The sequence below is a fragment of the Brachybacterium hainanense genome (genome assembly GCF_042434575.1).
In the GTDB taxonomy this organism is placed as follows: Bacteria; Actinomycetota; Actinomycetes; order Actinomycetales; family Dermabacteraceae; genus Brachybacterium; species Brachybacterium hainanense.
Window position 1 is genome coordinate 55,227 of record NZ_JBHLSV010000015.1, and the last position, 53,529, is coordinate 108,755.

General features: G+C 72.0%; 48 protein-coding genes and 1 tRNA gene (1 of these 49 cut by a window edge). 6 read left to right on the forward strand and 43 right to left on the reverse strand.

The window, feature by feature from the left end; genetic code table 11:
- Together uvrC and uvrA are read right to left on the reverse strand one after the other, a co-directional pair.
- Positions 1 to 426, reverse strand: partial view of an excinuclease ABC subunit UvrC gene (gene uvrC / locus ACFFF6_RS12695; RefSeq protein ID WP_376981262.1) — the start only. The gene continues 1,467 nt to the left of window position 1, outside the view; the window shows 426 of its 1,893 coding nt (coding positions 1–426); it begins with the start codon at positions 424 to 426; its stop codon lies off the left edge, out of view.
- A gap of 1 nt (position 427) precedes the next feature.
- Entirely contained in the window at positions 428 to 3,292 is a 2,865-nt protein-coding gene (gene uvrA, locus ACFFF6_RS12700) for an excinuclease ABC subunit UvrA (RefSeq protein ID WP_376981263.1), read from the reverse strand.
- A gap of 119 nt (positions 3,293 to 3,411) precedes the next feature.
- Here uvrA and ACFFF6_RS12705 point away from each other — a divergent pair, with 119 nt between their 5' ends.
- Positions 3,412 to 4,092 (forward strand): MBL fold metallo-hydrolase, encoded by a 681-nt coding sequence (locus ACFFF6_RS12705; protein WP_376981265.1) that lies wholly within the window; start codon positions 3,412 to 3,414, stop codon positions 4,090 to 4,092.
- Positions 4,093 to 4,107: 15 nt separating this feature from the next.
- Here the strand turns inward: ACFFF6_RS12705 and ACFFF6_RS12710 are convergent, their stop codons facing one another.
- From ACFFF6_RS12710 to coaE, 4 genes are all read right to left on the reverse strand, one after another.
- The gene (locus ACFFF6_RS12710; protein ID WP_376981267.1) at positions 4,108 to 4,572 is read right to left on the reverse strand and encodes an NUDIX domain-containing protein; all 465 of its coding nucleotides are present in this window, start codon (positions 4,570 to 4,572) and stop codon (positions 4,108 to 4,110) included.
- Positions 4,573 to 4,641: 69 nt separating this feature from the next.
- Positions 4,642 to 6,747: an excinuclease ABC subunit UvrB gene (uvrB, locus tag ACFFF6_RS12715; RefSeq protein ID WP_376981269.1), complete on the reverse strand. Its 2,106-nt coding sequence runs from the start codon at positions 6,745 to 6,747 to the stop codon at positions 4,642 to 4,644.
- Between the two features lie 9 nt (positions 6,748 to 6,756).
- Positions 6,757 to 7,911 carry a nitronate monooxygenase gene (locus tag ACFFF6_RS12720; protein ID WP_376981271.1) on the reverse strand — a complete coding sequence of 385 codons (1,155 nt, stop codon included), beginning with the start codon at positions 7,909 to 7,911 and terminating at the stop codon, positions 6,757 to 6,759.
- Positions 7,908 to 8,543, reverse strand: coding sequence for a dephospho-CoA kinase (gene coaE, locus ACFFF6_RS12725; RefSeq protein ID WP_376981273.1), 636 nt, complete (start codon positions 8,541 to 8,543; stop codon positions 7,908 to 7,910). The genes ACFFF6_RS12720 and coaE overlap by 4 nt, the downstream gene beginning before the upstream one ends.
- Before the next feature lie 41 nt (positions 8,544 to 8,584).
- Between coaE and ACFFF6_RS12730 the strand changes: the two genes are divergently transcribed.
- Positions 8,585 to 9,391 (forward strand): trimeric intracellular cation channel family protein, encoded by an 807-nt coding sequence (locus ACFFF6_RS12730; protein WP_376981275.1) that lies wholly within the window; start codon positions 8,585 to 8,587, stop codon positions 9,389 to 9,391.
- A gap of 126 nt (positions 9,392 to 9,517) precedes the next feature.
- Here ACFFF6_RS12730 and aroD read toward each other — a convergent pair whose 3' ends face one another.
- From aroD to polA, 7 genes are all read right to left on the reverse strand, one after another.
- Positions 9,518 to 10,363 (reverse strand): type I 3-dehydroquinate dehydratase, encoded by an 846-nt coding sequence (gene aroD, locus ACFFF6_RS12735; RefSeq protein ID WP_376981277.1) that lies wholly within the window; start codon positions 10,361 to 10,363, stop codon positions 9,518 to 9,520.
- Positions 10,360 to 11,442, reverse strand: a complete 1,083-nt coding sequence (gene aroB / locus ACFFF6_RS12740) for a 3-dehydroquinate synthase (protein ID WP_376981279.1) — start codon at positions 11,440 to 11,442, stop codon at positions 10,360 to 10,362. Before aroB ends, aroD begins: the two co-directional genes overlap by 4 nt.
- Entirely contained in the window at positions 11,439 to 11,996 is a 558-nt protein-coding gene (locus ACFFF6_RS12745; RefSeq protein ID WP_376981281.1) for a shikimate kinase, read from the reverse strand. The genes aroB and ACFFF6_RS12745 overlap by 4 nt, the downstream gene beginning before the upstream one ends.
- Positions 11,993 to 13,225: a chorismate synthase gene (aroC, locus tag ACFFF6_RS12750; protein WP_376981346.1), complete on the reverse strand. Its 1,233-nt coding sequence runs from the start codon at positions 13,223 to 13,225 to the stop codon at positions 11,993 to 11,995. Before aroC ends, ACFFF6_RS12745 begins: the two co-directional genes overlap by 4 nt.
- Before the next feature lie 156 nt (positions 13,226 to 13,381).
- Positions 13,382 to 14,212 carry an HAD-IIA family hydrolase gene (locus tag ACFFF6_RS12755; protein WP_376981283.1) on the reverse strand — a complete coding sequence of 277 codons (831 nt, stop codon included), beginning with the start codon at positions 14,210 to 14,212 and terminating at the stop codon, positions 13,382 to 13,384.
- A 136-nt stretch (positions 14,213 to 14,348) separates the two neighbouring features.
- The gene (gene rpsA, locus ACFFF6_RS12760; protein WP_376981285.1) at positions 14,349 to 15,818 is read right to left on the reverse strand and encodes a 30S ribosomal protein S1; all 1,470 of its coding nucleotides are present in this window, start codon (positions 15,816 to 15,818) and stop codon (positions 14,349 to 14,351) included.
- 137 nt (positions 15,819 to 15,955) lie between these two features.
- Positions 15,956 to 18,667: a DNA polymerase I gene (gene polA / locus ACFFF6_RS12765; protein ID WP_376981286.1), complete on the reverse strand. Its 2,712-nt coding sequence runs from the start codon at positions 18,665 to 18,667 to the stop codon at positions 15,956 to 15,958.
- 72 nt (positions 18,668 to 18,739) lie between these two features.
- Between polA and ACFFF6_RS12770 the strand changes: the two genes are divergently transcribed.
- A complete protein-coding gene (locus ACFFF6_RS12770) occupies positions 18,740 to 19,195 on the forward strand; it encodes a hotdog fold thioesterase (protein WP_376981288.1) in 456 nt (151 codons plus the stop codon).
- Positions 19,196 to 19,233: 38 nt separating this feature from the next.
- On the opposite strand, the gene ACFFF6_RS12775 is transcribed toward ACFFF6_RS12770, so the two are convergent.
- Both ACFFF6_RS12775 and ACFFF6_RS12780 read right to left on the reverse strand, forming a co-directional pair.
- Entirely contained in the window at positions 19,234 to 20,565 is a 1,332-nt protein-coding gene (locus ACFFF6_RS12775; protein ID WP_376981290.1) for an ABC transporter substrate-binding protein, read from the reverse strand.
- Positions 20,566 to 20,601: 36 nt separating this feature from the next.
- Complete coding sequence (locus ACFFF6_RS12780; RefSeq protein ID WP_376981292.1) at positions 20,602 to 21,243, reverse strand: ANTAR domain-containing response regulator; 642 nt, start codon at positions 21,241 to 21,243, stop codon at positions 20,602 to 20,604.
- A gap of 224 nt (positions 21,244 to 21,467) precedes the next feature.
- On the opposite strand from ACFFF6_RS12780, the gene ACFFF6_RS12785 reads away from it, so the two are divergent.
- Together ACFFF6_RS12785 and ACFFF6_RS12790 are read left to right on the forward strand one after the other, a co-directional pair.
- Positions 21,468 to 21,548, forward strand: a tRNA-Leu gene (locus tag ACFFF6_RS12785).
- Positions 21,549 to 21,771: 223 nt separating this feature from the next.
- Positions 21,772 to 22,548 carry a metal-dependent hydrolase gene (locus tag ACFFF6_RS12790; RefSeq protein WP_376981294.1) on the forward strand — a complete coding sequence of 259 codons (777 nt, stop codon included), beginning with the start codon at positions 21,772 to 21,774 and terminating at the stop codon, positions 22,546 to 22,548.
- On the opposite strand, the gene ACFFF6_RS12795 is transcribed toward ACFFF6_RS12790, so the two are convergent.
- Entirely contained in the window at positions 22,485 to 23,249 is a 765-nt protein-coding gene (locus tag ACFFF6_RS12795) for a class I SAM-dependent methyltransferase (protein WP_376981348.1), read from the reverse strand. The two genes, ACFFF6_RS12790 and ACFFF6_RS12795, sit on opposite strands and share 64 nt — an antisense overlap.
- On the opposite strand from ACFFF6_RS12795, the gene ACFFF6_RS12800 reads away from it, so the two are divergent.
- Positions 23,160 to 23,354, forward strand: a complete 195-nt coding sequence (locus tag ACFFF6_RS12800; RefSeq protein ID WP_376981351.1) for a hypothetical protein — start codon at positions 23,160 to 23,162, stop codon at positions 23,352 to 23,354. The two genes, ACFFF6_RS12795 and ACFFF6_RS12800, sit on opposite strands and share 90 nt — an antisense overlap.
- Positions 23,355 to 23,656: 302 nt before the next feature.
- Here the strand turns inward: ACFFF6_RS12800 and pyk are convergent, their stop codons facing one another.
- The 27 genes from pyk to ACFFF6_RS12935 form a co-directional block, all read right to left on the reverse strand.
- Complete coding sequence (pyk, locus tag ACFFF6_RS12805) at positions 23,657 to 25,129, reverse strand: pyruvate kinase (RefSeq protein WP_376981296.1); 1,473 nt, start codon at positions 25,127 to 25,129, stop codon at positions 23,657 to 23,659.
- Between the two features lie 96 nt (positions 25,130 to 25,225).
- The gene (locus ACFFF6_RS12810) at positions 25,226 to 26,707 is read right to left on the reverse strand and encodes a glutamate synthase subunit beta (protein WP_376981298.1); all 1,482 of its coding nucleotides are present in this window, start codon (positions 26,705 to 26,707) and stop codon (positions 25,226 to 25,228) included.
- A complete protein-coding gene (gene gltB, locus ACFFF6_RS12815; protein ID WP_376981300.1) occupies positions 26,700 to 31,259 on the reverse strand; it encodes a glutamate synthase large subunit in 4,560 nt (1,519 codons plus the stop codon). Before gltB ends, ACFFF6_RS12810 begins: the two co-directional genes overlap by 8 nt.
- Positions 31,260 to 31,382: 123 nt before the next feature.
- The gene (gene lgt, locus ACFFF6_RS12820) at positions 31,383 to 32,294 is read right to left on the reverse strand and encodes a prolipoprotein diacylglyceryl transferase (protein ID WP_376981302.1); all 912 of its coding nucleotides are present in this window, start codon (positions 32,292 to 32,294) and stop codon (positions 31,383 to 31,385) included.
- Complete coding sequence (gene trpA, locus ACFFF6_RS12825) at positions 32,291 to 33,175, reverse strand: tryptophan synthase subunit alpha (RefSeq protein ID WP_376981303.1); 885 nt, start codon at positions 33,173 to 33,175, stop codon at positions 32,291 to 32,293. Before trpA ends, lgt begins: the two co-directional genes overlap by 4 nt.
- Positions 33,172 to 34,485: a tryptophan synthase subunit beta gene (gene trpB, locus ACFFF6_RS12830; protein WP_376981350.1), complete on the reverse strand. Its 1,314-nt coding sequence runs from the start codon at positions 34,483 to 34,485 to the stop codon at positions 33,172 to 33,174. Before trpB ends, trpA begins: the two co-directional genes overlap by 4 nt.
- Positions 34,486 to 34,550: 65 nt before the next feature.
- Positions 34,551 to 35,402 (reverse strand): indole-3-glycerol phosphate synthase TrpC, encoded by an 852-nt coding sequence (gene trpC, locus ACFFF6_RS12835; RefSeq protein WP_376981305.1) that lies wholly within the window; start codon positions 35,400 to 35,402, stop codon positions 34,551 to 34,553.
- 64 nt (positions 35,403 to 35,466) lie between these two features.
- Positions 35,467 to 35,916 carry a DUF2752 domain-containing protein gene (locus tag ACFFF6_RS12840; protein ID WP_376981307.1) on the reverse strand — a complete coding sequence of 150 codons (450 nt, stop codon included), beginning with the start codon at positions 35,914 to 35,916 and terminating at the stop codon, positions 35,467 to 35,469.
- A complete protein-coding gene (locus tag ACFFF6_RS12845) occupies positions 35,913 to 36,152 on the reverse strand; it encodes an HGxxPAAW family protein (RefSeq protein ID WP_376981309.1) in 240 nt (79 codons plus the stop codon). Before ACFFF6_RS12845 ends, ACFFF6_RS12840 begins: the two co-directional genes overlap by 4 nt.
- Before the next feature lie 44 nt (positions 36,153 to 36,196).
- Positions 36,197 to 36,859: a Trp biosynthesis-associated membrane protein gene (locus ACFFF6_RS12850; protein ID WP_376981311.1), complete on the reverse strand. Its 663-nt coding sequence runs from the start codon at positions 36,857 to 36,859 to the stop codon at positions 36,197 to 36,199.
- A complete protein-coding gene (locus tag ACFFF6_RS12855; RefSeq protein ID WP_376981313.1) occupies positions 36,856 to 38,478 on the reverse strand; it encodes an anthranilate synthase component I in 1,623 nt (540 codons plus the stop codon). The genes ACFFF6_RS12850 and ACFFF6_RS12855 overlap by 4 nt, the downstream gene beginning before the upstream one ends.
- Complete coding sequence (gene hisI, locus ACFFF6_RS12860; protein ID WP_376981315.1) at positions 38,475 to 38,861, reverse strand: phosphoribosyl-AMP cyclohydrolase; 387 nt, start codon at positions 38,859 to 38,861, stop codon at positions 38,475 to 38,477. The genes ACFFF6_RS12855 and hisI overlap by 4 nt, the downstream gene beginning before the upstream one ends.
- Positions 38,858 to 40,066 carry a methionine adenosyltransferase gene (gene metK, locus ACFFF6_RS12865; protein WP_376981317.1) on the reverse strand — a complete coding sequence of 403 codons (1,209 nt, stop codon included), beginning with the start codon at positions 40,064 to 40,066 and terminating at the stop codon, positions 38,858 to 38,860. The genes hisI and metK overlap by 4 nt, the downstream gene beginning before the upstream one ends.
- Positions 40,063 to 41,349 carry a bifunctional phosphopantothenoylcysteine decarboxylase/phosphopantothenate--cysteine ligase CoaBC gene (gene coaBC / locus ACFFF6_RS12870; protein WP_376981319.1) on the reverse strand — a complete coding sequence of 429 codons (1,287 nt, stop codon included), beginning with the start codon at positions 41,347 to 41,349 and terminating at the stop codon, positions 40,063 to 40,065. The genes metK and coaBC overlap by 4 nt, the downstream gene beginning before the upstream one ends.
- Positions 41,350 to 41,362: 13 nt before the next feature.
- Positions 41,363 to 41,716 (reverse strand): DNA-directed RNA polymerase subunit omega, encoded by a 354-nt coding sequence (rpoZ, locus tag ACFFF6_RS12875; protein ID WP_376981321.1) that lies wholly within the window; start codon positions 41,714 to 41,716, stop codon positions 41,363 to 41,365.
- Positions 41,717 to 41,845: 129 nt separating this feature from the next.
- Positions 41,846 to 42,445, reverse strand: coding sequence for a guanylate kinase (gmk, locus tag ACFFF6_RS12880; protein WP_376981322.1), 600 nt, complete (start codon positions 42,443 to 42,445; stop codon positions 41,846 to 41,848).
- The gene (gene mihF / locus ACFFF6_RS12885) at positions 42,442 to 42,768 is read right to left on the reverse strand and encodes an integration host factor, actinobacterial type (protein ID WP_376981324.1); all 327 of its coding nucleotides are present in this window, start codon (positions 42,766 to 42,768) and stop codon (positions 42,442 to 42,444) included. The genes gmk and mihF overlap by 4 nt, the downstream gene beginning before the upstream one ends.
- Before the next feature lie 198 nt (positions 42,769 to 42,966).
- A complete protein-coding gene (gene pyrF, locus ACFFF6_RS12890; RefSeq protein ID WP_376981326.1) occupies positions 42,967 to 43,830 on the reverse strand; it encodes an orotidine-5'-phosphate decarboxylase in 864 nt (287 codons plus the stop codon).
- On the reverse strand, positions 43,827 to 47,192 hold the full coding sequence (carB, locus tag ACFFF6_RS12895; protein ID WP_376981328.1) for a carbamoyl-phosphate synthase large subunit: 3,366 nt from the start codon (positions 47,190 to 47,192) through the stop codon (positions 43,827 to 43,829). Before carB ends, pyrF begins: the two co-directional genes overlap by 4 nt.
- A complete protein-coding gene (gene carA, locus ACFFF6_RS12900; RefSeq protein ID WP_376981330.1) occupies positions 47,192 to 48,403 on the reverse strand; it encodes a glutamine-hydrolyzing carbamoyl-phosphate synthase small subunit in 1,212 nt (403 codons plus the stop codon). The genes carB and carA overlap by 1 nt, the downstream gene beginning before the upstream one ends.
- Complete coding sequence (locus ACFFF6_RS12905; RefSeq protein WP_376981332.1) at positions 48,400 to 48,936, reverse strand: PH-like domain-containing protein; 537 nt, start codon at positions 48,934 to 48,936, stop codon at positions 48,400 to 48,402. The genes carA and ACFFF6_RS12905 overlap by 4 nt, the downstream gene beginning before the upstream one ends.
- A gap of 3 nt (positions 48,937 to 48,939) precedes the next feature.
- Positions 48,940 to 50,265 (reverse strand): dihydroorotase, encoded by a 1,326-nt coding sequence (locus ACFFF6_RS12910; RefSeq protein ID WP_376981334.1) that lies wholly within the window; start codon positions 50,263 to 50,265, stop codon positions 48,940 to 48,942.
- Positions 50,262 to 51,218 (reverse strand): aspartate carbamoyltransferase catalytic subunit, encoded by a 957-nt coding sequence (locus tag ACFFF6_RS12915; RefSeq protein ID WP_376981336.1) that lies wholly within the window; start codon positions 51,216 to 51,218, stop codon positions 50,262 to 50,264. Before ACFFF6_RS12915 ends, ACFFF6_RS12910 begins: the two co-directional genes overlap by 4 nt.
- Positions 51,215 to 51,835: a bifunctional pyr operon transcriptional regulator/uracil phosphoribosyltransferase PyrR gene (pyrR, locus tag ACFFF6_RS12920; RefSeq protein ID WP_376981338.1), complete on the reverse strand. Its 621-nt coding sequence runs from the start codon at positions 51,833 to 51,835 to the stop codon at positions 51,215 to 51,217. Before pyrR ends, ACFFF6_RS12915 begins: the two co-directional genes overlap by 4 nt.
- Before the next feature lie 180 nt (positions 51,836 to 52,015).
- Positions 52,016 to 52,546, reverse strand: a complete 531-nt coding sequence (locus ACFFF6_RS12925) for a transcription antitermination protein NusB (protein WP_376981340.1) — start codon at positions 52,544 to 52,546, stop codon at positions 52,016 to 52,018.
- A gap of 1 nt (position 52,547) precedes the next feature.
- Complete coding sequence (gene efp, locus ACFFF6_RS12930) at positions 52,548 to 53,105, reverse strand: elongation factor P (protein WP_376981342.1); 558 nt, start codon at positions 53,103 to 53,105, stop codon at positions 52,548 to 52,550.
- A 138-nt stretch (positions 53,106 to 53,243) separates the two neighbouring features.
- Positions 53,244 to 53,529: helix-turn-helix domain-containing protein (locus ACFFF6_RS12935; protein ID WP_376981344.1), on the reverse strand; the 286-nt coding region annotated here is incomplete at its 5' end.

Below are 53,529 nucleotides of genomic sequence, written 5' to 3' on the forward strand. Positions count from 1 at the left end.
CTCGCGGATCGCCCAGACCTGGGCGTAGGGACCGAAGGTGCGGTCCCCTTTGAGCTTGGGCTTGCGGGTGACGTGCACGCGCGGGAACCGCTCCGACATGGTGATCGCGAGGAAGGGGTACGACTTGTCGTCGCGGAACTTCACGTTGAACCGCGGGTCGTACTCCTTGATCCAGGTGTATTCGAGGGTGAGGGCCTCGACCTCGGTCCCGACGACGGTCCATTCCACGCTCGTGGCGGTCGTGACCATGCGACGGGTCCGCTCGTGCAGCGCGGTCAGGTCCTGGAAGTAGTTCGACAGCCGCTGGCGCAGGTTCTTGGCCTTGCCGACGTAGATGACCCGCCCGTCGCCGTCGCGGAAGCGGTAGACCCCCGGGGAGGTGGGGATCGTGCCGGGTGCCGGACGGTAGGTCGCGGGGTCTGCCATCTCAGCGGCCCTTCGCGGCCCGCCCCGCGGGCTCCAGCATGGGGGCGAGGAACCGTCCCGTGTACGACTCGGCGACCCGGGCGACCTTCTCCGGGGTGCCGGTGGCCACGACCTGTCCGCCGCCGGCACCGCCCTCGGGCCCCAGGTCGATGACCCAGTCCGCGCTCTTGATGACGTCGAGGTTGTGCTCGATCACGATCACGGTGTTGCCCTTGTCGACGAGTCCGTCGAGCACGCCGAGGAGCTTGCGGACGTCCTCGAAGTGCAGACCCGTGGTCGGCTCGTCGAGCACGTAGACGCTGCGGCCGTTGTGGCGCTTGTGCAGCTCGGACGCGAGCTTGACGCGCTGCGCCTCGCCGCCCGACAGGGTGGTCGCGCTCTGGCCCAGGCGCACGTAGCCCAGGCCCACGTCGACCAGGGTCTGGAGCTGGCGCCGGATCGCCGGGACGGCCTCGAAGAACTCGACCGCCTCGGAGATCGGCATGTGCAGGACCTCGGCGACGTTCTTGCCCTTGAAGCGCACCTCGAGGGTCTCGCGGTTGTAGCGGTTGCCGTGGCAGACCTCGCACTGGACGTACACGTCCGGCAGGAAGTTCATCTCGATCTTGATGGTGCCGTCGCCGGAGCAGGCCTCGCAGCGTCCGCCCTTGACGTTGAAGGAGAAACGTCCCGCCTGGTAGCCGCGGATCTTCGCCTCGGAGGTCTGGGCGAACAGGGTGCGGACCCGGTCCCAGACGCCCGTGTAGGTCGCGGGGTTGGAGCGCGGGGTGCGCCCGATGGGCGACTGGTCCACGTGCACGACCTTGTCGAGGTGCTCGAGTCCCGTGACCCGCTTGTGCCGCCCCGGGACGAGGCGGGCCCGGTTGAGCTCCTTGGCCAGGACCGCGTAGAGGATGTCGTTGACGAGCGTCGACTTCCCGGAGCCGGAGACGCCGGTGACCGCGGTGAACGTCCCCAGGGGGAAGGTGACGTCCATGCCGCGGAGGTTGTTCTCCCGCGGACCGACGACGGTCAGCTGCCGTCCCTTGTCGACGGGCCGGCGCGCCGCGGGCACGGGGATGGACAGGTGTCCGCTGAGATACTGCCCGGTGAGGCTGTCCGGATTGGTCTTCAGGTCCTCGACGGAGCCGGAGTGGACGACGTGCCCGCCGTACTCGCCGGCGAGCGGACCGATGTCCACGACCCAGTCGGCGGCGTTGAGCGTGTCCTCGTCGTGCTCGACGACGATGAGGGTGTTGCCGAGGTCGCGCAGCCGGGTGAGAGTGGCGATGAGGCGCTCGTTGTCGCGCTGGTGCAGGCCGATCGACGGCTCGTCCAGGACGTAGAGCACGCCGACCAGTCCGGAGCCGATCTGGGTGGCCAGGCGGATCCGCTGCGCCTCGCCGCCGGAGAGCGTGCCTGCCGCACGGGCGAGGGAGAGATAGTCCAGTCCCACGTCGAGCAGGAAGCCCAGGCGCGAGCGCACCTCCCGGAGGATCTCCTCGGCGATCTCCGCGTCGCGCTCGCTCTGCTTCAGGTTCAGCACGAACTCCTGGGCCTCGCGGATCGACAGCTCGCACAGCTGCGCGATCGAGAGGCCGCCCACGGTGACGGCGAGGATCTCCGGGCGCAGGCGCGCTCCATGGCAGGCGGCGCAGGGCACCTCCCGCATGAACTGCTCGTACTTCTCCTTCGCCCAGTCGGATTCGGTGTCCGTGTGCCGCCGGTTCAGGAAGTGCATGACCCCCTCGAAACCGGTCGAGTAGGTCCGCTCGCGGCCGAAGCGGTTGCGGTAGCGCACGTGCACCTCGAAGTCGCTGCCGTGCAGGAGGGCGTCCTTGGCGCGCTGGGGCAGCGCCCGCCACGGGACGTCCATCCGGAACGTGAGCTTCTCGGCGAGCCCGGCCATCATCTCCTGATGATGGTCGCTCGAGCCCATGGTCCAGGGCGCGATCGCGCCCTCGGCGAGGGAGAGGTCCTCGTCGGGGACCACGAGCTCCGGGTCGACCTCGAGCTTCTGGCCGAGCCCGGTGCACTCCGGGCAGGCTCCGTAGGGGGCGTTGAAGGAGAAGGACCGCGGCTCGATGTCGTCGATGGTGAGCTCGTGGCCGTTCGGGCAGGCGCGCGCCTCCGAGAAGCGGCGCATGCGGGAGGGATCGTCGTCGTCGCGATCGACGAAGTCGACCACCAGGAGCCCTTCGGCCAGGCGCAGCGCGGTCTCGACGGAGTCGGTGAGGCGACGGCGCGCGTCCGGCTTCGCGGCCAGACGGTCCACGACCACGGAGATCGAGTGCTTGAGCTTGCGGTCCAGCTCGATGTCCTCATCCAGCCGACGCAGGCGCCCGTCGATCCTGGCGCGGGCGTAGCCCTGCGCGCGCAGGGAGGACAGCAGGTCCACGTGCTCGCCCTTGCGCCCGCGCAGCACCGGGGCCAGCAGCTGGAAGCGGGTGCCGGGCTCGAGCTCGAGGAGGATGTCGACGATCTGCTCGGCGCTCGTGGCGGTCACGACCTCACCGCAGGTCGGGCAGTGCTGCACGCCGGTGCGGGAGAACAGCAGGCGCAGGTAGTCGTAGATCTCCGTGATCGTCCCGACGGTCGAACGCGGATTGCGGTTGGTGGACTTCTGGTCGATCGAGACCGCCGGGGAGAGCCCCTCGATGTGGTCGACCGAGGGCTTGTCCATCTGACCGAGGAACTGGCGCGCGTAGGAGGACAGCGACTCGACGTAGCGGCGCTGGCCCTCCGCGAAGATCGTGTCGAAGGCGAGGGAGCTCTTCCCAGAGCCCGAGAGCCCGGAGAAGACCACCAGGCGATCCCGGGGGATCTCGATGTCGACGTTCTTGAGGTTGTGCTCCCGAGCACCACGGACTACCAGCGAATCACTCACCGGTCCATCGTAGTGGCGGAGAGGGACGCCCGACCGCTTCCTCTCGACAGAGCAGGACAGATCCTGTCCTCGAACTTCCGTACGAACCCGCTCCCGGCTCCCTCCCCTATGCTCGGCGCATGAGCACCCCGGACCCCTACACCCCGCACGTCGAGGTCGGCGGCCCCGCCGCCCTGCGCATCATGCCGACCATGATCATCCGCAAGGCCGCCGTGGGCCCGATGGACAACAACGCCTATCTGCTCACATGCCGCGTCTCCGGCGCCCAGCTGCTCATCGACGCCGCAGCCGATGCACCCCGGCTCCTGCAGCTGGTGCGCGAGGGCTCTCCCGTCTCCCGCCTGGACACCATCGTGACCACGCACCAGCACCAGGACCACTGGGGAGCGCTGGCTCCGGTCGAATCGGCCACGGGCGCGGTGACCGCCGCCGGCGCGGCGGACGTCCCCGGCATCGCCGTGCCGACCGCGGAGCCGCTGCGCCACGGGGACACCCTGCGGGTCGGGGTGCACGATCTCGAGGTGATCGGCCTGCGCGGCCATACGCCGGGCTCGATCGCCCTGCTGTGGCGCGGTGGCGGCGACGGCGACCACCTGTTCACCGGCGACTCCCTGTTCCCCGGCGGCGTCGGCGCGACGCAGAGCGATCCGCGGCGCTTCGAGCAGCTGCTGTCCGATGTGCGCGAACGCATCTTCGACGTGCTCGGCGACGCGACCTGGGTGTATCCCGGTCACGGCGACGACACGACCCTCGGTGCGGAGCGGCCGCATCTGGACGAGTGGGCCGAGCGCGGCTGGTAGCGGGAGGCGCCGACGTCAGGAGCGACGGGACTCGAGGGCCAGGCGGAGCCATCGGGAGGTCGGATCCTGGCCGGGCAGATCGCTGAGATCGGTCGCGGCCCACCGAGCGTCCCGCAGCTCGAGCGAGGTCCTCGCGCGAGGGCTCCCCGCCGTCCCCGCGAAGATCGTGATCGTGTCGCGCTTCCCCTCCGCCCGGCTGCGGACCGTCGCGAGCTCGTCGAGCGGACCGGCGATGTCGAGGCCGAGCTCCTCGCGGACCTCCCGCCGGGCCGCGGCCTCGGCCGCCTCCCGGCCCGGCCGGAAACGGCCCCCGGGCAGCGCCCACCGGTCCTGATCGGTGTAGGAGTGCCGCACGGCCAGGAACCGTCCCGGATCCTCCGGATGGAGCAGGAGGACCTTCACGCCGAAGGTACGAGGCCGCCGCAGCCTCCACCAGATCCGGCGGAGACGGTGCCCGGCGGTCATGAGCGTGCTGAGCATGACCTGCTCTCCTCTCGTGGGAGACGCCCCTCCGGGCCCCCGCGGGAGGGCCGGGCGGCGCCCCGATGCTCAGCTCGACCGCTGCACGCGGCGCAGCTCCTTCTTCAGCTCGGTGACCTCGTCGCGCAGACGGGCGGCGACCTCGAACTGGAGGGTCTCCGCGGCCTGATGCATCTGGGCGGTGATCTCGTCGATCATCCCGCTCAGCGCTCCGACCGGATCATCGCCCAGGTCCACGCTGCGCGCGGTCACGGCATCGGTCGCCTGCGCCCGCGCCCGATCGCGGGCCACCCGCTCCTTGCCGGAGCGGTAGTCCGTGGACATGAGGGTCTCGGTGTCGATGTCCTCGCGCGCGAGCATGTCGGTGACATCCGCGATCTTCTTGCGCAGCGGGGTCGGGTCGATCCCGTTCTCCTCGTTGTACGCGATCTGCTTCTCCCGGCGGCGGTTGGTCTCGTCGATCGCCTGCTGCATCGAGTCCGTGATCCGGTCCGCGTACATGTGCACCTCGCCGGACACGTTGCGGGCGGCGCGACCGATGGTCTGGATGAGCGAGGTGCGCGAGCGCAGGAAGCCCTCCTTGTCGGCGTCGAGGATCGCCACCAGCGAGACCTCCGGCAGGTCCAGGCCCTCTCGCAGCAGGTTGATGCCGACCAGCACGTCGAACTCGCCCATGCGCAGCTGGCGCAGCAGTTCGACCCGACGCAGGGTGTCGACGTCGGAATGGAGGTACTGCACGCGCACACCGTTCTCGAGGAGGAAGTCGGTGAGGTCCTCGGCCATGCGCTTGGTCAGGGTCGTCACCAGCACGCGCTCATCGGCCTGGACCCGCTTCTCGATCTCTGCGCGCAGGTCGTCGATCTGCCCCTTGACGGGCTTGACGATCACCCGCGGATCGACGAGACCGGTCGGGCGGATGATCTGCTCGACCACCCCGCGCGACTTCTGCAGCTCGTACTCGGCGGGGGTCGCGGAGAGGTAGACCGTCTGCCCGGTGCGGCGCACGAACTCGTCGAAGGTCAGGGGGCGGTTGTCGAGCGCGCTCGGCAGGCGGAAGCCGAAGTCGACCAGGGTGCGCTTGCGGGAGCGGTCCCCCTCGTACATCGCCCCGATCTGCGGGATCGTCACATGGGACTCGTCGATGACGAGGAGGAAGTCCTCGGGGAAGTAGTCCATGAGGGTGTTCGGGGGGGTGCCGGGTCCGCGCCCGTCGAGATGGCGCGAGTAGTTCTCGACCCCGTTGGTGCTGCCCATCTGCCGCAGCATCTCGAGGTCGTGGGTGGTGCGCATGCGCAGGCGCTGCGCCTCGAGCAGCTTGTTCTGGGACTCGAGCTCCTCGAGCCGCTCGGCGAGCTCGACCTCGATCGAGTCGATCGCCCGGGAGAGCCGCTCGGGGCCCGCCACGTAGTGGGAGGCCGGGAAGACGTGGATCTGCTGCTCCTCGCGCACGACCTCCCCGGTCAGCGGATGCAGGGTGTAGAGCGCGTCGATCTCGTCGCCGAAGAACTCGATCCGGATCGCGAGCTCCTCGTACATCGGGATGATCTCGACGGTGTCCCCGCGCACGCGGAAGGTGCCGCGCTCGAAGGAGACGTCGTTGCGGTCGTACTGCATGTCCACGAAGCGGTGCAGCAGCTGGTCCAGGTCCAGCTGATCGCCGACGGCGAGGCGGACCATGCGATCCACGTACTCCTGCGGGGTTCCCAGACCGTAGATGCAGGAGACGGAGGAGACCACGACGGTGTCGCGGCGGGTGAGCAGCGAGTTGGTGGCGCTGTGGCGCAGCCGCTCGACCTCCGCGTTGATGCTCGAGTCCTTCTCGATGTACGTGTCCGACTGCGGGACGTACGCCTCCGGCTGGTAGTAGTCGTAGTACGAGACGAAGTACTCGACCGCGTTGTTCGGCAGCAGCTCCCGGAACTCGCTCGCGAGCTGCGCGGCGAGGGTCTTGTTGTGCGCCATCACCAGGGTGGGGCGCTGCAGCTTCTCGATGAGCCAGGCGGTCGTGGCGCTCTTGCCCGTGCCGGTCGCGCCGAGCAGCACGACGTCCTGCTCCCCGGCCTCGATGCGCCGGGCGAGCTCGGCGATGGCCTGGGGCTGGTCGCCCGAGGGCTGGTACGGGGAGATGACCTCGAAGGGGTTGAGGGCGCGGACGAGATCGGTGACGGGACGCATGGGACGAGCCTACGACCCTTCGCGGACAGGTCCTGTCCGCGGATCGCCGGTGGCGGCGGGATCCAGGGCCCGGAGGATCTGCGCCGCCGTCCCGGGACGGGCCCCGGCGTGCCCGGTCCCGGCCCAGAGGTGGAGCCGGCCCGCATCGTCCCCGGCGGCGGCCCGCAGCGGAGCGGTCATGCGGTGCACGTGCGGGTAGCCGACGACCTGCTGGGCTGCGAGCTCCCGCGTCGTGCGCGTCACGAGCGCCCGGGCGGGCCGACCCGTGAAGACGCGCGTCACGACCGTCGGGGAGTCCCCGCCCAGCGCCCGCGCATGCACCGGCCGCGTCCCGGCCTCGACGGCCGGCAGCAGCAGCGTCCCCACCTGCACCGCATCGGCCCCCGCCGCCAGCAGCGCCCGCACGTCCTCGCGCGAGGAGATCCCGCCTGCGGCGACCACGGCGGGGCGGCGCTCGCCGCCCTCTCCCTGCGCGGCCGAGAGAACGCCCAGCACCTCCGCGAGGAGAACGGGCAGCGGACGCCCGGACGGCTCCTCGTCCTGACGGAAGGTGCTGCGATGCCCGCCCGCCTCGGGCCCCTGGACCACGAGGATCTCCGGGGCCAGCGGCAGCACGCAGCGGACCTCCTCCGGCGTGGTCACGGTGATCCCCAGCTCGATTCCGGCAGCATGGATGCGATCGGCCCGCTCCGGGCTCGGCGGGCCGAAGGTCGTGCTGATCAGGTCGATGCCGCGCCCGGGCACGGCGAGCACCGCCTCGAGCGTCTCCTCGAGCTCACGATCCTCCTGGACGGGATCGATGTCCGGCGGGACCGGGGTCGCACGACCTGCTTCCGCCGCCCAGGGGGCGAGCGCCGCGGCGTAGCGTGCGAGGTCCGCCGGGTCCGGGCGGACCTCCTCCGGCATGAAGAGGTTCAGGCCCAGTGGTCCGTCAGTGAGCAGGCGCGCCTCCCGGATCTGCGCGAGGACCTGCCGGGCCGTCCGGTACCCGCCGGCGAGGCTCCCCAGACCGCCGGCGCCCGTGACCGCCGCGGCGAGCTCCGGGGTGCTCGGACCGCCGGCCATCGGCGCCCCGAGCACCGGGACCACGAGGGCATCGACGAGGGCGCTGCGGGTGCGCCGCGTCCTCGCCCCGTCGGCGTTCGGCGATGCCGAGGGCGTCATGGGAGCAGCTCCGCCCGCAGACGCCCCAGGAGCGCGAGCGCGCGACCTCGCAGCACCTGTGCGCTTGCGTTGTTCACCAGCAGGGCATCCGCGCGGAGGATGCGCTCACGGTCCGTGACCTGGGCCTCCATCACCGATTCGGTGTACGAGGGCGGTCTCCCGCGGTGCCTCTCGACGCGCTCGATCCGCTGCCCCCGGGGGGCGAGGACCGCGACCACCCGGTCATAGCGGCCGTCGTCGTGCCCCTTCTCCAGCAGCAGGGGGCTGTCATGGACCAGCAGGCGCTCCCCCGCCCGCACGGCCTGTCCCTCCTCGTCCGCGACCGCGCGGTCGACCCGGTCGAGCACGATGCGCTCCAGGTCCGCACGTGCCGCAGGATCGGCGAAGACCAGGCGTGCGAGCCTCGCCCGGTCCGCCGTGCCGCCGGGGAGGCGGAACTCCTCGCCGAAGCGGGCGATGGCCTCCTCGAGGCCCTCCCCCGGCTGGTCGAGCACGGCGCGGGAATGGGCGTCGAGATCGATCACCCGGACCCCCTCCCCGCGCCAGATCCCCGCGACGGTGGACTTGCCCGCTCCGATCCCGCCGGTGAGGCCGATGCGCACGAAGGTGGGTCCCGTCACGGAGCGTTCCATGCCTGCCAGTCTAGGCATGCGCTCGCCTATCGTGGCCTGCTGTGACCCCTGTGCAACTGCTCGCCTCCCACGAACTGCTGCGCGCCCTGGACCTCGTGGGCGTGGTGGTCATGGGCATCACCGGCGGCTCGATCGCCCGCGGGCTGCGTTTCGATCCCGTCGGCTTCGCGGCGATCGGCATCGTCTCCGGCCTCGGGGGCGGGATCCTGCGCGACGTGATCCTGGACCAGGGAGTCCCGGCCGCCTTCGACGGCCCGTGGTACCTCGTCTGTGCGCTCGCCGGCGCCGGCTTCTCGTTCTTCGTCGGCGCGGACGGCACGGCCTGGCGCCGGCTCATGGTGGGGCTGGATGCGACCGCGCTGGGGCTCTGGGCTGCGACGGGCACGCTGAAGTCCCTCGCCGCCGGTCTCGATGTGCTCGCCGCGCTCCTGCTGGGCATCGTCTCGGCCGTGGGCGGCGGCGCGATCCGCGACCTGCTCGTGGGCCGGATCCCGATCATCTTCGGGGGCGGTCCCCTGTACGCGACCAGCGCCCTGGTCACGGCGACCGGTGCGGCGCTGGTCCAGGAATTCCATCTGCCCGGCCCGCTGGTGCTGGTCGCCGTCCTGCTCGGCATGGGCCTGGCGATCCTCTCGCAGTGGCGCAGCTGGATCCTGCCGGGCCACCAGGACTGGCAGGTGACGCTCTCGGCGGGCCAGATGCGGTCCCTCGTGCGCCGGGTGCGCCGCAGCGAGCGCCGTCGCGTCGCCCGCGAGACCGGGGCGATCCCCGCGCTTCCGCCCGATGCCACCGGCCCCCGTCTGGTGGCCGACGACCTGGGATCGGCCCCCTCGGCGAGCAGTCCCTGACCCGGGTGCGCTCATCGCCGGGAGGCACGCCCTCGGTCCACAGCAGCCCGCCGTGCACAGGGACCTGTCGACAGCGGCAGAGCCGGCCTCACGCCGCCGCGCATCGGCGCAGGGCATCGGCGTGGCTCAGCGGGCATCCGCCCCCCGATGCCGCACCGGGCCCGGGCCGCTGGCCCCGCCCAGCAGATCGAGGGCCGCGCGGAGCTCCCGGACCGGCAGCTGACCGGGGGCCGAGGCCTCGCGGAGGGCGCCGAAGGTGGCGCAGGATCCGAAGATCCCCCCGCCCAGCCGGGTGATCGCGCCCAGCTCCCCCATGCTCATGGTGATCAGCGGTCCTCGCAGGAGGCTCCGCGCCTCGGCGGTCGCGGCCATCAGCGCAAGGACATCCTGCACATCGCGCGGCATCACCGCGAGCTTGGGCACGTCGGCGCCGAGCCGGGCCATCCGGACCAGCCGGGCCGTCATCTCGGCCTGGGGAGGGGTCCCGTCAAAGTCGTGGTGGGAGCCGACCACGGGGATACCGGCCTCATGCGCCCGGTGGACGATCCCGGCGGAGACCGCCTCGTCCGCGAGCATCTCGACGTCCAGCGCATCGGCGGCACGGGCGGCGATCACCGCCCCGAGGAGCTCGGCGTACTCCTGCGCGCCCAGATCCGCGGCGCCGTTCTCCCGCCGGGTGCGGACCGTCAGCAGCAGCGGGCAGGACCCCAGCTGGACTCGCAGCTCCGCGGCGAGCAGGAGGAGCTCGGCAGCCTCGGCGCCCCCGGCGAGCAGATGATCAGCGCGCCATTCCGCGAGGTCCGCTCCGCTGCCGGGGACGGCACCGGCCTGCTCCCGCAGCGAGTCGGGATCGGCACCGGTCAGGGGCACGATCACCCGGGGCCGGCCGGGCCCGAGCGCGACCGGCCCGATCCGCACCGGATGGATCGCAGGCCGGGCGTCGGAGCCCGGCTCCCTGCGGGGCGTGCTCATTCCGCGGTGATCGCGGCGTAGGCGGCCAGCAGCAGCGCCGGATCGGGCCCCTCCAGGCGGGAGACCTGCCCGACCCGGTCCAGCACCACGAACCGCAGCACCCCCGACCGCGTCTTCTTGTCCCGGCGCATGGCGTCCTCGAGCTTCGGCCACTGCCGGTCGCGGTAGGTCGTGGGCAGTCCCAGGGAGGTGAGGACCCGACGATGGCGGTCGACCTCCTCCTCGGACAGCTTCCCGGCCAGGTGCGAGAGCTCGGCGGCGAACATCATGCCCACCGCGACCGCCGCGCCGTGGCGCCACTGAAAGCGCTCGTTGCGCTCGATCGCATGGGCGAGGGTGTGCCCGTAGTTGAGGATCTCGCGGTCGCCCTGCTCGGTGAGGTCCGCGGAGACGATCCGCGCCTTCACCCGGATCTTCCGCTCGACGACCTCGCGGAACGCGGCGGAGGACACGTCCAGCACGGCCGCCGGATCCTCCTCGATGATCTCGAGGATCCGCGGGTCGGCGATGAACCCGCCCTTGACGACCTCGGCGAGCCCGGCGGCCACGTCATGGGCGCCGAGGCCGGCGAGGACGTCGAGGTCCTCGATCACCGCGATCGGAGGGTGGAAGGCGCCCACGAGGTTCTTCCCCTCGGACGTGTTGATCCCCGTCTTCCCTCCGACCGCGGCATCGACCATCGCGGCGACCGTCGTCGGCACCTGCAGGACGTCGACGCCGCGCAGCCACGAGGCGGCGACGAAGCCCGCGAGATCGGTGGCCGCACCACCGCCGAGGCCGATGACCAGGTCGCGTCGGCCGATCTCCGCTTGCCCGCACACGCCCCACAGGAAGCCGGCGACCTGCGCGGTCTTGGCCTCCTCGCCGTCGGGGACCTCGGCGAGGAAGGCGCTGCGGCCGGTGTCTGCGATCGCCTCCCGCAGCTGCTCGGCGACGTCCCGCAGCGTGGGCTGGTGGATGATGACGACCCGCCCCGCCCGCTCCGGGATCCGGGCGGGGACGTCTGCCAGGATGCAGCGGCCCACCAGCACGTCGTAGCCGCCGGTGGGGGTGCTGACAGGGATGACGGTGGTGCTCATGGGCGGTCCTTCCCGCTCGTCGGGGTGTCGATGTCGGAGGAGAGCAGCCGGGCGATGCGGCGGGCCAGGCCCGGGACCGACTCCGTGCTCGCGTCGATCTGCCAGCGGGCCAGTGCGCGGTAGGTCGACGAGCGCTGGGCGGTGAGCCGCGTCCAGCGCTCGAGGGGATCCTCGCCGTCGAGCATCGGCCGCCCTTCTCCGGATCCGATGCGCCGTGCCGCCGTGGCCCGGTCGATCTCCAGCAGCACCACGGGTGCCGTCCTCAGCAGCGGCTGCACGCCCGTGGTCATGGGCGCTCCCCCGCCGAGGCTCAGCACGCCGCTGCCGTGCGCGAGCGCCTCGCGCAGCGTCTGCTCCTCCAGACGCCGGAAGGCGACCTCCCCTCCGTCCGCGAAGATCTCGGGGATGCTGCGCCCGGCGGCGGTGACGACGAGGTCGTCGAGATCATGGAAGGGCACGCCGAGGAGCTCCGCGAGATGGCGGCCGATGGTGCTCTTCCCCGCCGCCATCGGCCCGATCAGCACGGCGAGAGGCCCGGAGCGGGCTGCGCTCACGAGGCGCGGTCCTCCCCGCGACGGCGCTGCAGGAGAGTCGTCGCCTCCAGATGCGCACGGATCTCCTCGATGCTGTCCCCGCCGGTCTTCTCCAGGAGGGCGTCAGCCAGGGTCAGTGCGACCACGGCCTCCGCGATCACCGCCGCCGGAGCGACCGCACACACGTCCGATCGCTGATGGTTCGCGGTGGCCTGCTCGTTCGTGAGGATATCGACCGTGCGCAGCGCGCGGGGCACCGTCGAGATCGGCTTGAGGGCACCGCGCACGCGGATCACCTGACCGTTGGAGATGCCGCCCTCGAGCCCGCCGGCACGGTTGCTGACCCGCGTCGTGCTCGCCGGGCCCTCCCCCGCGAGGATCTCGTCCTGAGCGGCGGATCCGCGACGCGACGCGGTCGTGAAGCCGTCCCCGATCTCGACGCCCTTCATGGCCTGGATCGACATGATCGCCTGGGCGAGCCTCCCGTCCAGGCGCCGGTCCCACTGGGTGTGGGAGCCGAGGCCGATGGGCACGCCATAGGCGAGGACCTCGACGACGCCGCCGAGGGTGTCGCCATCCTTCTTGCAGGCGTCGATCTCCGCGACCATGCGCGCCGAGGTCTCCGCATGGAAGCAGCGCACCGGATCCGCGTCCAGGACCTCGCCGTCCTCGGGCGCCGGGAGCGGCGCGTCCTCCGGGACGCGCACGGGTCCCACCGCCAGGGTGTGCGAGACGAGCCGGATGCCCGCAGCCTGCTCGAGGAGGGCCGCGGCGACCTTCCCGGCCGCCACACGAGCCGCGGTCTCCCGGGCGCTGGCCCGCTCCAGGATGGGACGGACCTCGTCGAAGCCGTACTTCAGCAGACCGGCGAGATCGGCGTGACCCGGACGAGGGCGCGTGAGCGGCTTGTTGCGGGCGATCTCCCGCTCGTCACCGGTCCCCGCGTCCACCAGCAGGTCCTCCCGCGCGACCGGGTCCGCGGACATGACCTTCTCCCACTTGGGCCACTCGCTGTTGGCGATCTCGATCGCGATCGGCGAGCCCATCGTGCGGCCGTGACGCAGGCCGCCGAGCACGCGCACCACGTCCTTCTCGAACTTCTGGCGGGTGCCCCGGCCATGGCCCAGACGACGCCGCGCGAGGACATCGCGGATGTCGTCGGAGGTCAGCTCGATCCCGGCGGGGACGCCGTCGAGCATTGCGATCAGAGACTGGCCGTGGGACTCCCCACCGGTGATCCATCGGAGCATGGGGACGATCATCTCATGACCGTGCGCCCCGCCGTCGTGCCGCCCATCTCCGGCCGGAGCGGAGACGATCAGTCCTGTCCATACCGACCGATCGCCACCGCACCGACCTGCGGCGCCCCTCGTACCTCGGGCCGCCTCCGGCCGGAGCGGAGACGATCAGTCCTCGCCCAGCTCCTCGTAGGAGGCGGGGGTGAGCTGCTCGATGAGGGGGACCACATCCGCGATGCCGTCGAGCACCATGGTCGGACGGTACGGGAAGCGGACGATCTCCTCGCGCGCCGTCGAACCGGACAGGACGAGGATCGAGCGCATACCCGCCTCGAGCCCGGACTTCACGTCCGTGTCCATGCGGTCGCCGATCATCACCGAGGTCTCCGAATGGGCGCTGATCCGGTTCAGGGCCGTGCGCATCATGAGCGGATTCGGCTTGCCGACGTAGTAGGGCTCGATCCCGGTCGCGGCCGTGATCATCGCCGCCACCGAGCCGGTCGCCGGCAGCGGCCCCTCCGTGCTGGGCCCGGTCACGTCCGGGTTGGTGGCGATGAACTTCGCCCCCTGCCCGACCAGCCGGATCGCCCGGGTGATCGCCTCGAAGGAGTAGGTGCGCGTCTCCCCCAGCACGACGAACTCGACGTCCGTGTCCGAGAGGATGAACCCCGCATCGTGCATCGCGCTGGTGAGCCCGGCCTCGCCGATCACGTACGCCGCCGCTCCCGGCGACTGCTCGGAGAGGAACTGGGCGGTGGCGAGGGCGCTCGTCCAGATGCTCTCCTCGGCGAGGTCGATCCCGGCGCGCGACAGCCGAGCCCGCAGGTCCCGCGGCGTGAAGATCGAGTTGTTGGTCAGCACGAGGAAGCGGCGGTCGCAGCGCTGCAGCTCGGCGATGAACTCCGCCGCCCCCGGCAGCGCCTGCTGCTCATGCACCAGCACTCCGTCCATGTCGGTGAGCCAGGTGCTGACGGAGCGGTCGTCGAAAGAGATCGTCATGAGGACAGTGTGCCCGAGGTTCCTGCGCCGCGACCAGCCGCCGCCCCAGCAGGCATGCGGACGGGGCACCGCCTGATGGCGATGCCCCGTCCGCGAGGTCGGCTGGCGTCCCGCCCGGGGCGGGACGCCGGCCGGATCAGTTGCCGGTCAGCTTGGCGCGCAGAGCGGCCAGGGCCTCGTCGGAGGCGAGGGTGCCCTCGTCCGAGGAGCTCGACTGGTAGGAGGCCTGCGCCGGAGCGGCGGGCGACTCGGTCTGGCCGCCGGTCGAGGCGGACTCCTCGTCGGCCTTGAGCGCCTCGGCGACCTGGGCCTTGTGCGCGGTCCAGCGCTCGTAGGCGGCCGCGTACTGGCCCTCCCACTCCTCGCGCTGCGCGTCGTAGCCCTCGAGCCACTCGTTGGTCTCCGGGTCGAAGCCCTCGGGGTACTTGTACTCGCCGTTGGCGTCGTACTCCGCAGCCATGCCGTAGAGGGCCGGGTCGAAGGTGGTGTCGTCGCCCTCGGGGTCGACGCCCTCGTTGGCCTGCTTGAGCGAGAGCGAGATGCGGCGACGCTCGAGATCGATGTCGATGACCTTGACGAAGACGTCCTGGTCGACGGTGACGACCTGCTCGGGCAGATCCACGTGGCGCACGGCCAGCTCGGAGATGTGCACGAGGCCCTCGATGCCGTCCTCGACACGCACGAAGGCGCCGAAGGGGACGAGCTTGGTGACCTTGCCGGGCACGACCTCGCCGATGGCGTGGGTGCGCGCGAACAGCTGCCACGGGTCCTCCTGGGTCGCCTTCAGCGACAGGGAGACGCGCTCGCGGTCCATGTCGACGTCCAGGACCTCGACCTTGACCTTGGTGCCGACCTCGACGACCTCGGACGGGTGGTCGATGTGCTTCCAGGACAGCTCGGAGACGTGCACGAGGCCGTCCACGCCGCCCAGGTCGACGAAGGCGCCGAAGTTGACGATCGAGGACACGACGCCCTCGCGGACCTGGCCCTTCTGCAGGGTCTGCAGGAAGTCGGAGCGGACCGCGGACTGGGTCTCCTCCAGGTAGGCGCGACGCGAGAGGACCACGTTGTTGCGGTTCTTGTCGAGCTCGATGATCTTGGCCTCGATCTCCTGGCCGACGTACGGCTGCAGGTCGCGGACGCGGCGCATCTCGACGAGGGAGGCGGGGAGGAAGCCGCGCAGGCCGATGTCGACGATGAGGCCGCCCTTGACGACCTCGATGACGTGACCGGTGACGACGCCCTCGTCCTCCTTGATCTGCTCGATCGTGCCCCAGGCGCGCTCGTACTGGGCGCGCTTCTTGGACAGGATCAGGCGACCCTCCTTGTCCTCCTTCTGGAGGACCAGGGCCTCGACCTCGTCGCCGACCTCGACGACCTCGGAGGGGTCGACGTCATGCTTGATGGAGAGCTCGCGGGACGGGATGACGCCCTCGGTCTTGTAGCCGATGTCGAGCAGGACCTCGTCGCGGTCGACCTTCACCACGGTGCCCTCGACGATGTCGCCATCGTTGAAGTACTTGATGGTCGAATCGATGGCGGCCATGAGATCTTCGGCCGTGCCGATGTCGTTGATGGCGATCTGAGGGGTGGTGGTGTCGGTCATGTAGGTCGGAACTCCGTAGGAACAGGAATGAGTAGGTGCAAGGACGTGCATCCGGCGCGGTCTGCGCACAGACCCGACAAGCATAGCAGGCCGCGGCCCGGGGCACGAGGGAATTCGCGGTCGGCCCGCGGGGCGCCTCAGTGGGCGGCGTCGAGCCAGGTCCGGCCCACGCCGACCCCGACCTCGAGGGGAACGGACAGCTCGTAGGCGCCGTCCATGCCCTCGACCACGATGCCCCGCACCTGCTCGAGCTCGCCCGGGGCGACCTCGATGACGAGCTCGTCATGGACCTGCAGGAGCATCCTCGAGGACAGCCCGGCCTCGCGCATGTCCTTCTCGACGGCGAGCATCGCGAGCTTGATGATGTCGGCGGCGCTTCCCTGGATCGGGGAGTTCAGGGCCACCCGCTCGGCGTTCTCCCGACGCTGGCGGTTGTCGCTCGTGAGGTCCGGGAGATAGCGGCGCCGCCCGAGGATCGTCTCGGTGTATCCGGTCTCGCGGGCCCGCTCGACGCTGCTGCGGAGGTAGTCGCGCACTCCGCCGAAGCGCTCGAAGTAGCCGTCGCGCAGCGCGGTGGCCTCCGCCTGGCTGATGCGGAGCTGTCGCGAGAGGCCGAAGGCGGAGAGCCCGTAGGCGAGGCCGTAGCTGACGGCCTTCGTCTTGGACCGCATGGCGGAGTCGACGTCGTCGGGCGCGACGTCGAAGACCCGCGAGGCCACGAAGCGGTGCAGGTCCTCCCCGGAGCGGAAGGCCTCGATGAGCCCCTCGTCCTCCGAGAGATGCGCCATGATCCGCATCTCGATCTGGGAGTAGTCCGCGGTCAGGAGGGACTCGAAGCCCTCGCCGGCGGCGAAGACCTCGCGGATCCGGCGGCCCTCGGCGGTGCGCACCGGGATGTTCTGGAGGTTCGGATCCGTCGAGGCGAGACGGCCCGTCGCAGCGGCCGTCTGCTGGAAGGTGGTGTGCACCCGCGAGGAGGCGTCCACCGCGGCGTCGAGTCCCACGAGATATCCGGTCAGCTTGCTCATCTCGCGGAACCGCAGCAGCCAGGAGAGGAACTCGTGGCCCGGTGATTCGACGGGCAGGCTCAACTGGAGGTCCACGAGCGACTCGGCGTCGGTCGTGTAGCCCGAGGCGATCTTCCGGGTCTTGGGCAGTGCGAGGGTCTCGAACAGGACGACCTGGAGCTGCTTCGGGGAGGAGAGGTTGACCTCCTCCCCCACGAGCGCACCGGCCTCGCGCCGCGCCTGGGCGACGAAGCCGTCGAACTCCTCGCGCAGCTGCGCGAGGGTCCCCTGATCGATCGCGATCCCGCGCTCGTGAAGGGTCTCCAGCGTGGCCTGCAGCGGCACCTCGAGGGTGTCGAGCAGGCGACGAGCCCAGGGCGCGTCCCCGAGCTGTGCGGACAGCTCCGCGGCGACCGGCAGCAGCATCGCCGCGGCGGCGGCGACGCGGGCGCGGGCCCGCTCGACATGCTCGGCGCGGACCTCGGGGGCCTCCTTCGCGAGGCTCGCGGCGGTGGGCTTGCGCGGCCGCGGCTCCGCCACGTGGCCCAGCAGCGTGCTGCCGAGGCTCTCGGCATCGTAGCTGCGGGATCCGGGGCGCAGGACGAAGGCCTCGAGGGAGAGGTCGTGCGCCTGCTCCCCCAGCGCGTATCCCTGCGCCTGCATCCACTCCCGCGCCGAGGGGAGGTCGGCGACATGGATCCGCTCGGCCGCGGTGAGGACCTCCCCGAGCGCGGCCGAGGCCTCCTCGTCGAGCTGCTCGAGCACGAGGGCTCCGCGGCGACCCGCCGCCGCCAGGCCCAGCAGGGCGCCGGCGCGGACGTCATCGGCCGTCTCGAGGGCGAGCTCGAAGGGCGCCGCGGCGAGCAGGGCGCGCAGGTCCTCCCCCGTGTCCAGGGGGAGATCGGGCTCGGCCTCCGCGGCGGGCTCGGCCTCCGCGCCGCCGTCGGCCAGGAGGATCTCGGGGAGATCGCGCCGCGTGGTGTCGCCGAAGGCGAGCTCGTCGAAGACGGCGAGGGCCTTCTCCCGGTCGCCGCGCCCCAGGGCGAAGCCGGAGGCGTCGGCGGGCAGATCCAGGTCCAGGACGGCCGCGTTCATGAGCCGGTTGCGCCGCACGGCCTCGATGTTCTCGCGCAGGGCTGCGCCGGCCTTGCCGCCGATCTCCTCGGCGTGGTCGAGCACGCCGTCGAGGTCGCCGTAGGCGGTGATCCACTTCGCCGCGGTCTTCGGTCCCACGCCGGGCACGCCCGGGAGGTTGTCCGCGCTCTCGCCGACCAGCGCCGCGAGGTCGGAGTAGCGCTCCGGCGGCACCTGGTACTTCTCCAGCACCGCCGCCGCGTCCATGCGCCGCATCTCGGTCACTCCCTTGACGGGCTGCAGCAGCGTGACGCCCTCGCCCACCAGCTGGATCGCATCGCGGTCGCTCGTGACGACGAGCGCCTCCCCGCCCTCGGCGCGCGCCCGCGTCGCGAGGGTCGCGATGATGTCGTCCGCCTCGTAGTCCGGGACGGTGAGCCAGGTGATGCCGAGCGCGTCGAGCACCTGCTGGATCAGGCCGATCTGCCCGTGGAACTGCGGAGGCGTCACCTCGCGGCCGCCCTTGTACTGGTCGTAGATGCGATCGCGGAACGTCCCCCCCGGCAGGTCGAAGGCGACCACCACGTGGCTGGGACGCTCCGATGCGACCACGGTGAAGATCATCCGGGTGAAGCCGTAGACGGCGTTGGTCGACTGCCCGCGCCCGTCGGTGAAGCGGTCCGCGGGCAGGGCGAAGAAGGCGCGAAACGCCATCGCATGTCCGTCGATCAGCAGGATCCTCTGGCCGTTCAGGTCGTTCGCGCTCATGGGGGAAGTCTCCCATGACCCGCCGACATCCCGGGAGGCCCCCGGCGAGCTCACGTGTGGCACCCTGTCCCCATGCCCTCACATGCCAGGCCCGGCCCCGCCCCCGACTCCGACGTCCTCGAGGCCATGCGCCGGGCCGTCCGGGGCACCCTGATCGAGCGCACGGAGATGGAGATCCTGTCCCTGGACGCGGAGGGCGGGGTCATGACGATGCCCGTGGAGGGCAACACGCAGCCCGCCGGCCTGCTGCACGGCGGGGCGACCATCGCGCTCGCGGAATCGGTCGCATCGATGGCCGCCATCCTGCAGGCCCGTGCGGTGCACGGCGAGGGGGCGCAGGCGGTGGGGACCTCGGTCTCCGCGGTCCATCACCGCTCCGCGCGCTCCGGCGTCGTCACCGCCGCCTGCCGGGCGCTGCACCGGGGACGGCAGGTCGCGAGCTACCTGGTCGAGATCTCCGACGAGTCCGGCGCGCTGCTCTCGACGGTCACGGTGAGCACCATGCTGCTCGCGCCGCGACCCTCCTGAGCCGGTCCCAGCCCGGACCGCCGCCTGCCCGCCGGGGCTCAGCCCGGCCGGGTGAAGCGGGTCGTCGAGTCGCCGATCACCCGGGCCCCGGTCTCGTCCCAGGTGATCCGGCGCAGCTCCCCGCTGCGGAGATCTCCGACCGAATCCAGCTCGAGCTGCCCGGACATGCCGCTGTAGGCGACATCGGACCCCTCGGACAGGAGCTGCCGGCAGTCGTAGTACGCCTCGCAGGCGGAGCTCCCCGTCAGGACCGCGGGCACCTCGGCGGCGATCTCCGACCCCACGATGCTCAGGGCGCGCTGCGCGGCGAGGCAGGCGATCACCACGGCGTCATAGGCCTGCTGCCCGAAGGCGAAGCCCTCGCTGACGAGGGTCGTGTCCAGGTTCAGCATGATGTCGGCGAAGTCTCCGGTGCTGAGCAGGGCGCCGGGCACCGTACCCTCCGCATCGGACAGGGACTCCGCCGGCAGCGAGGCCCGGGAGTAGTCGACCGAGGCCGCAGGGCCCATCCGGGTGCGGATGCTCACCTGCGATCGCCCGGAGGCGTCCTTGGTCCCCTCGTGGACGGCGCTCGCGAGAGGTCCGCATTCGGGACCGCCCTGCAGGATCAGAAGCGCCGGGGGCGCTGCGAGGACCCGTGCGGCGATGTCCGCGACCGCGAGCGGCTCCCCCGGCGGGTAGAGGACGGGCTCGAGGAGCGTGCCGCCGGCGGGGTTGAGCTGCAGCTCCAGCTCCGCCCGGAGGCTGCGACCGGCCGTCGTGTCCGGGGCGACGTAGAAGACGGTCCCGGGGGTCGTGCCCTTGGGCGGGCTCGTGAGAGCGGCCTCGACGTGCGCGGCGGCGATCGCCTCGTCGGGGGGCACCAGGCGGAACAGGAGCCCGCTCGCCTCCGCCTGCTCGCGCACGGCCTTCGAGGACGACCACGGGCACAGCACCGCCATCCCCCGCGCGACGATCGTCGGCAGCGCCGCGATGAGCTGCGCGTCCTCGAGGGAGGAGACCAGGACCTGGACGCCCTGCGCGGCGAGGGCCTCGATCTGCTCGGCGGGGTCGTCGCCGGGCTCCTCCAGCACGATGCGCTCGACGAGCTCGACGTCCTGCCCGAACAGACCCCCGTCGACCGTGTTGATGCGCTCGACCGCCTCGCCCACCGCGAGCCGGATCTGGGTCTCGACCTGGCCGGGCTCCCCGAAGCCGGACCCGATGCTCCCGATCACGAGCGGACTCGTCGGCGCCGTGCGGTCCGAGGCCGTGGGCGGCGGCGTGGTGCTCCGGCCCCGACGACCGATCGGAGTGCAGGCCGCGAGGGCGCCCGCACCGAGCGCCGAGACGCCCAGGGACGCGAGGGCGCGACGACGGGTCAGGCTCACCGCCGGTCCTCCCTCCGCCGTCCCCGCAGGGTCGGCTCAGTCCTTGCCGGCACCCAGCTGGTCGACGACGGCGTCCGCGACCTCGCGCATCGTCAGGCGGCGATCCATCGAGGTCTTCTGGATCCAGCGGAAGGCCTCCGGCTCCGACAGCCCCATGTTCGACTGCAGCAGCCCCTTGGCCCGGTCCACCCGCTTGCGGGTCTCGAACCGCTCGCCGAGGTCCGCGATATCGGCCTCGAGCTGCACGATCTGCGCGTAGCGGGACATGGCGATCTCGATCGCGGGCAGCAGGTCCGCCGGGGTGAAGGGCTTGACGACGTAGGCCATCGCGCCCGCGTCCCGGGCGCGCTCGACGAGCTCGGCCTGCGAGAAGGCGGTGAGCATGACGACGGGGGCCAGGTTCTCCTCGCCGATCTTCTCCGCCGCGGTGACGCCGTCGGTCTGCGGCATCTTCACGTCCATGACGACGATGTCCGGGCGCAGCTCCCGCGTCTTCTCGATCGCGGAGGCGCCGTCGCCCACCGCGGCGACGACGTCGAAGCCGGCCTCCGTGAGGGTCTCGACGATATCCATCCGGATGAGGCTCTCGTCCTCCGCGACGACGGCGCGACGGCGAGGAGCGTCATCCCCCGCGCTCCGGGGGTCGATGGTGGGCTCGTTCAGTGATTCGTCGTTCATGTCACCCTGTCCGTCTCGCATGGCTCCCTGCCCCGGGTCGCGGCAGGAGTGCGGGATGCACGGGTCGCCGCCGGGCGGGAGCAGATGTCTTCCGCGCTCATCCTAGTGCAGGCATGCTCGCGAACGACCTGGTCGGCATGATCACGTGAGCATCCTCCCGCGGGCGCCCCGGCCGCGCAGCCGATAGGCTGGTGCCGTGCCGGAGCGCCGAGCCTCCGCTGCACGCCCCTGTGGTGGAATGGCAGACACGTCGACCTCAAAAGTCGATGCCGAGAGGCGTCCGGGTTCGAGTCCCGGGAGGGGCACCCGTCATCGCACGGCCGTCTCGCGGACCACGGGACGTGGCATGCGTCTCGCCACCGGCTCGGCGCCCTGCCTGCGCGGGCCGCGGCGGCGCCCGTCTGTCCCCGCCCCGCGGTAGATATGCGGGATGCACTGCTCCGACGCCCCGCGACCGGGGCCGCGTCTCTCCGATGCCGCCGGTCCTGCCGCCTCCTCCCGTCCCGCCGCTCTCCCCGGAGCCGCCCGATGATGGGCGGCCATCACGCCGTCACCGGGACGGCCGCCTGGATGGCCGTGGTGGGCAGCGCCGAGGTGGCCGGGCGTCCTCTCGGGCTCGGGCTCGCGGACCTCTCCCCCGCTGAGGTGCTCGCCGGCGCGGTCGTCGCGACCGGTGCGGCGCTGTTGCCAGACATCGACCACCCCGGAGCGACCCTCGCGCGCTCCGGCGGCCTCCTCTCGCGCCTGCTGAGCCGGTCGGTCGGTGCGGCCGCCGGGCATCGAGGCGCGACGCACACCCCGCTGGCCGTGCTCGTGGTGACGGCGATCGCGGCCGGAGTCTCCGCGGCGGACGCGTCTCTGCGCGTGCCCGTACTCGGGCAGATCCAGCTGGGCGCAGCGCTGCTGGTCGCGGGGATGACCGTCCTCGGGGTGAGCGCGCTGCGCGTCGTCGACGGACATGTCCTGCCCTGGGCGATCGGCCTCGCGGCGGGGGCCGGGATCGGCGTGCTCGCGCCGGAGACCACGCTCTGGCTGCCGCTCGCGGTGGGGATCGGCTGCCTCTCACATCTGCTCGGGGACCTGCTGACGACTCGCGGCATCCCCTTCCCGCTGTGGCCGCTCGTGCTGCGGCCCGGACGGGCCGCCGGCGTGCTGTGGCATCGCAGCGGGAACGTAGCGCTCCCCGTCCTGGGCGATGCCGGCAGCGTCCGCGAATGGGCGCTATGCGCGATCCTGGGCGCCTACGCGGCGCTCGCCTTGCTCGGGGCAGCCTGGCCGGTGCTGCGCGCGCTCCCGATCAGCTGATCCGGCGCCCCGGAGACGCCTGGGCCCCTCCGTCGCGGTGGCGAGTTCCGTCGGATGCGAACGGGCCGCAACGAGGCAGGCTCCATGTCTGAGGAGGTGACCGTCGGTAGAGGGCGCAGTCTGAACAGCAGGATGCCGAGATGCCGGTTCAGCGCCGCCTGCTTTTGCGGGTACCGGAGGGCCTGCTCGACCGACAGCTGAGGTTCGACGGTGGCCTCGAGCCATAGTCCGGCTGCACTGAACATATTGAGAAGATCTGACATCGTGTACGGCTTCTTCATGAGCGTCACGCCCTCGTCCCATGCCGCGTGACGGTACGGGAACGCCTCCGTTGAGAAGTACTCCTCCCCAACGTAGTTCCGTTCTGCTCCGCGCGTCTGCTCCGCGCGCTCGACGGCGTACCGCACGGGCTGCGTCCGGGTAACGATGATGACGCCGTCCGGCGTAAGCATCTGCTTCGCGGAGCGCAACGCCGCAGCCCCGTCGGGGGCATAGCCGATCGACTGCAGGAAGAGAATCCGGTCGAATGATCTGCCGGAGAGCTCGGGCATTGCAGCCAGATCGGAGAGGTCCGCCTGAAGGAGCTCCACTCCCGGACAAGGGGGCGGGAGATGAGCGCTGATGTCGACGCCGATCGCGGCCGACGCACCCTCCTCGGCCAGCTGAGAGATCTTCGCCCCGTTCCCACACCCTGCGTCCAGGACCGCGAGTCCCGTGACATCGCCGATGAGTTCGCGCTGCGCAGGCCACTCGACGAGGCGGTCGAAAGAGTCCTCCCGGGCTCGCGCTCGCTCATCACCGGATGAGAGCGAAATCCAAGGAGAGCTGGCATCGCCTGACGATGCGCACCTGGAACCATCCAAAGGCCCACGCTACCCGGGCTTGGCACAAGCGTCGGGGCACCATCCACGCATGGCGTACTCCGGAGGTTCGCCCAGGCAGGTGAAGCTGCGCCGCGGTCGCCGATCCAGCCTCGAGCGTCCGGACATCCCGACATTCGGGCCTCAGCGGCTCGGCGGTGAGGGCCCTCCTCCGCCGCAACAGGAATGGGCGCCGCAGACCCCGAGGGGCTCTCCGCGACCGCGGAGAGCCCCCGTCGGGGTGGATCTCAGATGTCCTGCGGGCCCTGCGCGATGCGGTCGGCCTCGATGCGGGCGGACTCGGTGCCGTCGAGGTCGCCGATGCGGTGCACACGCAGCGTATTGGTCGAGCCGTGGACGCCGGGGGGCGAGCCGGCGGCGATGATCACGAGATCGCCGGGCTGCAGACCCTTCTGCTCGCGCAGCAGCTCGTCGACGACGCGGACCATCTCGTCGGTGTCGCGCTGCATCGGCACGAGCTGCGCCTCGATGCCCCAGGACAGGGACAGCTGGTGGCGCACGTGCTCGTACGGGGTCAGCGCGAGCAGGGGGATGGTGGGACGGATGCGGGCCAGGCGCCGGGCGGTGTCGCCGGACTCCGTGAAGGTCACCAGATACTGCGCGGAGAGCTGGTCGCCGATCTCGGCGGCCGCGCGCGTGATCGCGCCGCCGCGGGTATGGGGGATCGTGCCCAGCGGCATGATCCGGTCGGCGCCGTTCTCCTCCGTGTTGGTGATGATGCGGGCCATCGTGCGGACCGCCTCGAAGGGGTACGCGCCCACGCTCGTCTCGCCCGAGAGCATGACCGCGTCCGCGCCGTCGAGGATCGCGTTGGCGCAGTCGGAGGCCTCGGCGCGGGTGGGCCGGGGCGCCTCGATCATCGACTCGAGCACCTGGGTCGCGACGATGACGGGCTTGGCGTTGCGGCGGGCCAGCTCGATCGCGCGCTTCTGGACCAGCGGGACCTGCTCGAGGGGAAGCTCGACGCCGAGGTCCCCGCGGGCGACCATGATCCCGTCGAAGGCGCCGACGATCTGGCGCAGCGCCCGGACGGCCTGAGGCTTCTCGATCTTCGCGATGACCGGGACGCGGCGCTCCTCCTCATGCATGATGCGCAGCACGTCGTCCATGTCGTGCGCATCGCGCACGAAGGACAGCGCGATCAGGTCCGCGCCCAGCCGCAGGCCCCAGCGCAGGTCGTCGATGTCCTTCTCGCTCATGGCGGGGACGGACACGGCGACGCCCGGCAGGTTGATGCCCTTGGAGTCGGAGACCGGCCCGGGGACCTCGACCACGGTGCGGACATCGGTGTCGGTGACCTCGGTGACGCGCACGGACACCTTGCCGTCGTCGATCAGCAGGACATCGCCGGGCCGGCAGTCGCCCGGCAGGCCCTTGAACGTCGTGGAGACGCGCTCCCGGGTGCCGGGGATGTCCTCGGTCGTGATGACGAAGCTGTCGCCGACCTCGAGCTCGTGCTTGCCGTCGGAGAACTTCCCGAGCCGGATCTTGGGGCCCTGCAGGTCCACCAGCACGGCGACGTTGCGGCCCAGGTCCTCGGCCGCGCGCCGGATGTTCGCGTAGACCTTCTCGTGGTCGTCGTGGGTGCCATGGCTCAGGTTCATCCGGGCCACGTTCATCCCGGACTCGATGAGAGTCCGGATCTGCTCGTAGGTGTTCGTCGCAGGCCCGAGAGTGCAGACGATCTTCGCTTTACGCATGACAACCCATCTGTAGTAGTCGCTTGAGCGGGCGCGCCCTCCGACCGGCGCGTACGGAGGCGCGCCGGGTCGAAGGGTCGCAGCACCGAGATCCGCTCACAGTGTAATCGGCAACTCACCCGGCTGCACCGGAGCGGGCAGCGGCGAGGCGCCCATGAGGTATGCGTCGACCGCCGCCGCGCAGGAGCGGCCCTCCGCGATCGCCCACACGATCAGGCTCTGACCTCGGGCGCAGTCGCCGGCCGTGAAGATCCCCGGCGCCGAGGTCGACCAGTCCCGGTCGTGCCGGATCGCACCGCGCGCGTCGACCTCGAGTCCGAGGTCCGAGACGAGACCGGCGGTCTGCGGGCCTGCGAAGCCCATCGCGATGAGGACCAGCTGCGCAGGCAGCACCTGCTCGGTTCCGGGCGTCGGCACGCGGCGGCCGTCCTCGAAGCGGGTGCGCGCGACGCGGATGCCCGCGACGCGGCCTTCCTCATCGGTCTCGAAGCCGGTGGTCGAGGCGAGATAGGAGCGCTCGCCCCCCTCCTCGTGCGACCCGGAGACCTCCAGCAGCACGGGGTGCGTGGGCCAGGGGTGGCGCCGGGCGTCCCGCTCCTCGGGCGGCTGCACACCGATCGCAAGCGTCGTCACGGAGCGGGCGCCCTGCCGCAGGGCCGTGCCCAGGCAGTCCGCGCCGGTGTCGCCGCCGCCGATGATGATGACGTCCTTGCCCTCCGCGTCGATCGGCGCCTCGAGGACGTCGCCCTCGACGGCGCGGTTCGCCTCGGTCAGGTACTCCATCGCCACGTGGATGCCCTCCGCCTCGCGGCCGGCCACGGGCAGGTCCCGCGGGACCGAGGCCCCGATCGCCAGCACGACAGCGTCGAAGCGGGAGCGCAGGCTCTCAATGCTCACCGCTCCCTCCCCCGTGCCGCCCACGTCGACGCCGGTGCGGAAGCGGGTGCCCTCGGCCTCCATCTGCGCGAGCCGACGCTCGACGAACCGCTTCTCGAGCTTGAACTCCGGGATGCCGTAGCGCAGCAGGCCGCCGATGCGGTCCGACTTCTCGAACACGACCACGGTGTGGCCCGCGCGGGTCAGCTGCTGGGCGGCGGCGAGGCCCGCGGGGCCCGAGCCGATCACGGCGACCGAGCGGCCCGTCTGGCGCGTCGGCTCGATCGGGGTGATCCAGCCCTGGTCGAAGGCCTTCTCGACGATCGACACCTCCACGTTCTTGATCGTCACCGGCGGCTGGTTGATCCCCAGCACGCAGCTGGACTCGCACGGGGCCGGGCAGGCGCGGCCGGTGAACTCCGGGAAGTTGTTGGTCGCGTGGAGACGCTCGCTCGCCTCGTGCCAGTCCTCCCGGTAGACCAGCTCGTTCCATTCGGGGATCAAGTTGCCCAGCGGGCAGCCCTGGTGGCAGAAGGGGATGCCGCAGTCCATGCAGCGTCCCGCCTGCCGGGAGACGAAGCCCAGCTGCCCCTTTTCGCGCACCTCGTAGACCTCGCGCCAGTCCATGAGGCGCAGCGGGACGGGGCGACGCTCGGGGAGCTCGCGGGAGCGGTTCTTCAGAAATCCGCGCGGATCAGCCACGGGAGCCCTCCAGGATCATGTTCCACACCTCGTGGGAATCGGGGTCGATGCCTGCGGCGAGGGCATCGGATCGCAGCGCCGTCACCCGCAGGAACTCACGGGGGACGATCGCGTTCAGCCGCGCGAGCAGAGCGTCCTCGTCGGTCAGCAGATCGGCGGCGCGGTCGGAGCCGGTGCGGCGGGCGTGCTCGCGCACCGCCTCCAGGACGAAGTCCCGGTGCTCGGCGCGCACCGGGCCGATCTCGAAGCCCGGCAGGTCCTCCGGATTGATGCGGGCGGGGTCGAGGTCGAGAACGAACAGGGTGCCGCCGCTCATGCCGGCCCCGAGGTTGCGTCCCGTCGGCCCCAGCACGATGATCGCACCGCCGGTCATGTACTCGGCACCGTGGTCGCCGATGCCCTCGACGACCAGTGTCGCCCCGGAGTTGCGGACCCCGAACCTCTCCCCCGCGGCGCCGCCCAGCAGGAGGCGTCCGCTGGTCGCGCCATAGGCGCAGGTGTTGCCGGCGATGACCGCGGAGGCCCGCGAGGCGGGCGTTCCCGTGCCGTGGCCGATGGCGATGATCCCGCCGGAGAGGCCCTTGCCGACGTAGTCGTTGGCGTCGCCGGTCAGCTCCATGGTGATGCCGGCCGGGAGGAAGGCGCCCAGGGACTGGCCTCCGGTGCCGCGCAGCTGCAACCGGATGGTGTCCTCGGGCAGCCCCTCGCCGCGGTGGCGGCGGGTGACCTCGTGCCCGAGCAGCGTGCCGGCGGTGCGCTGGGTGTTGCGCAGCTCCCCCGCGATGAGCACGGGCTCGCCGTCCTCGAGGGCCGGGGCGGCTGCGGCGATCCAGTCGACGTCCGCGGCATGCTCGAGCGCATGGTCCTGGCCCCGGCGGCGGCGCGGGAAGTCGCCCTCGTGGACGACGGGCGCGGCGAGGATCGGGGTGAGGTCCAGGCCCTCCTGCTTGAAGTGCCGGTGCGCCGCCTCCGCGTCCAGGAGGTCGATGCGGCCCACGGCCTCGTCGATCGAGCGCAGGCCGAGGGCCGCGAGATGCTCGCGCACCTGCTCGGCGATGAACTCGAAGAAGGTGATGACGAACTCGGGCGTGCCGGTGAAGCGCTCCCGCAGCTCCGGGTTCTGCGTGGCCACGCCCACCGGGCACGTGTCGAGGTGGCACACGCGCATCATGATGCAGCCCGAGACGACGAGCGGAGCCGTCGCGAAGCCGAACTCCTCGGCTCCCAGCAGCGCCGCGATGACGACGTCGCGACCGGTCTTCATCTGGCCGTCGACCTGCACCGTGATGCGGTCCCGCAGTCCGTTCAGCAGCAGCGTCTGCTGGGTCTCGGCGAGGCCCAGCTCCCAGGGGGTGCCGGCGTGCTTGAGGGAGTTCAGGGGGCTCGCACCGGTGCCGCCGTCGTGTCCCGAGACGAGCACCACGTCGGCGTGCGCCTTGGACACCCCGGCGGCCACGGTGCCGACCCCGAAACGGGAGACGAGCTTGACGTGGATGCGGGCCGCGGGGTTCGCGGACTTCGCGTCGTGGATCAGCTGGGCGAGGTCCTCGATCGAGTAGATGTCGTGGTGGGGCGGCGGCGAGATGAGGCCGATGCCCGGCGTCGAGTGCCGGGTCCGCGCGATCCACGGGTACACCTTCTGCGGCGGCAGCTGACCTCCCTCGCCGGGCTTGGCGCCCTGTGCCATCTTGATCTGGATGTCGCGGGCGAAGGTGAGGTACTCGCTGGTGACGCCGAAGCGGCCGGAGGCGATCTGCTTGATGGCGCTGCGCCGCTCCGGATCGTGGAGGCGCTCGGGGTCCTCGCCGCCCTCTCCGGAGTTGGACATGCCGCCGAGACGGTTCATCGCGATCGCGAGCGTCTCGTGCGCCTCCTGGGAGATGGAGCCGTAGCTCATCGCCCCCGTCATGAAGCGGCGCACGATGTCGGCGACGGGTTCGACCTCCTCGAGCGGCACGGGCACGGCCTGCTCGGTGCGCAGGCGCAGCAGGCCCCGCAGGGTCATGAGCCGCGCCGACTGGTCGTCGACCTGGTCGGTGTAGGTGCGGAACTCCTCGTAGCGCCGGGTGCGCGTCGAGTGCTGGAGACGGAACACGGACTCGGGGGTGAACAGGTGCGGCTCGCCCTCGCGGCGCCACTGGTACTCGCCTCCCACGGGCAGGCGACGATGCGCGGGCGCCATCCCCTCGACGGGGTAGGCCAGCGCGTGCCGAGCCGCGACCTCCTGGGCGATCGTGTCCAGGCCGATGCCCTCGATCCGGGAGGTCGTGCCGGGGAAGTACGCGTCCACGAGGGCGGTGGACAGCCCCACCGCCTCGAACATCTGGCTGCCCCGGTAGGAGGCGACCGTGGAGATGCCCATCTTCGACATGATCTTCAGGACGCCCTTGCCGAGTCCGTGGATCAGGTGATGGACGGCCTCGTCGACGCTCACCCCGCCGACGACGTCGCGGGCGACGAGGTCCTCGGCGCTCTCCATCGCGAGATACGGGTTCACGGCGCTCGCCCCGTAGCCGATGAGCAGGGCGACGTGGTGGACCTCGCGGACGTCCCCGGCCTCGACCAGGAGGGCGGCCCGGGTGCGCAGACCCGCGCGCACCAGGTGGTGGTGGATCGTGCTGGTGAGCAGGAGGCTGGGGATCGGGGCGAGGGCCGCGTTGGAATCCCGGTCCGAGAGCACGAGGAAGGTGGCGCCGTCCTCGACCGCTCGGGCCGCCTCCTCGCACAGCTCCGCGAGCCGGGAGGCGAGGGACTCGGCGCCGCCGGCGACGGGGTAGAGCCCGCGCAGGCGCACCGCGTGGAAGTCGGCGGTCGCCGGGTTCGCCGCGATGCTGAGGATCTTGGCGAGCTCGTCGTTGTCGATGACGGGGAAGTCGAGCGCGAGCTGCCGGGCATGCTGCGGGGTCGCGTCCAGCAGGTTGCGGGACTCGCCGACGCTGACGCCGAGGCTGGTCACGACCGCCTCGCGGATCGAGTCCAGGGGCGGGTTGGTGACCTGCGCGAAGGCCTGGGTGAAGTAGTCGAACAGCAGACGGGGACGGTCGGAGAGCACGGCGATGGGCGTGTCGGTGCCCATCGCCCCGAGCGGCTCGGCACCCTTGGCGGCCATCGGCGCGATGAGGATCCGCAGCTCCTCCTCCGTGTACCCGAAGGTCTGCTGTCGGCGCACGACGGAGGCACGGGAGTGGGAGACGTGCTCGCGCTCGGGCAGATCCGCGAGGCGCACCTGCTGCTCCGCGACCCAGGCGCGCCAGGGATGCTGGCCCACGACCTCCGCGACGACCTCCTCGGAGTCGATGATGCGGCCCTGCGCGGTGTCGACGAGGAAGATCTCCCCCGGGGCGACGCGCCCCTTGGCGGCGATCCGCTCGGGCTCCATCGGCAGCAGACCGGCCTCCGAGCCGAGGACCACGAGCCCGTCCTCGCCGACCCAGTAGCGCAGGGGACGCAGACCGTTGCGGTCGAGCTTGGCGCCGGCCTGCGTGCCATCGGTGAACACGAGGGCAGCGGGTCCGTCCCACGGCTCCTGCAGGGCGGCGTGGAACTCGTAGAAGCCGCGCAGCTCGGGGTCCATGGTGGTGTCGTTCTCCCACGGCTCCGGGACGAGCATCATGAGCGCGTGCGGGAGCGAGCGGCCCGAGAGGTGGAGCAGCTCGAGGATCTCGTCGAGGCTCGCGGAGTCGGAGGCACCGGTCGAGCTCACCGGCAGCAGGCGCGCGAAGTCCTCGCCGAAGGCCGTGGTCGCCATCCGGCCCTCCGCCGCGCGCAGACGGTTGCGGTTCCCGCCGACGGTGTTGATCTCGCCGTTGTGGGCGAGGGCGCGGAAGGGATGCGCGAGCGGCCAGGAGGGGAAGGTGTTCGTGGAGAAGCGCGAGTGGACGATCGCGAGCATGCTCTCGCAGCGGGGATCGCGCAGATCGGGGAAGAAGGCGCCCAGCTGGCCGGTGGTCAGCTGCCCCTTGTAGACGAGGGTGCGCGTGGACAGCGACGGGAAGTAGGTCTGCAGCTCATGCTCGCTGCGGCGGCGCACGGCGAAGACAGCGCGCTCGAGATCGAGGCCGCTGCGCTCTCCGGCGGCGTCCACGAGGAAGGGCTGGGCGAAGAACGGCTGGGTCGCCCGGGCGGAGGGGCCCACGAGCCCGTCGACCACGGGGACGTCGCGCCAGCCGAGGACCTGCAGACCCTCCTCCTGCGCGATCTCGACGAAGCGGCGCTGCTCGGCGGCGCGGACCGCGGCGTGCTGCGGGAGGAAGCCGATGCCGGTCGCATAGGCGCCGAGCTCAGGCAGGGGAGCCGGAGCGATCGCGCGCTGGAGCGCATCGGGCATCTGCAGGAGGATGCCGGCCCCGTCGCCGGTGCTCTCCTCCGCGCCCACGGCCCCGCGGTGGTCCAGGTTCTCGAGCGCGGTGAGCGCGCCCGCGACGATGTCGTGACCGGGCTTCCGGCGCAACGTGGCGACCAGGGCGACGCCGCAGGCGTCGTGCTCGTCCTCTGGACGGTAGAGACCGGTCGCGCTCGGACGGCTGGAGAAACGGGAGGACAACGGATGCATCGCAACACCCCTTCCGATGGTGGGAACGGCGGTGTCCTCGAAAGGAGCACCATCGCGAACACCGGGTGCCGCATTCTATGCACGCCACGGACCAGCCCGCGGCACGACATCCAGATTCCGAGACTAGGAATCTTGCCTTTCAGACTCGTTGCCGTGCCCCTCGTCGTCGCTGCTCGTCCCGGGCTGCGGAAGCGCGAAGGAACCGTCCGCCGCGCGGACCTCCCCGCCGCGCGCAGAGCGGCGATGCGTCAGCAGGATGATCATGAGGACGGACACCACGAGCGTCGCGAGCGCCACGACGGTGTGGATGCGCAGCTCGCCCAGCATGAAGACGGGCTCGGTCCGCATCGCATCGATCCAGGCGCGACCGGTCGAGTAGATCGCGGCGTAGGACCAGAACACGCGTCCGCCGCCCAGGGAGAAGCGCTTCTCGAGGGCGAGCAGCAGCACCACGCCGACGAGGTTCCAGAGCATCTCGTACAGGAACGTCGGGTGATAGCTGCCGGGGACGCAGCCGCCGATGCTCTGCCCGCCCGTCACGCAGGTCACGTCCCAGGCCCACGGCAGATCGGTCGGGCCGCCGTAGAGCTCCTGGTTGAACCAGTTGCCCACGCGTCCCAGCGCCTGGGCGACCATGAGAGTCGGCGCGAAGGTGTCCGCGACCGCGACGAAGGACACGCCCTTGCGCTGTGCCATGATCCACATGGCCAGGGCGCCGCCCGCGACGGCTCCCCAGATGGCGAGGCCGCCCTCCCAGATACGGAGCACCGACAAGGGATCGCCGCCCGGCCCGAAGTACGGCTCGGGCGAGGACAGCACGTGCCAGAGACGAGCGCCGACGATGCCGGCGATCACGGCGGCGAAGGCGATGTCGAAGAGGTCGTCCGCGCTGCCGCCCCGCTTCTCCCAGCGCTTCGTCCCCCACCACAGCGCGACGGCGATCCCGGCGAGGATGCACAGCGCGTAGAAGTGGATCGTCAGCGGGCCCAGAGACAGCGAGGAGATCGGCGAGCTCGGGATGCCGGCGAGGGTCATGCCCCGGCCCCCTCCTGGGCGACCCGCGCCTGCCGGGGACGTGCCCGGTCGATCCCGGCGCGCAGGTCGTCGGCGACCGCGGCGAGCGGCGCGAGATCCCCCGGCTCCGCCTCGAGGAGGGCTCGCACGAACGCGGAGCCGACGATCACGCCGTCCGCGTACGCGCCCACCTCGGCGGCCTGGTCCCCGGTCGAGACCCCGAGGCCCACGCACACGTTCTGCGCCCCGGCCTCCCGGGTCCGGGCCACGAGACCCTCGGTCGCGGTCGAGACGCTCGTCCGGGTTCCGGTCACGCCCATCGTGCTCGCGGCGTAGACGAAGCCCCGCGTGTGCCCCACCACGTACTCGAGCCGCTCTCGCGGCGAGCTCGGGGCCACCAGGAAGATCCGGTCCACGCCATGGCGCTCGCTCGCGGCGATCCACTCCCCCGCCTCGTCGGGCGTGAGATCGGGCGTGATCAGACCGGCTCCTCCGGCCGCGGCGAGGTCCCGGGCGAAGGCGTCCACGCCATAGGCGAGGATCGGGTTCCAGTACGACATGACGACGATCGCGGCGCCGCGACCGGACAGCTCGGAGACGGCCTGCAGCACGTGCCGGGTACGGGTCCCGCCCTCGAGCGCGCGGGTCGCCGCCTCCTGGATCACGGGGCCGTCCATGACGGGATCGGAGAAGGGCAGCCCCAGCTCGATCATGTCGACGCCGTGCTCGATCAGCGTGCGGGCCGCGGCGATGGACCCGGCGAGGTCGGGGAAGCCGACCGGGAGGTAGCCGATGAGCGCGGGGCGTCCCTCCTCCCGGGTGCGGGAGAGGACGGCGGCGGCGCGCAGCCGCCCCGGCTCCGCGGGGTTCTGCCGGTCTGCGGGGGTGATGGGCTGGCTCATGCCGTCTCCTCGGAGGTCGTCTCAGGGGTCGCCGCGCCGCGCGGGGACGCGGCCGCGGCGAGGGCCTCGCGGGCGCGGGCCTTGAGCGCCTCGAGGTCGCCGCGGGCGGGGGCTCCGCCCGCCTCGCCCAGCAGGCCGAACCAGCTCGAGGCGGTGTGCACGTCCTTGTCCCCGCGCCCGGAGAGGCAGACGAGGATCACCGCCTCGGGGCCGAGCTCGCGGCCCAGCTGGAGCGCACCGGCGAGGGCATGCGCCGACTCGAGGGCGGGCATGATCCCCTCCGTCAGGGACAGCAGCGCGAAGGCCTCCATCGCCGCCTCGTCGTCGACGGCGCGATACTCTGCCCGGCCGATGTCCGCGAGCCATGCGTGCTCAGGTCCGACGCTCGGGTAGTCCAGCCCCGCGCTCACCGAGTGCGAGGGGATGGTCTGGCCGTCCTCGTCCTGCATGACCATCGACCGGGCGCCGTGCAGAACGCCGGGTCGGCCCCCGCCGATCGTCGCGCTGTGGCGTCCGGTCGCGACGCCGTCGCCCCCGGCCTCGCACCCGATCAGGCGGACCTCCGCATCGTCGAGGAAGGCATGGAACAGGCCCATCGCGTTGGAGCCGCCGCCCACGCAGGCGACCGCCGCGTCCGGCAGCCGTCCGGCGACGTCGAGCACCTGCGCTCGCGCCTCCTCGCCGATGATCCGGTGGAAGTTGCGGACCATGACCGGGAAGGGATGGGGGCCGGCGACGGTGCCCAGCAGGTAGTGGGTGGTGGCCACGTTCGTGACCCAGTCGCGGAAGGCCTCGTTGATCGCGTCCTTGAGGGTGCGCGAGCCGTGGGTGACGGGGACGACCTCCGCTCCCAGCAGGCGCATGCGGGCGACGTTCAGGGCCTGCCGCTCGGTGTCCTCCTCGCCCATGTAGATCGTGCAGTCCAGGCCGAACAGGGCCGCGGCCGTCGCTGTGGCGACGCCGTGCTGGCCGGCGCCGGTCTCCGCGATCACCCGGGTCTTGCCCATGCGCTTCGTGAGCAGCGCCTGGCCCAGGACGTTGTTGATCTTGTGGCTGCCCGTATGGTTCAGGTCCTCACGCTTGAGGAGGATGCGCGCGCCGCCTGCGAGCTGTGAGAAACGGGGTGCCTCGCTCAGCAGGGAGGGGCGTCCCGTGTACTCGAGGGCGAGGCGACGCAGCTCGGCGGTGAAGTCCGGATCCACGAGCGCCTTCTCGTAGACCTCGTTCAGCTCGTCGAGGGCCGGGATCAGCGCCTCGGGCAGGAAGCGCCCGCCGAAGTCGCCGAAGTACGGCCCGGTCTCAGCGCGCAGCTCCCGGGCGCGCGAGGGCGCGGCCGCGGCGGTGGGCGGGGTCTGGGGCAGGTCCGAGGAGGTGCTCACGCGTCGGATCCCTTCGTGGTGGTGGACGGGGCGAGGGGCCCGCGGGGGCGACGGGGGACGGTGCGGAAGGAGCGGGCGGCGCCGGCGGGATCGGCCCCGGTGACCAGGGCCTCCCCCACGAGCACGGCGTCCGCTCCGGCCTCGGCGTAGGCGACCACGTCCTCGCGGCCCGCGACCGCGGACTCCCCGATCGCGAGCGGGCCCGCCGGGATCTGACCGAGGAGCGTCGCAGCGCGCTCGAGGTCGACGTCGAGGGTCTTCAGGTCCCGGGCGTTGACGCCGATGATCCCGGCCCCCAGGTCCAGCGCCCGCTCGAGCTCCTGCGGGGTGTGCGTCTCGACGAGCGCCTGCATGCCGAGCTCGCCGATGAGCTCGTACAGGGAGCGCAGCGCGTCGTCGTCGAGGGCGGCCACGATCAGCAGGACCAGGTCCGCGCCGTGGGCGCGCGCCTCGTGCACCTGATAGGGATCCACGACGAAGTCCTTGCGCAGCACCGGGATCTCGACGCGACGGCGCACGGCGTCGAGGTCGGCGAGGCTGCCCCGGAAGCGCCGACCTTCGGTGAGCACGCTGACCGCGCCGGCTCCCGCGGCGGCGTAGACGGCGGCGAGCTCGGCGGGATCGGTGATCTCGGCGAGCTCGCCCTTGGAGGGGCTCGCCCGCTTGACCTCGGCGATCAGGCCCATGGTCGCACCGTCCCCGGCGATCGCGGCGCGGGCGTCGAGGGCGGGGGCGACCTGGGCGGCGAGCCGCTTCAGGGCGGCGTCGGAGACGCGGGAGCGGCGCTCGGCCATGTCCTCGCGCACGCCGGCGATGATGTCGTCGAGGACGGTTCCGGTGCTGGTCACGGATGCTCTCCTGCAGGGACGGTATGCGGATGGACGGCCGGACGGGCCGGCCGGGGCGCGGGGCCTAGGCCCCGATCAGGGAGGTCGGGGCGAGGAAGGGGAACCAGGGGAGGTTCCGGGCGATGGTGTAGACGGCGACGAGCGCGACGACGCCGATCACGAGGGCCCGGGAGGGCTCGATCGCCTGCGCCTCCCGGCCGCGGATCCGTCGCAGGGTCCAGCGCGCGAAGACGACGACGAGCAGCGGGATCGCGAGGACGAGCAGGGCGTTGTTCTGCAGGGCGAGGAGCAGGTCCCCGTCCAGCAGCGCATGCACGGCCCGGGTGGCGCCGCAGCCGGGGCAGTCCAGCCCGGTCAGCGCATGCAGCGGGCACAGCGGCACATCCTGCCGGAAGGGATCGAACACGCCCTGCAGAAGGACCGCGCCGCTCCCGGCGGCCGCGAGGATCGCGGCCGGCAGGAGGGCGCGGCGCAGGACGGGGGCGGCGCGGCCGGGCCGTGCCGCAGAGGTCATGGACGGGCGCCCGAACGCGACTTCTGGCCGAGGCCCGCCATGCGCAGGACGATGCTCAGCACGATGGTGAGCGCGATCACCGCCGCGCCGACGGCCATCATCATCGAGGACGAGAACACCAGCCCGAGCGCGACGACGATCGACCCGATCACCGTGCCGACGGTCATGACCCAGGCGGCCGTGGTCTTGCCCTCGTTGTGCGGCGGGGCAGGCGGGACGGAGTAGGTCTGAGGCATGGGTTCCTTCTTCGAATCATGACGCACGCTGGGCGAGGACGCCCCTATTGTGCCACGGAGCGCGGCCCCTCATCGGCTCCGTCCCCGCCCCGGTCCGGTGCAGAGCGGGATGTGCTCCCGGGCTCGTCCCCCAGCTCCTCGCTGGGGTCCTCCCCCAGGGTCAGGGCATCCCAGACGCCCGCCGGATCCTCGGCCGGGTCGACGTCCCGCACCGCGACCGCGGAGCGGGTGGCCCGCGCGTGGCGGCTGCTGCGGGACCAGGCTCCGCCCCCGCGCAGCACGAGCACCCCGAGCACGACCAGCAGCGCCGCAGGGACGAGCACGCCCAGGGGCCACAGGGTCGACTCGGCGGCGGCCTCGCCTCCGACCACCCCGACCGCCTCGGCGATCGCCGAGCGGGACGTGCCCAGGGGGTCCGCCCGCACGAGCATCGCGGCGGCGGCCGCGCCGAGACCTGCGAGGACGAGGGCGGGTCCGGACACCAGGCGTATCCAGGCCGAGGACAGGGAGGTCGCCAGCGAGGCGGCGATCCCCACGAGGGCGAGGGCGAGGACGCCCGGGGCGACGTCGCCCCCGGCGATGTCGAGGTCCCGGGTGGTGCCGGCCAGGTCGACGGCGCTCGCGGTGGTCCAGGTGGTCCGGGTCAGTCCCGCCATCCCGGCCGACAGCGCGAGACCTGCCAGCACGGCGCTGCGACGGGAGATCATCGCCGCTCCGCTCCCGTGTCGGCGTCGCCGCCGGATCCCGCCCCTCCGCCTGCGACCCGCAGGGTCCGCGCGCTCGCGACGGCCCGGAGCGCGGCCGCGGCCTTGGACTGCGCCTCACGATGCTCCATGGTCGGGTCCGAGGCGGCCACGACCCCGCCTCCGGACTGCACGTGCGCCACGCCGCGGCGCAGCACGGCGGTGCGGATCGCGATCGCCATGTCCATGTCCCCGGCGAAGTCGATGTAGCCGACGGTGCCGCCGTAGATGCCGCGGCGCACCGGCTCGAGGCGGTCGATGATCTGCATCGCCCTGGGCTTCGGCGCCCCGGACAGGGTTCCTGCCGGGAATGTCGCCTGCAGGGCGTCGAAGGCGGAGGCGTCCTCGCGGACATCTCCTGTGACGGTCGAGACGATGTGCTGGATGTGCGAGTAGCGCTGGATGTGCATGAAGTCGCGCACCACCACGCTGCCGGGCTCGCAGAAGCGCTGCAGGTCGTTGCGGGCGAGGTCGACCAGCATGAGGTGCTCGGAGCGCTCCTTGGGATCGGCGAGCAGATCGGCGGCGAGCTCCTCGTCCTGCGCCGGATCCGTGCCGCGGGGGCGGGAGCCGGCGATCGGATGGGTCGTCGCGGTGCCTCCCCGGACTGTCACGAGGGACTCGGGGCTCGCGCCGACGACGTCGACCGGCTCGCCGTGGCCGTCCACGCCGCGCAGCAGGAACATGTAGGGGCTGGGGTTCATGCGGCGCAGGACCCGGTAGATGTCCAGCGGGTCCTCCGCCGTGGGCAGCGAGAACCTCTGCGAGGGGACGACCTGGAAGATCTCGCCGTCCACGATGTCGCGGACCGCCGCACGCACGGAGGCCTCGTACTCCTCGCGGGTGGTGCGAGCGACCGGCTCCGCGTCGCGGACCACGTCGTAGGCGGCGGGCCGCGGCTCGAGGGGCCGGCGCAGGCGCGAGACCATCGCGTCGATGCGGGCCAGGGCGTCGTCGTACGCGGCGTCGACCCCTTCGGCGGTGCCGTTGAGGTTCAGGGCGTTGGCCACGAGCAGCACCGTCGCGTCGTGCGCATCGTGCACCGCGACGTCCTCGGCGAGCTGGAGGGACAGGTCCGGCAGCCCGAGCTCGTCCGGCGGTGCCTCGGGCAGCGTCTCCCAGCGACGGACCGCGTCGTAGGCGATGAAGCCGACCAGCCCGCCGGTGAACGGGGGCAGCTGCGGCATCCGGACCGCGCGGAACGCCTCGGTCAGGGTGCGCAGCACCTCGAGCGGGTCCTCGCTCTCCGGAAGCCCTGCGGGGACGTCGCCGAACCAGCGGGCGCGCCCCTCGCGCTCGGTGAGGATCGCCCGGGCCTTCGCGCCGATGATCGACCAGCGCGACTGCTCGCCCTCCCCCGCGGACTCCAGGAGGAAGGTGCCGCGCGGGTCGTCGCCGTCGGTGAGCCGGCGGTACAGCGTGATCGGGGTGTCCTCGTCGGCCAGCAGGCGCAGGGTCACGGGGACGATCCGCTGCTGGGCCGCGAGCGCGCGGAAGGTCTCGCGATCGGGCTGGACGACGCCGAGGAGGTCTCCCTCGATCCCGGCGACGAGCTCGGGATAGGACACGGGGCGGGGCGTCATGCGGCGCGCTCCTCGGGATCGGTCACGACGGGGTCGAGCTCGCCGCCGTCGAAGCAGGTGGTGGTCCCCCGGTGGCAGGCGGCACCGATCTGGTCGACCTCGAGCAGCAGCGCGTCGCCGTCGCAGTCCAGCGCGGCCGAGCGCACCCACTGCGCATGTCCGCTCGTGTCGCCCTTGCGCCAGTACTCCTGCCGGCTGCGGGACCAGAAGGTCACGCGTCCCTCGGTGAGGGTGCGACGCAGCGCCTCGTCGTCCATCCAGCCGAGCATGAGCACGGCGCGGCTGCTCGCGTCCTGGACGATCGCGGCGATCAGACCGTGCTCGTCCCGCGTCAGCCGGGCGGCGATCGCGGGGTCCAGCTGCGGCGACGCGGCGGGCGTCACAGGGCCCTCGCCAGCTCGTCGGCGCGGTCCGTGCGCTCCCAGGTGAACTCCGGCAGCTCGCGCCCGAAGTGGCCGTGCACGGACGTCTTCGCGTAGATGGGACGCAGCAGGTCGAGGGCGTCGATGATCGCGGCGGGCCGCAGGTCGAAGACCTTCTTCACGGCGGCGGCGATCTGGTGATCCGGGGCGGTGCCCGTCCCGAAGGTCTCGACGTACAGCCCCACCGGCTGCGCGACCCCGATCGCATAGGCGACCTGGACCTCGGCGCGGTCCGCGAGGCCCGCGGCGACGATGTTCTTCGCGACCCAGCGCATCGCGTACGCCCCGGAGCGATCCACCTTGCTGGGGTCCTTGCCGCTGAAGGCCCCGCCTCCGTGGCGAGCCATACCGCCGTAGGTGTCCACGATGATCTTGCGGCCGGTCAGGCCCGCATCGCCCTTGGGGCCGCCGATGACGAAGCGGCCGGAGGGGTTGATGTGGAAGGTGACGTCGGAGGTGTCCAGGCCGTAGCCGGCGAGCTCCTCGAGCACCGGGGCGATGACGACGGTGCGGATCGCCGGGTCGAGCTGGGTGGCCAGCTCGACCTCCTCGGCGTGCTGGGTCGAGACGACGATCGCGTCGACGCTGCGGGCCACTCCTCGGTCGTCGTAGCCGATGGTCACCTGCGTCTTCCCGTCCGGACGCAGGTAGGGCAGGACCCCGTCGCGCCGAGCGGTCGAGAGGTTCTTCGAGAGGCGGTGCGCCGCGTGGATGGGCAGCGGCATGAGCTCCTCGGTGTCGTTGCAGGCGTAGCCGAACATGAGGCCCTGGTCCCCCGCGCCGAGGGAGGCGAAGGACTCCGCGGAGCCGCCGTCGCGCACCTCGACCGAGGAGTCCACGCCGGCCGCGATGTCTGGGGACTGCGCGCCGATGGACACCTCGATGCCGCAGCTGTCGGCGTCGAAGCCCTTGAGGCTCGAGTCGTAGCCGATCTCGCGGATCACGTCGCGCACGATCCTGGCGACGTCGCTGTAGCCCTCGGTCCGGACCTCGCCGGCGACGTGGACCAGACCGGTGGTCACCATGGTCTCGACCGCGACGCGCGCGTCGCGGTCCTGGGCGAGCAGATCGTCGAGGATGGAGTCCGAGATCTGGTCGCAGATCTTGTCGGGATGGCCCTCGGTGACGGACTCGGAGGTGAAATAGCGGAGCGCGCTCGAACTCATGCCTGCAAGCGTACGTCGCCGAGCAGACCGACGACCTGGTCCAGCACACCGTGGGCCACACGGACCTTCTCACCGGTGACCTCGGCCACATCGGCGCCCTCGGTGTCAAGGATGCGCACGCTGTTGGTCTCCGCCCCGAACACCCCGGCGGTGAGGTCGTTGAAGACCAGCAGGTCCGCACCCTTGCGTCGTGCCTTCAGCCGGGCGAGCTCGAGGGAGCTGGACTGCGCGGAGCCGGTCTCCGCGGCGAAGCCGACGATGATCCGCGGAGCCGCGCCCGGCGCGACCTCCCGCCGTGCCGCGCGGACCTCCACGCTCCTGCGGAGGATGTCCTCGGTGCGGGTGAGGTCGATGGGCGGCGCGTCCTGCCCCTCGACCTTCTTGATCTTCGCCTCCGCCCGGGTGCGGGGCGTGAAGTCCGCGACCGCGGCCGCCATCACGAGCACGTCGGCGTCCTCGCGCAGCTCCGCGACCGCTGCCGCGAGCTCGGCGGCGCTGCCCACGTCGCGGCGCTCGGCCCCCGGCGGCGTCTCCGCCTCGACGTTCGCCGCCAGCAGGGTCACCTGGGCTCCCCGGGCGAGAGCGGCATGGGCGAGCGCCCAGCCCTGCTTGCCGGAGGAATGGTTGGCGATGTACCGGACCGGGTCGATCTCCTCCCGCGTGCCACCGGCGGTGACGAGCACGCGCAGCCCCTCCAGGTCGCGCCGCACCGCGCCGGAGCCGTCCCGCGGGGCCGCCATCACCGCGGCCGCCGCCGCGAGGATCGCCTCCGGCTCCGGAAGCCGGCCCGGGCCGGAGTCCGGCCCGGTCAGCCGACCCACAGCGGGTTCGAGCACGACGGCCCCCCGGCTGCGCAGCACCGCGACGTTCTCGACGGTCGCAGGATGCAGCCACATCTCGGTGTGCATGGCCGGGGCGAGCATCACGGGACCGCGCGCGACCAGCAGGGTGGCCGCGAGGAGGTCGTCGGCGCGCCCCATCCGCACGCGCGCCAGCAGATCCGCGGTCGCGGGCACGACGACCACCAGATCCGCCTCCTGCCCCAGGCGGACATGGGCGACCTGCTCGACGTCCTCGAAGACGCTCGTGAGCACGCGCTGGTGGCTGAGGGCCTCCCAGGTCGCAGCGCCCACGAACTCGAGGGACGAGGCGGTCGGGACGACCCGCACCTCTGCCCCCGACGCGACGAGGCCGCGCACCAGGTGCGCGGCCTTGTACGCGGCGATCCCCCCGCCGACGCCGACGATCACGCGGGCGCCGGCCAGGGTCGTCGGCACGCTCATGCGGCGTCCACCCTCAGAAGCTGAAGTCCGCCAGCGGAGCCTCGGGCGCGTCATCGCCCAGCTCGAGCGGTGCGGGGCCGTCGACCGGGGCCTGCTCGAACTCGCTCTCGTCGACCTCACGCACGGTCAGGAGACCCTCGTCGATCTCGCGCAGCGCGATGGACAGCGGCTTCTCCTGGTTCTCGACGTCGACCAGCGGGCCCACGTACTCCAGCAGCCCCTCGGACAGCTGGGCGTAGTAGGCGTTGATCTGCCGCGCGCGCTGCGCCGAGTACAGGACCAGCGCGTACTTCGAGTCGACGTCCTCGAGGAGACGGTCGATCGGCGGATTCGTGATGCCCTCGGGCTGGGCGACGGTTCCGAACACGTCACGTCCCTTTCGGTAGATGGATGGGTCCGACGCACCAGGATACGCCGCCGCAGGCCGGGCTGCACCGCGGCCGGTCGGGCGACTTGCTCACATGGTGCGCGCGAGGGCCGATGGGCCCCTCCGGGATCAGGACCGCTCCGGCTCGACGCCCATCAGGCGCGCGAGCTCGTCGGTCGCCCGGTCGACGGTGTCGTTGACGATCGTGACGTCGAACTCCGGCTCCGCCGCGAGCTCGACCCTCGCCGTCTCCAGACGGCGGGCGCGCTCCTGCTCGTCCTCCGTGCCGCGACCCACGAGCCGGTCCACGAGCGTGTCCCAGTCCGGAGGGGCGAGGAAGACGAATCGCGCCGCCGGCAGCGACTCGCGGACCTGGCGTGCTCCGGCGAGGTCGATCTCGAGCAGCACCGGACGACCGGCGGTGACGGCCTCCTCGACGGCGGCGCGAGGGGTGCCGTATTTGTTGCGTCCGTGGACCACCGCCCATTCGAGCATCTGCCCGCTCTCGACCAGCCGGGTGAACTCCTCGTCGCTGACGAAGTGATAGTGCACCCCGTCGATCTCCCCGGGACGCGGTGCTCGGGTGGTCGCGCTCACGGACACGTGGATCTGCGGGTAGCGGGCCCTGATCGCCGCGGAGACGGTGCCCTTGCCCACGGCCGTCGGTCCCGCCAGGACCGTGACCGGGACGGGGTGGGGAGCGGTCCCGTCCCGGTGCGGCGCGCTCACTCCGAGAAGTGTGCGACGAGCTTGTCGGCCTGGTGGGAGCCGAGGCCGCGGATCTTGCGGGAGGGGGAGATGCCGATCTCCTCCATGATCTGCTGCGCCTTGACCTTGCCCACGCCCGGCAGGGACTCGAGCAGCGCGGAGACGCGCAGGCGACCGATGACCTCGTTGGACTCGGCTTCCTTCAGGACCTTGGAGATCTCCTCGCCACGGCGACCGGTGCTGTCCTTCAGACGCGCCTTGATGGCGGCGCGCTCGCGACGTGCCTCGGCGGCCTTCTTCAGGGCCTCGGCCCGCTGTTCGGGAGTCAGAGGAGGAAGAGCCACGGTGATTACCTCATGTTCTGTCGTCGTCGTCGGCTCCGACCCGACGGGGTGCCAGGTGCGGTGGTGGGTAGAGACTAGCGCTATGCAGGCGCCGCGGCGCTCACACTACGCGTATCGGCCCAGGTATTGCACCACATCCGGGCGTTTCGGCGCGTCATGGGGGCCGCCGGAGGGCTCCTCGCCCTCCGGCGGCGCGGCTCAGCGAGCTCCGCCGGGAGCGGCCTTCGCCGTGTAGGCGGCGCGCAGGTCCCGGGCGGCGGCCCGCAGATCGGCCACCTCTCCCCCGGCCTTCAGCAGACCCCGCGATACGGACACCAGCACCTGCGGCGCCGCCTCTCCGAACACCCGCGGAAGGTCCGCGGGCCCGGCGCCCTGGGCGCCGAATCCCGGCACCAGCAGCGGCCCGCGGGTCCCGACGAGGTCGATGCCCAGCTCCCGCACCGCATCCCCGACGGTCGCGCCGACGACGAGGCCGGCGCTCCCCCAGGTGCCCGCCGGAGCGGCGGCGTTCAGCTCCGCGACCTGCGCGACGATGCGCCCGGCCACGCTCCCGGAGCCGGAACGGGCATGCTGGACCTCGGGGCCCTCGGGGTTCGAGGTCAGCGCGAGGACGAACACGCCCTTGCCTGCGGAGGCGACCTGCTCGAACGCCGGGGCGAGGGAGCCGAAGCCCAGATAGGGGCTCACGGTGATCGCATCGGCCTCGAGGGGGGAGCCCGGACGCAGGTAGGCCTCCGCGTAGGCACCCATGGTCGAGCCGATGTCGCCCCGCTTGACGTCCAGGATGCTCAGCACGCCGCGCTCGCGCGCGCGGGCCAGGAGCTCCTCGAGAGCGGCCGCTCCCGCCGAGCCGTGCCGCTCGAAGAAGGCCGACTGCGGCTTGATCGCCGCGACCTCTCCGGCCACCGCCTCGAGCGTCCGCTGCGAGAACTCGCGCACGCCGTCCGCCGTGTCAGGCAGCCCCCACGCCTCGAGCAGCGCAGCGTGGGGGTCGATCCCGGCGAGGATCGGCCCGTGCTCCGCGACGGCCTGCTGCAGCCGTGCGCCGAAGGCGGCGCTCATGCCCCGGCCTCGACGAGAGCCGCCCGGCGGTCGGTCTCGAGCCGTCGGACGTGGTCCTGCAGGCTCGTCACAGCGTAGGAGCCCTCCGGGAGCGCCTCGATCGCCTGGACGGCCGCGTGGAACTCCTGGAGCGTCGTGATGATCGGGACGTCCATGCTGGTCGCGGCGGCGCGGATGGCGTAGCCGTCGGCCCGGGCGTTCGAGCCCGAGGGGGTGTTCAGCACGAGGGCGACCTGACCGGACTCGATGAGCTCGATGACGCTGCCCTCCGCGGAGCGGTCCGAGGCCTTCGCGATCGTGCGGCAGGGGATGCCGTGTCGCGAGAGGACCTGCGCCGTGCCCGTGGTCGCGAGGATGTCGAAGCCCTGCGCCGCGAGACGCGCGACCGGGAGCGAGAGCCCGCGCTTGTCGCGATCGGCGACCGAGACGAACACGGTGCCGGCCGCCGGGAGCCCCTGCCCGGCGACCGCGAGCTGGGACTTCGCGAAGGCGAGCGGGAAGGTGGAGTCCATGCCCATGACCTCGCCGGTCGAGCGCATCTCCGGGCCCAGGAGGGAATCCACCGCGCGCCCCTCAGCGGTGCGGAAGCGCTTGAACGCGAGGACCGCCTCCTTGACCGCGATCGGGGAGTCGGCGGGCAGATCCGTGCCGTCGCCGCGGAGCGGCAGCACGCCGCGCGAGCGCAGGTCCGCGATCGTGTCGCCGGCCATCACCAGGGCGGCGGCCTGCGCGAGCTGCACCCCGGTCGCCTTCGCGACGAACGGGACGGTCCGGGACGCCCGCGGGTTCGCCTCGAGGACGTACAGGATGTCCTGGGACAGGGCGTACTGCACGTTGAGCAGCCCGTGCACGCCCACGCCCTTGGCGATCGCATGGGTCGAGGCGCGGATGCGCTCGATCATCGCGGCGGAGAGGGTGACCGGCGGCAGCGTGCAGGCCGAGTCTCCGGAGTGGATGCCGGCCTCCTCGATGTGCTCCATGACGCCGCCGATGTACAGCTCCTCGCCGTCGTACAGGGCGTCCACGTCGATCTCCATCGCCGTGTCCAGGAAGCGGTCGATGAGGATCGGCGCCTCGGCCCGGCCGCCGTCGGGAAGGTTGCGCGCGACGTAGTCGATCAGCCCCTCCTCGTCGTAGACGATCTCCATGCCGCGCCCGCCCAGCACGTAGCTGGGGCGCACGAGCACCGGGTAGCCGACGCCGCGCGCGACCTCGATCGCGTCGACGAGGCCCCAGGCCGTGCCGTAGGGCGGAGCCGGGAGGTCGGCATCGGCGAGCACGGCTCCGAAGGCGCCGCGGTCCTCCGCCGCGTCGATGGCGGTCGGGCTCGTGCCGATGATCGGCAGACCGGCCTCCTGCAGGCGGCGGGCGAGCGAGAGCGGGGTCTGCCCGCCCAGCTGGACGATCACGCCGGCGACCGGGCCGGCCGCGAGCTCGGCCTCGTAGACCTCGACGACGTCCTCGAAGGTGAGGGGCTCGAAGTAGAGCCGGTCGGCGATGTCATAGTCCGTCGAGACGGTCTCGGGGTTGCAGTTGACCATGACCGTCTCGTAGCCGGGGCCGCCCTGCTCCTGCGCGAGGCCCAGGGCCAGCGCCGCGTGCACGCAGGAGTAGTCGAACTCGATGCCCTGGCCGATGCGGTTGGGGCCTGAGCCCAGGATGAGGATCGCCGGCTTCGTGCGCGGCTCGACCTCGGTCTCCTGATCGTAGGACGAGTAGTGGTACGGGGTCCGGGAGGCGAACTCGGCGGCGCAGGTGTCGACCGTCTTGAAGACGGGATTCACCCCGAGAGCCTCGCGCACGCCCTTGACGACCTCGTCCCCCAGGCCCCGGAGCTGACCGATCTGCACGTCGGACAGGCCGTGCCGCTTGGCGAGCTCCAGCAGATCGCGGTCCAGGACATCGGCCGTGCGGACCTCTTCGGCGACCTCTGCGACCAGCAGCATCTGGTCGAGGAACCAGCGGTCGATCGCGGTGGACTCGTAGAGCCGCTCGATCGTCTCGGAGGGCTCCACGATGCCGCGGGCGGCGGCGCGGAGGATCTGGGCGATCTGCCCGAGGCGCCGCTCCGTGGGCGTGCGGATGGCGTCGAGCAGGTCGGTGACGTCCGCGGGGCCGGGGACGGGCGCGGCGTAGTCGACGACCGCGTGCTTGACGTCGAGGGAGCGCTGCGCCTTGCCGAGCGCCTCCGTGAAGGAGCGCCCGATCGCCATCGCCTCGCCGACGCTCTTCATCGTCGTGGTCAGCGTCGGGTCCGCGCCGGGGAACTTCTCGAAGGCGAAGCGCGGGGTCTTCACCACGATGTAGTCGAGGGTCGGCTCGAAGCTCGCCGGGGTGGTCCCGGTGATGTCGTTGCGGATCTCGTCGAGGGTGTAGCCGATCGCGAGGCGCGCGGCGATCTTGGCGATCGGGAAGCCGGTCGCCTTCGAGGCGAGCGCGGAGGACCGGGAGACCCGCGGGTTCATCTCGATGACGACCACGCGGCCGGTGTCGGGATGGATCGCGAACTGCACGTTGCAGCCGCCTGTGTCGACGCCGACCTCGCGGATGATGCCGATGCCGAGGTCGCGCAGGTTCTGCAGCTCGACGTCGGTGAGGGTCAGGGCCGGGGCGACGGTGACGGAGTCGCCGGTGTGCACGCCGACCGGGTCGACGTTCTCGATCGAGCAGACCACGACGCAGTTGTCGTTGCGGTCGCGCATGAGCTCGAGCTCGAACTCCTTCCAGCCGAGGATGGACTCCTCGAGGAGGACCTCGGTGGTCGGCGAGTAGTGCAGGCCGTCGCCGCCGATGCGGCGCAGGTCCGCCTCGTCGTAGGCCATGCCGGAGCCGAGGCCGCCCATCGTGAAGCTCGGTCGCACGACCATCGGGTAGCCCAGATCTTCCGCGGCGTCCAGGAGGTCCTCGACGCTGTGGCAGATCCGCGAGCGCGCGGACTCGCCGCCCACGCGGTCCACGACCTCCTTGAAGAGCTGGCGGTCCTCCGCCTTGTGGATCGCATCGATGCGCGCACCGATCAGCTCGACGTCGAACTCGGCGAGGATGCCGCGCTCCTCGAGGGCGATCGCGGCGTTCAGCGCGGTCTGTCCGCCGAGGGTCGGGAGGATCGCATCGGGGCGCTCCTTCTCGATGATCGACCGGATGATGTCGGGGTCGATCGGCTCGACGTAGGTCGCGTCGGCGATGTCCGGATCGGTCATGATCGTGGCCGGGTTGGAGTTGACGAGGATGACCCGCAGGCCCTCCTCGCGCAGCACGCGGCAGGCCTGGGTCCCGGAGTAGTCGAACTCCGCGGCCTGGCCGATGACGATCGGGCCGGAGCCGATGACGAGGACAGAGGAGATGTCGGAACGGCGGGGCATCAGGACTCCTTGCTGACGGCGGGATCGGAGCTGGCGGCGCGGGACGCCCGGGAGGAGCGCACGAGGTCCACGAGGCGATCGAAGAGGTAGGAGGCGTCGTGGGGGCCCGAGGCCGCCTCCGGGTGGTACTGGACGGAGTAGGCCGGCATATCCAGGCAGCGGATCCCCTCGACCACGTCGTCGTTCAGCCCCACGTGCGAGACCACGACGCGGCCGTAGCGACCGCCGTCGTGCGGGGCGACGTGCTCGCCCTCGAGCGGGACGTCGACGGCGAATCCGTGGTTCTGCGCGGTGATCTCGACCTTGCCGGTCTCGCGGTCCAGCACGGGCTGGTTGATGCCGCGGTGGCCGTACTTGAGCTTGTAGGTCCCGAAGCCGAGCGCGCGGCCCAGCAGCTGGTTGCCGAAGCAGATCCCGAAGAAGGGGATCTGGCGGTCCAGCACGCCGCGCAGCAGCTCGACCTGGGCGTCGGCCGCGGCCGGATCGCCGGGGCCGTTGGAGAAGAAGACCGCATCCGGCCCGGTCGCGAGGAGCTCCTCGAGGCTCGTGGAGGCGGGCAGCAGGTGCACGCGCAGGCCGCGGGCGGCCATCTGCCGGGGGGTGGCCCCCTTGATGCCGAGGTCCAGGGCCGCGACGGTCCCGATGACCTCTCCCTCGGGCTCGATCACGACGGGCTGGGCGATGGTGACCTCGTCGAGGAAGTTCGCGCCGGTCATCTCGGGCTCGCCCTGGACCCGGGAGACGAGCTCCGTCTCGCTCGCGCCCTCGAGGGCGGAGCCCGAGAAGATGCCGCCGCGCAGGGAGCCGTGCTCGCGCAGGATCCGGGTGAGCATGCGGGTGTCGATCCCGCTGATGCCGACGACCTCCTCGGACAGCAGCAGCTCGTCCAGGCTCTGCTCGCTGCGCCAGTTCGAGGTGATGCGGCTCGCCTCGCGCACCGCGTAGCCGCGCACCCAGACGCGCCGCGACTCCATGTCCGTCGCGTTCGCGCCGGTGTTCCCGATGTGGGGGGCGGTCTGCACGACGATCTGGCCGGCGAAGGACGGGTCGGTCAGGGTCTCCTGGTATCCGGTCATGCCGGTGGTGAAGACGACCTCGCCCAGGCGCGCGCCGCGGGCACCGTAGGCGCGTCCGCGCAGGATGGTGCCGTCCTCGAGGACGAGCAGCGCCTTCTCGGCGCGGTGACCGGTGTCGGGGCGGAGGGGGGTCATGGGGTCTCCTTCCAGGAGATCGGGTCAGAGGTGGGGTCGGAGTGCGGCGCATGGGCCAGCAGGCGGTCGTGGTCGGCGCGGGAGTCCAGGCGCACTCCGGTGTCCAGCAGCTCGGCGCCCAGCCGCCAGCGCAGGACGAGCAGCGCGTCGCCGCCCATCCATTTGCCGACCATCCCGGGGGCCGTGGTGATCTCCACGAGATCCTCGGCCGGGATCGCGAAGGAGGGCGCGCCCTCCCGGCGGATCTCCCAGGCGCCGTGGGCGGTCTCCGGGCCCGGCACGAGGCTGACCCGGGAGCGGGAGCCCAGACCGTGGGCCGCGATCCGCTCGAGATGCCGCTGCGCGCTCGTCGTGGCGACATAGACGCCCGCGGCCGCCGCGGAGGGCACGTCCGCGGCGCTCGGGAGAGGCCGCGGTGCGGGGAGCCCTGCCCCGACCTGCCGGGAGGCGCGGGAGCGCCAGCCCTTCAGCATCAGGGCCAGCAGCAGGAGGAAGACGGCGAGGAGGAAGAGGATCGGAGGCAGATGCTCCACCGCTCAGGCCTCCCCGGCCGGGCGGTCCAGCACGCGGCCGTCGCGGACGGTGGGGCGACCCCGCAGCAGCGTGAGCACGTTGCGGCCGGGCAGCTCGCGTCCGCGGAAGGGGGTGTTAGTGCTGCGGGAGGCATGCTCGATCGGATCGACGACGGTACGGGGGCGCGGGTCCCAGACGAGGACGTTGGCGGGCTCGCCCTCCTCGAGGGGACGCCCCTGGGTCTCGTCCCGGGCGATGCGCGACGGCGTCGCGGAGAGCACCCGGGCCACATCGCGCCAGCTCAGCCGGCCCTCGTCGACCATGGTCTGCTGCAGGACGGGCAGGGCGGTCTCCAGTCCCGTCATGCCCATGGCCGCCTGGTCCCACTCGCGGTCCTTGGCGTCGCGCGGATGCGGGGCGTGATCGGTCGCGACGATGTCGATGGTGCCGTCGGCGAGGCCCTCCCGGACCGCTTCCACGTCCGCGGCGGTCCGCAGCGGCGGGTTCACCTTGTAGGTCGCGTCGTAGCCCCGGACCAGATCATCGGTCAGCAGCAGATGATGCGGGGTCACCTCGCAGGTGACGTCGACTCCGCGGGCCTTCGCCCAGCGGATGATGCCGACGCTGCCCGCGGTCGAGAGATGGCAGACGTGCAGGCGGCTGCCGACGTGCTCGGCCAGCAGCACGTCCCGGGCGATGATCGACTCCTCCGCGACGGCCGGCCAGCCGGCCAGGCCCAGCTCCGCGGAGACCGCGCCCTCGTGCATCTGCGCCCCCGCGGTAAGGCGCGGGTCCTGCGCGTGCTGGGCGATCACGCCGTCGAAGGACTTGACGTACTCCAGGGCCCGGCGCATGAGGACCGGGTCGTGCACGCACTTGCCGTCGTCGCTGAACACGCGCACCCGAGCCCGTGAGCCCGCCATGGCGTCCAGCTCCGCGAGCCGCTCCCCGCCGAGCCCGACCGTGACCGCGCCGATGGGGCGGACATCGCAGTGTCCCGCCTCCTCGCCTCGGCGCAGGACCAGCTCGACGACTCCCGCGGTGTCGGCCACCGGGGTGGTGTTGGCCATCGCGTGCACGGCGGTGAAGCCGCCGCGGGCGGCGGCCCGGGTGCCGGTGTCGACGGTCTCGGCCTCCTCGCCCCCGGGCTCGCGCAGATGGGTGTGCAGGTCCACGAGGCCGGGCAGCAGGATGCAGCCCGTCGCGTCGACGATCTCCCCTCCCGTCGGGGGCTCGAGGCGCGCGCCGGGCTCGGAGATCTCGGCGATCACGCCGTCGCGGACGAGCAGGTCGGCGGTGCGCTCCCCGTACAGGGAGCCGCCGGTGATGAGGATGCTCGAGCTGGTCATGAGGCGTTCTCCCGGGCGTTGGAGGCGAGCAGATGGTAGAGCACGGCCATGCGCACGCTGACGCCGTGGGCGACCTGCTCCACGATGACGCTGCGCGGACCGTCGGCGACGGATCCGGCGATCTCGAAGCCCCGGTTCATCGGACCCGGGTGCATGACGAGGGTGTGCTCCGGCAGCCGGTCGGCGCGGACGGCGGACAGGCCGTAGCGGCGCGCGTACTCGCCCTCCGTCGGGAAGAAGCCGCCGCCGACCATGCGCTCGCGCTGGACCCGCAGCATCATCACGGCGTCAGGGCCCTCCGCGAGGGCCGCGTCGAGGTCGTAGCTGACCGCGCAGGGCCAGCCCTCGCTGTGCACGGGGATGAGCGAGGGCGGGGCGACGAGCGTGACCCGCGCGCCCAGCAGGGTCAGCAGGAGCACGTTGGAGCGGGCCACGCGCGAGTGCAGGATGTCGCCCACGATGACGACATGCAGCCCGTCCAGCCCCTCTCCCCCGGTGCGGCCGCCCAGATGGCGGCGCAGGGTGAAGGCGTCGAGCATCGCCTGGGTGGGATGCTCATGGGTGCCGTCGCCCGCGTTGACCACGGGCTGGTCGATCCAGCCGCCGTGCGCGAGACGGTGCGCGGCGCCCGAGGAGCTCGAGCGGATGACGACCGCGTCCGCGCCCATCGCCTGGAGGGTGAGCGCGGTGTCCTTGAGGGACTCGCCCTTGGACAGGCTCGAGCCCTTCGCGGAGAAGTTGATCACGTCCGCCGAGAGCCGCTTCGCGGCGGCCTCGAAACTGATGCGGGTCCGCGTGGAGTCCTCCATGAAGAGGTTCACCACGGTCGTGCCGACGAGGGTCGGCAGTTTGCGGATCGAGCGCGACTGGGTGGCTGCCATCTGCTCGCTCGTGGCGAGGACGGACTCGGCCTCGGCGCGGGACAGGTCGGCGATGGAGATGAAGTGCTTCATGCGCGCGGGTCCTCCTGCCCGATGGTGGCCTGGTCGGCGATCGCCTCAGGGGCGTCGGCCGGGCGCACGATCGAGACCTCGTCGATCCCGTCGGTCTCCTGGAGGCGGACGTGGACGCGCTCGGTGCGGGAGGTGGGAAGGTTCTTGCCGACGTGATCGGCGCGGATCGGCAGCTCACGATGCCCGCGGTCGACGAGCACGGCCAGGCGCACGACAGCGGGGCGACCGATGCCGGAGAGCGCGTCGAGGGCGGCGCGGACGGTGCGGCCGGAGAAGAGGACGTCATCGACCAGGACGACGGTGCGGCCGTCGATCCCGCCCGGCGGGATGATCGTCGGGGCCGGCTGCCGGGTGGGCGCGCGGCGCAGATCATCCCGGTGCAGGGTGATGTCGAGGGATCCGGAGATCTCCCGGAGGTCGCCGGCGGAGCGGCCCTCCGCCTCGAGGATCGTCGCGCCGAGCCGGTCGGCGAGGGGCACCCCTCGATGGGGGATCCCCAGGAGGACGAGGTCGTCGGCGCCATGGCCGCCCTCGAGGATCTCATGGGAGATGCGGGTGAGGGCTCGACGGATCTCGTCGGGCCCCAGCACTGCGGTGGTTCGGGCTGCGTCGTGCAACGCGGTCCTCCCTTCCACGCCTCACAGGACGTGCGGTTAAAGGTTGGAGACGTCGGTCTTGTCCGGGCCCAGTCTAGCGGTCGCGCAGACAGGAGGGCGCTGCTGTCCAGGATCGGCCCGGGCGCCGCGGGAGCCGGGGGCGGCTCCCGCCGCGGCGCTTCAGGACAGCGGGCCAGCGCTTCAGGACAGCAGGCCCTGGACGTCCGCGAGCCGCTGCAGCAGCCCGTTGACGAAGCGCGGGGAGTCGTCGGTGGACAGCTCCGAGACGATCTTCGTGTACTCGCCGATCACAGGACCACGGTCCTCCGCCTGCGTGCCGTGCAGGACCTCCGCCGCGCCCAGGCGCAGGGCGGCCCGGTCCACGGCCGGCATGCGGTGCAGCGGCCAGTCGCGGGAATGGGTCGCGAGCTGGTCGTCGATGTCCTCGGCATGCTGCGCGTACAGGCGCACGAGCTCGCGGGACCGGTCGGGCAGCGGAGTCTGCGCCGCGGTGCGGCCGATCCGCTGGGCGAGCACCTCGAGGACGGGGAGCTGGCGGGCGTCGGCCTCGAAGACGACATCGATCGCCCGGATCCGTTCGCGGGTGCGCGCCGAGAGACGGTCGGTGCGCGCCGGGACGGTGCGCTCGAACGCGACCTCCCCGTCGGTCTCGCGGAACGGGAGAGGGAGGTCGGGCCCCTTGCCTGCCGGGGCGGCGGAGGAGTCCGTCACCTCAGGCGCGTCCGAGGTAGTCGCCGCTGCGGGTGTCGACCTTGACCTTGGTGCCCTGCTCGAGGAACAGCGGGACCTGGATCTCGCGGCCGGTCTCGAGGGTGGCGGGCTTGGTGCCGCCGGAGGAGCGATCGCCCTGCAGGCCCGGCTCGGTGTGCGAGATCTCGAGGACGACGGAGGCGGGCAGCTCGACGTACAGCACGGTGCCCTCGTGGAAGGCCACGACGACGTCCTGGCCCTCGAGGAGGAAGTCCGCGGCATCGCCCACGATGTCGGCCGTGACGTTGGTCTGCTCCCAGGTGGTGGTGTCCATGAAGACGAACAGGTCGCCATCGAGGTAGGAGTACTGCATGTCGCGCTTGTCGACCGTGGCGGTCTCGACCTTCAGGCCGGCGTTGAAGGTCTTGTCGACGGTCTTGCCGGACAGGACGTTCTTCAGCTTCGTGCGGACGAAGGCCGGGCCCTTGCCGGGCTTGACGTGCTGGAACTCCACCACGCTCCAGAGCTGGCCCTCCAGGTTCAGGACCAGTCCGTTCTTGAGGTCGTTCGTCGTCGCCATGGGTCTCCTCGGTGGCAGTTCGCCCGCAGCGCGCAGCGGGGGCGCGGCGACTGCGGGGCAGGGATCGCGGGTGCACGCGTCGCGCGCGGTCCACAGGATACTCGCCGCGCCGTGCCCTCGCCTCTCCTGCCGCGCCCGCTAGCGCCCCGACGTGAGGTCGATCATGGCGAGCAGACGCTCGGCGAGGGGCCGCGCCGCCTGCTCCTCGTGGAAGCCCGCGGTGCGCAAGGCCCGCGACACCGTCTGCTGGCGCACGCCGAGGCGCTCGGCGAGCTCCGACTGCCGCGCCCCGGGATCCTCGCGCGCGGCCCGGACGGCACGCCGCTGCCCCGGACCGCGCTCCCCCGGGGCGCGGCCGATCAGCCGCAGCACCGGCTCCGCGTCGCGGGCGGTCTCCTCCTGGCGCGCATCGGCCGCGCGCACG

Excerpts from the sequence above, each read along its gene's own strand:
- ACFFF6_RS12705 (WP_376981265.1), top strand. The coding sequence starts at position 3,412 with ATGAGCACCCCGGACCCCTACACCCCGCACGTCGAGGTCGGCGGCCCC.
- ACFFF6_RS12710 (WP_376981267.1), bottom strand. The coding sequence starts at position 4,572 with ATGCTCAGCACGCTCATGACCGCCGGGCACCGTCTCCGCCGGATCTGG.
- uvrB (WP_376981269.1), bottom strand. The coding sequence starts at position 6,747 with ATGCGTCCCGTCACCGATCTCGTCCGCGCCCTCAACCCCTTCGAGGTC.
- ACFFF6_RS12720 (WP_376981271.1), bottom strand. The coding sequence starts at position 7,911 with ATGACGCCCTCGGCATCGCCGAACGCCGACGGGGCGAGGACGCGGCGC.
- coaE (WP_376981273.1), bottom strand. The coding sequence starts at position 8,543 with ATGGAACGCTCCGTGACGGGACCCACCTTCGTGCGCATCGGCCTCACC.
- aroD (WP_376981277.1), bottom strand. The coding sequence starts at position 10,363 with ATGAGCACGCCCCGCAGGGAGCCGGGCTCCGACGCCCGGCCTGCGATC.
- aroB (WP_376981279.1), bottom strand. The coding sequence starts at position 11,442 with ATGAGCACCACCGTCATCCCTGTCAGCACCCCCACCGGCGGCTACGAC.
- aroC (WP_376981346.1), bottom strand. The coding sequence starts at position 13,225 with ATGCTCCGATGGATCACCGGTGGGGAGTCCCACGGCCAGTCTCTGATC.
- ACFFF6_RS12755 (WP_376981283.1), bottom strand. The coding sequence starts at position 14,212 with ATGACGATCTCTTTCGACGACCGCTCCGTCAGCACCTGGCTCACCGAC.
- rpsA (WP_376981285.1), bottom strand. The coding sequence starts at position 15,818 with ATGACCGACACCACCACCCCTCAGATCGCCATCAACGACATCGGCACG.
- polA (WP_376981286.1), bottom strand. The coding sequence starts at position 18,667 with ATGAGCGCGAACGACCTGAACGGCCAGAGGATCCTGCTGATCGACGGA.
- ACFFF6_RS12770 (WP_376981288.1), top strand. The coding sequence starts at position 18,740 with ATGCCCTCACATGCCAGGCCCGGCCCCGCCCCCGACTCCGACGTCCTC.
- ACFFF6_RS12780 (WP_376981292.1), bottom strand. The coding sequence starts at position 21,243 with ATGAACGACGAATCACTGAACGAGCCCACCATCGACCCCCGGAGCGCG.
- ACFFF6_RS12790 (WP_376981294.1), top strand. The coding sequence starts at position 21,772 with ATGATGGGCGGCCATCACGCCGTCACCGGGACGGCCGCCTGGATGGCC.
- ACFFF6_RS12800 (WP_376981351.1), top strand. The coding sequence starts at position 23,160 with ATGAGCGCTGATGTCGACGCCGATCGCGGCCGACGCACCCTCCTCGGC.
- pyk (WP_376981296.1), bottom strand. The coding sequence starts at position 25,129 with ATGCGTAAAGCGAAGATCGTCTGCACTCTCGGGCCTGCGACGAACACC.
- gltB (WP_376981300.1), bottom strand. The coding sequence starts at position 31,259 with ATGCATCCGTTGTCCTCCCGTTTCTCCAGCCGTCCGAGCGCGACCGGT.
- lgt (WP_376981302.1), bottom strand. The coding sequence starts at position 32,294 with ATGACCCTCGCCGGCATCCCGAGCTCGCCGATCTCCTCGCTGTCTCTG.
- trpA (WP_376981303.1), bottom strand. The coding sequence starts at position 33,175 with ATGAGCCAGCCCATCACCCCCGCAGACCGGCAGAACCCCGCGGAGCCG.
- ACFFF6_RS12840 (WP_376981307.1), bottom strand. The coding sequence starts at position 35,916 with ATGACCTCTGCGGCACGGCCCGGCCGCGCCGCCCCCGTCCTGCGCCGC.
- ACFFF6_RS12845 (WP_376981309.1), bottom strand. The coding sequence starts at position 36,152 with ATGCCTCAGACCTACTCCGTCCCGCCTGCCCCGCCGCACAACGAGGGC.
- ACFFF6_RS12850 (WP_376981311.1), bottom strand. The coding sequence starts at position 36,859 with ATGATCTCCCGTCGCAGCGCCGTGCTGGCAGGTCTCGCGCTGTCGGCC.
- ACFFF6_RS12855 (WP_376981313.1), bottom strand. The coding sequence starts at position 38,478 with ATGACGCCCCGCCCCGTGTCCTATCCCGAGCTCGTCGCCGGGATCGAG.
- metK (WP_376981317.1), bottom strand. The coding sequence starts at position 40,066 with ATGAGTTCGAGCGCGCTCCGCTATTTCACCTCCGAGTCCGTCACCGAG.
- coaBC (WP_376981319.1), bottom strand. The coding sequence starts at position 41,349 with ATGAGCGTGCCGACGACCCTGGCCGGCGCCCGCGTGATCGTCGGCGTC.
- pyrF (WP_376981326.1), bottom strand. The coding sequence starts at position 43,830 with ATGAGCGCCGCCTTCGGCGCACGGCTGCAGCAGGCCGTCGCGGAGCAC.
- carB (WP_376981328.1), bottom strand. The coding sequence starts at position 47,192 with ATGCCCCGCCGTTCCGACATCTCCTCTGTCCTCGTCATCGGCTCCGGC.
- carA (WP_376981330.1), bottom strand. The coding sequence starts at position 48,403 with ATGACCCCCCTCCGCCCCGACACCGGTCACCGCGCCGAGAAGGCGCTG.
- ACFFF6_RS12910 (WP_376981334.1), bottom strand. The coding sequence starts at position 50,265 with ATGACCAGCTCGAGCATCCTCATCACCGGCGGCTCCCTGTACGGGGAG.
- ACFFF6_RS12915 (WP_376981336.1), bottom strand. The coding sequence starts at position 51,218 with ATGAAGCACTTCATCTCCATCGCCGACCTGTCCCGCGCCGAGGCCGAG.
- efp (WP_376981342.1), bottom strand. The coding sequence starts at position 53,105 with ATGGCGACGACGAACGACCTCAAGAACGGACTGGTCCTGAACCTGGAG.